Annotated in this window: 50 protein-coding genes (2 of these 50 cut by a window edge); 27 read left to right on the forward strand and 23 right to left on the reverse strand. The window is 55.1% G+C overall.

Annotated elements, in window-relative coordinates:
* A protein-coding gene (locus HNV11_RS07095; RefSeq protein WP_240163815.1) for a DUF11 domain-containing protein crosses the window boundary here: on the reverse strand, positions 1 to 242 show its beginning. It extends 2,347 nt beyond the left edge of the window; 242 of the gene's 2,589 nt are visible here — the first part of the coding sequence; the start codon lies at positions 240 to 242; its stop codon lies off the left edge, out of view.
* Between the two features lie 440 nt (positions 243 to 682).
* Between HNV11_RS07095 and HNV11_RS07100 the strand changes: the two genes are divergently transcribed.
* Both HNV11_RS07100 and HNV11_RS07105 read left to right on the forward strand, forming a co-directional pair.
* Entirely contained in the window at positions 683 to 1,177 is a 495-nt protein-coding gene (locus HNV11_RS07100; RefSeq protein ID WP_171739013.1) for a hypothetical protein, read from the forward strand.
* 124 nt (positions 1,178 to 1,301) lie between these two features.
* On the forward strand, positions 1,302 to 3,863 hold the full coding sequence (locus HNV11_RS07105; protein WP_240163816.1) for a T9SS type A sorting domain-containing protein: 2,562 nt from the start codon (positions 1,302 to 1,304) through the stop codon (positions 3,861 to 3,863).
* 106 nt (positions 3,864 to 3,969) lie between these two features.
* On the opposite strand, the gene HNV11_RS07110 is transcribed toward HNV11_RS07105, so the two are convergent.
* The 3 genes from HNV11_RS07110 to HNV11_RS07120 all read right to left on the reverse strand — a co-directional run bounded on the left by HNV11_RS07110 (position 3,970) and on the right by HNV11_RS07120 (position 8,355).
* Positions 3,970 to 6,429 carry a prolyl oligopeptidase family serine peptidase gene (locus tag HNV11_RS07110; protein ID WP_171739014.1) on the reverse strand — a complete coding sequence of 820 codons (2,460 nt, stop codon included), beginning with the start codon at positions 6,427 to 6,429 and terminating at the stop codon, positions 3,970 to 3,972.
* Between the two features lie 84 nt (positions 6,430 to 6,513).
* Complete coding sequence (locus HNV11_RS07115) at positions 6,514 to 7,641, reverse strand: type I restriction endonuclease (RefSeq protein ID WP_171739015.1); 1,128 nt, start codon at positions 7,639 to 7,641, stop codon at positions 6,514 to 6,516.
* A 219-nt stretch (positions 7,642 to 7,860) separates the two neighbouring features.
* Positions 7,861 to 8,355, reverse strand: a complete 495-nt coding sequence (locus HNV11_RS07120; RefSeq protein ID WP_171739016.1) for a cupin domain-containing protein — start codon at positions 8,353 to 8,355, stop codon at positions 7,861 to 7,863.
* Between the two features lie 377 nt (positions 8,356 to 8,732).
* On the opposite strand from HNV11_RS07120, the gene nadE reads away from it, so the two are divergent.
* Genes nadE through HNV11_RS07140 form a run of 4 tightly spaced genes read left to right on the forward strand, consistent with a single transcriptional unit; the run spans position 8,733 to position 12,372 of the window.
* Positions 8,733 to 10,817, forward strand: a complete 2,085-nt coding sequence (nadE, locus tag HNV11_RS07125; protein WP_171739017.1) for an NAD(+) synthase — start codon at positions 8,733 to 8,735, stop codon at positions 10,815 to 10,817.
* Between the two features lie 27 nt (positions 10,818 to 10,844).
* A complete protein-coding gene (locus HNV11_RS07130) occupies positions 10,845 to 11,075 on the forward strand; it encodes a hypothetical protein (RefSeq protein ID WP_171739018.1) in 231 nt (76 codons plus the stop codon).
* Positions 11,072 to 11,518: a PIN domain-containing protein gene (locus HNV11_RS07135; RefSeq protein WP_171739019.1), complete on the forward strand. Its 447-nt coding sequence runs from the start codon at positions 11,072 to 11,074 to the stop codon at positions 11,516 to 11,518. The genes HNV11_RS07130 and HNV11_RS07135 overlap by 4 nt, the downstream gene beginning before the upstream one ends.
* The gene (locus HNV11_RS07140) at positions 11,515 to 12,372 is read left to right on the forward strand and encodes a DMT family transporter (RefSeq protein ID WP_171739020.1); all 858 of its coding nucleotides are present in this window, start codon (positions 11,515 to 11,517) and stop codon (positions 12,370 to 12,372) included. The genes HNV11_RS07135 and HNV11_RS07140 overlap by 4 nt, the downstream gene beginning before the upstream one ends.
* Positions 12,373 to 12,393: 21 nt before the next feature.
* On the opposite strand, the gene HNV11_RS07145 is transcribed toward HNV11_RS07140, so the two are convergent.
* Entirely contained in the window at positions 12,394 to 13,278 is an 885-nt protein-coding gene (locus tag HNV11_RS07145; protein WP_171739021.1) for an OmpA family protein, read from the reverse strand.
* 204 nt (positions 13,279 to 13,482) lie between these two features.
* Between HNV11_RS07145 and HNV11_RS07150 the strand changes: the two genes are divergently transcribed.
* Positions 13,483 to 14,547, forward strand: coding sequence for a hypothetical protein (locus tag HNV11_RS07150; RefSeq protein ID WP_171739022.1), 1,065 nt, complete (start codon positions 13,483 to 13,485; stop codon positions 14,545 to 14,547).
* Between the two features lie 127 nt (positions 14,548 to 14,674).
* On the opposite strand, the gene HNV11_RS07155 is transcribed toward HNV11_RS07150, so the two are convergent.
* The gene (locus HNV11_RS07155) at positions 14,675 to 19,465 is read right to left on the reverse strand and encodes a hypothetical protein (RefSeq protein WP_171739023.1); all 4,791 of its coding nucleotides are present in this window, start codon (positions 19,463 to 19,465) and stop codon (positions 14,675 to 14,677) included.
* Between the two features lie 405 nt (positions 19,466 to 19,870).
* On the opposite strand from HNV11_RS07155, the gene rhaM reads away from it, so the two are divergent.
* Together rhaM and HNV11_RS07165 are read left to right on the forward strand one after the other, a co-directional pair.
* Positions 19,871 to 20,185, forward strand: a complete 315-nt coding sequence (gene rhaM / locus HNV11_RS07160; RefSeq protein WP_171739024.1) for an L-rhamnose mutarotase — start codon at positions 19,871 to 19,873, stop codon at positions 20,183 to 20,185.
* A 109-nt stretch (positions 20,186 to 20,294) separates the two neighbouring features.
* Positions 20,295 to 21,296 carry a c-type cytochrome gene (locus HNV11_RS07165; RefSeq protein WP_171739025.1) on the forward strand — a complete coding sequence of 334 codons (1,002 nt, stop codon included), beginning with the start codon at positions 20,295 to 20,297 and terminating at the stop codon, positions 21,294 to 21,296.
* 86 nt (positions 21,297 to 21,382) lie between these two features.
* On the opposite strand, the gene hemH is transcribed toward HNV11_RS07165, so the two are convergent.
* Together hemH and HNV11_RS07175 are read right to left on the reverse strand one after the other, a co-directional pair.
* Entirely contained in the window at positions 21,383 to 22,444 is a 1,062-nt protein-coding gene (gene hemH, locus HNV11_RS07170) for a ferrochelatase (RefSeq protein WP_171739026.1), read from the reverse strand.
* A 117-nt stretch (positions 22,445 to 22,561) separates the two neighbouring features.
* Positions 22,562 to 23,350, reverse strand: a complete 789-nt coding sequence (locus HNV11_RS07175; protein ID WP_171739027.1) for a hypothetical protein — start codon at positions 23,348 to 23,350, stop codon at positions 22,562 to 22,564.
* 119 nt (positions 23,351 to 23,469) lie between these two features.
* On the opposite strand from HNV11_RS07175, the gene HNV11_RS07180 reads away from it, so the two are divergent.
* Entirely contained in the window at positions 23,470 to 24,408 is a 939-nt protein-coding gene (locus HNV11_RS07180; protein WP_171739028.1) for a hydrogen peroxide-inducible genes activator, read from the forward strand.
* 35 nt (positions 24,409 to 24,443) lie between these two features.
* Here the strand turns inward: HNV11_RS07180 and HNV11_RS07185 are convergent, their stop codons facing one another.
* Positions 24,444 to 25,277, reverse strand: a complete 834-nt coding sequence (locus tag HNV11_RS07185; protein ID WP_171739029.1) for a hypothetical protein — start codon at positions 25,275 to 25,277, stop codon at positions 24,444 to 24,446.
* Positions 25,278 to 25,409: 132 nt separating this feature from the next.
* Between HNV11_RS07185 and HNV11_RS07190 the strand changes: the two genes are divergently transcribed.
* Positions 25,410 to 26,417, forward strand: coding sequence for an NAD(P)/FAD-dependent oxidoreductase (locus HNV11_RS07190; protein WP_171739030.1), 1,008 nt, complete (start codon positions 25,410 to 25,412; stop codon positions 26,415 to 26,417).
* Positions 26,418 to 26,443: 26 nt separating this feature from the next.
* Here HNV11_RS07190 and HNV11_RS07195 read toward each other — a convergent pair whose 3' ends face one another.
* Together HNV11_RS07195 and HNV11_RS07200 are read right to left on the reverse strand one after the other, a co-directional pair.
* Positions 26,444 to 27,934, reverse strand: a complete 1,491-nt coding sequence (locus HNV11_RS07195) for a flavin-containing monooxygenase (protein ID WP_171739031.1) — start codon at positions 27,932 to 27,934, stop codon at positions 26,444 to 26,446.
* 51 nt (positions 27,935 to 27,985) lie between these two features.
* Positions 27,986 to 29,269: an NAD(P)/FAD-dependent oxidoreductase gene (locus HNV11_RS07200; RefSeq protein WP_171739032.1), complete on the reverse strand. Its 1,284-nt coding sequence runs from the start codon at positions 29,267 to 29,269 to the stop codon at positions 27,986 to 27,988.
* A 214-nt stretch (positions 29,270 to 29,483) separates the two neighbouring features.
* Between HNV11_RS07200 and HNV11_RS07205 the strand changes: the two genes are divergently transcribed.
* The 6 genes from HNV11_RS07205 (at position 29,484) to porG (ending at position 34,442) form a co-directional block, all read left to right on the forward strand.
* Entirely contained in the window at positions 29,484 to 30,098 is a 615-nt protein-coding gene (locus HNV11_RS07205; RefSeq protein WP_171739033.1) for an anthranilate synthase component II, read from the forward strand.
* A gap of 14 nt (positions 30,099 to 30,112) precedes the next feature.
* Entirely contained in the window at positions 30,113 to 30,889 is a 777-nt protein-coding gene (locus HNV11_RS07210; protein ID WP_171739034.1) for an alpha/beta fold hydrolase, read from the forward strand.
* Between the two features lie 149 nt (positions 30,890 to 31,038).
* Positions 31,039 to 31,707 (forward strand): CBS domain-containing protein, encoded by a 669-nt coding sequence (locus tag HNV11_RS07215; RefSeq protein WP_171739035.1) that lies wholly within the window; start codon positions 31,039 to 31,041, stop codon positions 31,705 to 31,707.
* A gap of 93 nt (positions 31,708 to 31,800) precedes the next feature.
* Positions 31,801 to 32,676 (forward strand): NAD kinase, encoded by an 876-nt coding sequence (locus HNV11_RS07220; RefSeq protein ID WP_171739036.1) that lies wholly within the window; start codon positions 31,801 to 31,803, stop codon positions 32,674 to 32,676.
* A 107-nt stretch (positions 32,677 to 32,783) separates the two neighbouring features.
* Positions 32,784 to 33,767, forward strand: a complete 984-nt coding sequence (locus HNV11_RS07225; RefSeq protein ID WP_171739037.1) for a DUF6089 family protein — start codon at positions 32,784 to 32,786, stop codon at positions 33,765 to 33,767.
* A 3-nt stretch (positions 33,768 to 33,770) separates the two neighbouring features.
* Positions 33,771 to 34,442 (forward strand): type IX secretion system protein PorG, encoded by a 672-nt coding sequence (gene porG / locus HNV11_RS07230; RefSeq protein WP_240163818.1) that lies wholly within the window; start codon positions 33,771 to 33,773, stop codon positions 34,440 to 34,442.
* A gap of 12 nt (positions 34,443 to 34,454) precedes the next feature.
* Here porG and HNV11_RS07235 read toward each other — a convergent pair whose 3' ends face one another.
* On the reverse strand, positions 34,455 to 35,429 hold the full coding sequence (locus HNV11_RS07235; protein WP_171739038.1) for a phytanoyl-CoA dioxygenase family protein: 975 nt from the start codon (positions 35,427 to 35,429) through the stop codon (positions 34,455 to 34,457).
* A 142-nt stretch (positions 35,430 to 35,571) separates the two neighbouring features.
* Here HNV11_RS07235 and HNV11_RS07240 point away from each other — a divergent pair, with 142 nt between their 5' ends.
* Together HNV11_RS07240 and HNV11_RS07245 are read left to right on the forward strand one after the other, a co-directional pair.
* Positions 35,572 to 36,417 carry a helix-turn-helix domain-containing protein gene (locus HNV11_RS07240; RefSeq protein ID WP_171739039.1) on the forward strand — a complete coding sequence of 282 codons (846 nt, stop codon included), beginning with the start codon at positions 35,572 to 35,574 and terminating at the stop codon, positions 36,415 to 36,417.
* 121 nt (positions 36,418 to 36,538) lie between these two features.
* Positions 36,539 to 37,330, forward strand: coding sequence for a M23 family metallopeptidase (locus HNV11_RS07245; RefSeq protein WP_171742092.1), 792 nt, complete (start codon positions 36,539 to 36,541; stop codon positions 37,328 to 37,330).
* A gap of 44 nt (positions 37,331 to 37,374) precedes the next feature.
* Here the strand turns inward: HNV11_RS07245 and HNV11_RS07250 are convergent, their stop codons facing one another.
* The 3 genes from HNV11_RS07250 to HNV11_RS07260 all read right to left on the reverse strand — a co-directional run bounded on the left by HNV11_RS07250 (position 37,375) and on the right by HNV11_RS07260 (position 39,706).
* On the reverse strand, positions 37,375 to 37,581 hold the full coding sequence (locus HNV11_RS07250; protein WP_171739040.1) for a hypothetical protein: 207 nt from the start codon (positions 37,579 to 37,581) through the stop codon (positions 37,375 to 37,377).
* 4 nt (positions 37,582 to 37,585) lie between these two features.
* Positions 37,586 to 39,088, reverse strand: coding sequence for a CCA tRNA nucleotidyltransferase (locus HNV11_RS07255; RefSeq protein ID WP_171739041.1), 1,503 nt, complete (start codon positions 39,086 to 39,088; stop codon positions 37,586 to 37,588).
* 63 nt (positions 39,089 to 39,151) lie between these two features.
* The gene (locus HNV11_RS07260) at positions 39,152 to 39,706 is read right to left on the reverse strand and encodes an L-threonylcarbamoyladenylate synthase (RefSeq protein ID WP_171739042.1); all 555 of its coding nucleotides are present in this window, start codon (positions 39,704 to 39,706) and stop codon (positions 39,152 to 39,154) included.
* Between the two features lie 114 nt (positions 39,707 to 39,820).
* Here HNV11_RS07260 and HNV11_RS07265 point away from each other — a divergent pair, with 114 nt between their 5' ends.
* Positions 39,821 to 40,531 carry a membrane or secreted protein gene (locus HNV11_RS07265; protein ID WP_171739043.1) on the forward strand — a complete coding sequence of 237 codons (711 nt, stop codon included), beginning with the start codon at positions 39,821 to 39,823 and terminating at the stop codon, positions 40,529 to 40,531.
* A 2-nt stretch (positions 40,532 to 40,533) separates the two neighbouring features.
* On the opposite strand, the gene HNV11_RS07270 is transcribed toward HNV11_RS07265, so the two are convergent.
* The 3 genes from HNV11_RS07270 to HNV11_RS07280 form a co-directional block, all read right to left on the reverse strand.
* The gene (locus HNV11_RS07270) at positions 40,534 to 41,433 is read right to left on the reverse strand and encodes a PhzF family phenazine biosynthesis protein (RefSeq protein ID WP_171739044.1); all 900 of its coding nucleotides are present in this window, start codon (positions 41,431 to 41,433) and stop codon (positions 40,534 to 40,536) included.
* A gap of 17 nt (positions 41,434 to 41,450) precedes the next feature.
* On the reverse strand, positions 41,451 to 41,969 hold the full coding sequence (locus HNV11_RS07275) for a GNAT family N-acetyltransferase (RefSeq protein ID WP_171739045.1): 519 nt from the start codon (positions 41,967 to 41,969) through the stop codon (positions 41,451 to 41,453).
* A 162-nt stretch (positions 41,970 to 42,131) separates the two neighbouring features.
* Positions 42,132 to 44,807 (reverse strand): MGH1-like glycoside hydrolase domain-containing protein, encoded by a 2,676-nt coding sequence (locus HNV11_RS07280; protein ID WP_171739046.1) that lies wholly within the window; start codon positions 44,805 to 44,807, stop codon positions 42,132 to 42,134.
* Between the two features lie 258 nt (positions 44,808 to 45,065).
* Between HNV11_RS07280 and HNV11_RS07285 the strand changes: the two genes are divergently transcribed.
* On the forward strand, positions 45,066 to 45,857 hold the full coding sequence (locus HNV11_RS07285; RefSeq protein ID WP_171739047.1) for a hypothetical protein: 792 nt from the start codon (positions 45,066 to 45,068) through the stop codon (positions 45,855 to 45,857).
* A gap of 10 nt (positions 45,858 to 45,867) precedes the next feature.
* On the opposite strand, the gene HNV11_RS07290 is transcribed toward HNV11_RS07285, so the two are convergent.
* Positions 45,868 to 47,046, reverse strand: coding sequence for a serine hydrolase domain-containing protein (locus tag HNV11_RS07290; RefSeq protein ID WP_171739048.1), 1,179 nt, complete (start codon positions 47,044 to 47,046; stop codon positions 45,868 to 45,870).
* Between the two features lie 35 nt (positions 47,047 to 47,081).
* On the reverse strand, positions 47,082 to 48,590 hold the full coding sequence (locus HNV11_RS07295; protein WP_171739049.1) for a M28 family peptidase: 1,509 nt from the start codon (positions 48,588 to 48,590) through the stop codon (positions 47,082 to 47,084).
* Positions 48,591 to 48,778: 188 nt separating this feature from the next.
* Here HNV11_RS07295 and HNV11_RS07300 point away from each other — a divergent pair, with 188 nt between their 5' ends.
* From HNV11_RS07300 to mtgA, 6 genes are all read left to right on the forward strand, one after another.
* Entirely contained in the window at positions 48,779 to 49,066 is a 288-nt protein-coding gene (locus HNV11_RS07300) for a YciI family protein (protein ID WP_171739050.1), read from the forward strand.
* 82 nt (positions 49,067 to 49,148) lie between these two features.
* Positions 49,149 to 49,793 carry an HAD-IA family hydrolase gene (locus HNV11_RS07305; protein ID WP_240163820.1) on the forward strand — a complete coding sequence of 215 codons (645 nt, stop codon included), beginning with the start codon at positions 49,149 to 49,151 and terminating at the stop codon, positions 49,791 to 49,793.
* A gap of 21 nt (positions 49,794 to 49,814) precedes the next feature.
* On the forward strand, positions 49,815 to 50,618 hold the full coding sequence (locus HNV11_RS07310; RefSeq protein ID WP_171739052.1) for a PhzF family phenazine biosynthesis protein: 804 nt from the start codon (positions 49,815 to 49,817) through the stop codon (positions 50,616 to 50,618).
* A 404-nt stretch (positions 50,619 to 51,022) separates the two neighbouring features.
* Positions 51,023 to 51,475, forward strand: a complete 453-nt coding sequence (locus tag HNV11_RS07315; RefSeq protein WP_171739053.1) for a GNAT family N-acetyltransferase — start codon at positions 51,023 to 51,025, stop codon at positions 51,473 to 51,475.
* Between the two features lie 36 nt (positions 51,476 to 51,511).
* The gene (hemW, locus tag HNV11_RS07320) at positions 51,512 to 52,648 is read left to right on the forward strand and encodes a radical SAM family heme chaperone HemW (RefSeq protein ID WP_171739054.1); all 1,137 of its coding nucleotides are present in this window, start codon (positions 51,512 to 51,514) and stop codon (positions 52,646 to 52,648) included.
* Positions 52,649 to 52,757: 109 nt separating this feature from the next.
* Positions 52,758 to 53,588 carry a monofunctional biosynthetic peptidoglycan transglycosylase gene (mtgA, locus tag HNV11_RS07325; protein WP_171739055.1) on the forward strand — a complete coding sequence of 277 codons (831 nt, stop codon included), beginning with the start codon at positions 52,758 to 52,760 and terminating at the stop codon, positions 53,586 to 53,588.
* A 19-nt stretch (positions 53,589 to 53,607) separates the two neighbouring features.
* On the opposite strand, the gene HNV11_RS07330 is transcribed toward mtgA, so the two are convergent.
* From HNV11_RS07330 to HNV11_RS07340, 3 genes are all read right to left on the reverse strand, one after another.
* On the reverse strand, positions 53,608 to 53,940 hold the full coding sequence (locus HNV11_RS07330) for an MGMT family protein (RefSeq protein ID WP_171739056.1): 333 nt from the start codon (positions 53,938 to 53,940) through the stop codon (positions 53,608 to 53,610).
* A 44-nt stretch (positions 53,941 to 53,984) separates the two neighbouring features.
* Positions 53,985 to 54,560 carry a DUF3109 family protein gene (locus HNV11_RS07335; RefSeq protein WP_171739057.1) on the reverse strand — a complete coding sequence of 192 codons (576 nt, stop codon included), beginning with the start codon at positions 54,558 to 54,560 and terminating at the stop codon, positions 53,985 to 53,987.
* Between the two features lie 61 nt (positions 54,561 to 54,621).
* Positions 54,622 to 56,870, reverse strand: partial view of a gliding motility-associated C-terminal domain-containing protein gene (locus tag HNV11_RS07340; protein WP_171739058.1) — the 3' portion only. It continues 160 nt past the right edge of the window; the window shows 2,249 of its 2,409 coding nt (coding positions 161-2,409); its start codon lies off the right edge, out of view — the gene reads right to left on this strand; it ends in the stop codon at positions 54,622 to 54,624.

The raw sequence follows: 56,870 nt of genomic DNA on the forward strand, positions 1-56,870 counted from the left end.
ATCAAAGTCCAGTTGGTGCTGGTACCCTGACCCGCAGTTCGGGCTACTACGCGGGCCTCAACAACGTCGAGATCCTGGGCATAACTGCCCGCAATCTGTACGGTCGCCTGGTTGTTGTTATCACGCTGCACAATCATCCGCTCGACCGGATACGTAACGTCGAGTTGAGCAAGGGCCGCAACCGCAGAACATAACCAGAGAACCGCGCTGAAGACGGCCGTTTTCTGTACAGTGGAAGTCATAAGAAGGTTAAGTAGACTATATAGCTATCGGAAAGTACATTTAGTTTGCAAAGTAAAAATTTATTAATATTAGAAAAATTAATATTTCCTACCGTATAAGTAATTGATATGGGATAATAGTAAATAGAAGGCGAATGGAAACAAAAGTTGTGAGCTGATAGCTTGAATGCGTAACACTCCTGGTGCGAGTCGATATCGCTGACGACTTCCGGATAACTACAGCAGGCAGAGAATAAGTAAAAGCTGAATTCTCTGGCCTGGGGTTGAGATGCTCATTTCGGGACTGGACAGGATGGTACAAGAGACCGAAGAAAGCCGTCGGTTACGTTGACGATCAGTTTGATACGCGGCTAGTAGTTTTCGCGGATAAGGGTTTGTTTTTGCTAAACGATTGTGTTACTTTGTCAATACGAAGGATTGTACCCCTTCAGCGATTTGTGATGAACTTTGACGACGAGGACGACGACGATAGCTTCATGGACTGGGATGGCTTCGACGAGGATGATGATCCGGAGGAGACTCGTGCTGAAATGGAGGCTGAAAACCGACGTATCAAAAACCTGCCCATCCTGCGCAAAGCCAATGAAATCATGGAGCTGACGCAGGCCATCGTCGAAACCATCAATAAGGAAGATGACGTGTTGATGATGCACGAGCAGATGCTGGCGAATGCCATGATGCTGCCGCCCAAAATCGTTGGGGCAGAAGGGGGTGACCTCTACACGCTGCGCATGGAGAACGCCGTGATCATTAAAATGCACGCTCGCGAACTGCTGGCTCAGACCTCCTACTGCAAAGCCGAAAAGCTGGCTCAAACGGCCTATCTGAACGTTCTGCGCGATGAAATTGAGCAGTTCCGGCTGCTGTTTGTTGAATGGGTCAACAGCTTTGATAAAGACAACGATGCTCCGGACGACTGGGGCCTGTTTTATTGACCATTTATAGCAACCCGGCGCGTAAACGGCCGGGTTTGTTATTTGTTCGGGTAAATACTTGCCGAAGCCATGGGGTTGCGTAACTTAAACCGGTAAATCCGCCATACGCGTAAACCCAGTGATTATGAAGAGTTGTGTACCCTTTCTTTTTTCTCTTTTCCCCAGTTGCTTTCGCGTAATCGCCCTGCTGAGCGTATTGCTTCTGCTGGCGCACACTGGAGTCAGGGCTGATGATCGGGCGTTGAATTCTCTGACTACCGATTCTAAATCTGCACTCGCAGCACCTGCTTCAGTTACGCTGACACCAGCCGCTACCACCGTTTGTGCGGGCGTCAGCGTGCCGCTGACGCTGACCGGCTGCCCCGTTGCTGGAACCGTGCGCTGGTCGACGGGCCAAACGGGTACTACCATTTCGCCAGCACCTACGCAAACCACGAGCTATACTGCCACCTGCACCGTAACGGGGCCGCAGGGAAGCACCACGACCGCATCGGCCACCGTTACGGTTAATCAGTTACCAATGATCACTGCGGGGCCGACGCCCGTTACGGCCTGCGAAGGCGGAGAGGCTAAATTCATTGTCTCGGTGGTTAGCAGTACGGGACCGACCTATGCCTGGCGTCGGAACGGAATCCCCCTGACGGACCCGACGGCCGATAACCGGCAGTTGTCGCTGACGAACATCCGTTCGGCGGTGCACACGGGCGATTACACGATTGTGGTCACGAACCAGTGCGGGAGCGTAACGAGTCCGGCCGCCCGGCTGACTGTTGCGCAAAGCATGACGATTACGAATACCATTACGCCCGCGAGTTGTTCGGGAACCGGCAACGGGCAGATCGTGGTGGCGGTGGCAGGCGGCACCGGCAATAAACAATATCAGCTGAACGAGCAGGCTTTTCAGACCTCGAACGTATTCAGCAATTTACGGCCGGGCACATACACGGTGGGGGTGAAAGATGCCCTGGGCTGTGTAGCACAAAACTCTGCCGAGGTGAAACAGCCGAACAGCATTGCGCTGGCGTTTAAAGCCGTTAGTCCCAAATGCGTGGGCGGAGCCGATGGGGGTCTGATTGTTACGGCTACTGGCGGCAACGGCACTTACCAGTACCAGCTGAACGGAGGAACACCGCAGGTGAGCGACACCTTTTTCGATCTGAAATCCGGCTCCTATACCGTCACGGTTACTGACCGGCTGGGCTGTGCTGCGTCGCAGAGTGTCGCTATCGGTGCACCTAATGCGCTGGACATTCGCCCGGTGATAACGCCCACCCGCTGCGTCGGATCGGCCGATGGAAGCGTCAATGTAGTCGCTGCCGGAGGGGCCGGTTCGTATCAGTACCAACTGGGAGCGGGCGCATTCCAGACCGGTACGCTGTTTACGGGGCTGGCGGCAAGTACCTACGAGTTTACGGTTAAGGATGCCAACGGCTGTCTGGGCAAGCAGACCGCAACGGTTCCGCAGCCTGCTCCCCTGAACTTAACGGCTACCTCTACGCCCGTCAACTGCTTTGGGGCCAATAGCGGTTCAATCACCGTAACCCCGAGTGGCGGAACGGGGACTATGTCGTATCAACTGACCATATCGAAGACGAGCCAGACCAGTAATGTATTCAGGAATATTGCGATCGGTGATTATACCGTGGTGGCTACCGATGCCAATGGCTGTACGGCCCTCGCGCCGGTAACGGTTGGTAAATCCGAACCGCTAACTGTGCGGGCCGCGCCCATCCCGGCCACCTGCTGCGTCTGTCCAACGGGCGGGGCTATTTTGGCTACCGGCGGAGGAACGGGGACCGGGCGCCTGTTTCAGTTGAGCGGTCAGCCGTTTCAGGCCAGTAATCAGTTTGGCGGATTAAAGCCCGGTACATACCGGTTTCGCGTATCCGATGAAGCAGGTTGTCTGGACTCGGTCACTACGGTTATTACGGATGCTTCGGCCATGTCGCTGACGGCCGGACGGATTAAAGACATTGCCTGCGCGGGTGGGAGCGATGGCGAAGCCGCCGTTCAGCTCACGGGTGGCACCAAGCCATTCACGTTCTTCTGGCAGACTGAGCGGAAAGACACTCTCAGGGCCCGCACTCCAACCCAGACCGGCCTCTCGGAAGGCACGTATACGGTAAGTGTGGTTGACAGTAACCGCTGCACAGCCGCTACGGCCTTCGTTACGGTCAGGACGCTGAATCCGCTGCCGCCCAAGCCGGTCATTGCGCAGGTGAGTAATATGCTCTCCGTCACCGAAGTCACGGGAATCCAATGGTATGTTCGGGGCGATACGGGCGTGACCCGACCGATTCCTAACGCAACGTTCTCTACGCTGACGCCGGTTGCGAGTGGACGCTATTACGTCATTGTTACCCAGAATGGGTGTGCGTCGCCCCCCTCAGATCCGGTTTCGTTCGTGCTGACGGCCCTACCCGAACCTGGCACAACGCTCTCAGTGCGGGTCGTACCGAACCCCGTGACGGATCGCTTGCGACTCGAAATGGAGCAGGCCGGGCGGCAGGCAGTTCAGGTTCAACTGATCGATGCGTCGGGCCGGTCCGTATTCCGACAGCAAATACCGCCGTTTACGGGCCAGCTACAAACCGAATGGCCTTTAGCCGGTATACCGCCGGGCCTGTATCTGCTCAAAGCCGAAGCTGGCTCCCGGCAGGCAATACTCCGGGTGCTGGTGCAATAAGCGTGCTGAAACCGATTGAGTAAACAGGATCGGGTGAGCAGATTACGAAAAGGCCACGCCAGACGACGGGAGTTTGTCGTCTGGCGTGGCTTTCTGCTGTAATGACTTACAGCCGTTCTTCAAACAGCTTCAGAATTCGTTTGTATTCATCCATCCAGCTCGTTGGCTCCACGAACCCGTGATCTTCGACGGGGTAGGGGGCCAGCTCCCAGTTTTCTTTCCTGAGTTCAATCAGCCGCTGGGCCAGTCGGACGGCGTCCTGAAAATGCACGTTTACGTCCACCATGCCGTGGCAGATCAGCAGGTGCCCCTTCAGTCCTTCGGCAAAGTTGATCGGCGATGAGCGCCGGTAGGCCAGCGAATCGGTCTGGGGTTCGTTCAGGATGTTAGCCGTATAGGGATGGTTATACGCGGCCCAGTCGGTCACGGGGCGCAGGGCGGCCCCGGCCTTGAACACATCGGGCGTCGTGAACATGGCCATCAGGGTAATGAATCCGCCGTATGAGCCGCCGTAGATACCGATGCGGTTCGCGTCAACGCCCTGCGTCTGCGCGAGCCAGCGGGCCGCGTCAACGTGGTCGTCGAGGTCTTTGCCGCCCATGTGCCGGTAGATGCCCGTCCGCCAGTCGCGACCGTAACCCGCACTGGCCCGGTAGTCGATGTCCAGTACGGTATAGCCCCGGTCGACCAGCAGGTTATGGAACATATACTCCCGGTAATACTGGCTCCACCATTTGTGGGCATTCTGCAGATAGCCAGCCCCATGCACGAATACAATGGCTTTGCCGGTGCCGCGCTCGGGTTTATAAAGCCGGGCGTAAATGGTCTGCCCATCGCGGGCCGGAATGGTTACCAGCGAAGGCTCCCGCCAGGGATAGGCATTGAAGGCTTCGGTGGGGGAGCGGGTTACCTGAACCGGTGCCATGGGAGCCGACTGGGCAATTGATCCCCGGCTGGCCAGCAGCAACTGCGGATTAACTGAAGCGACGTACAGTTCCCACGGGCGGGTGCTGGACGAATACCGTATGGCTAGGCGGGTTTCGTCGGGCGATAGCGTTACGTCGCTGGCTCCGGTCATGGTCGTCAGCCGAACGCGCTCACCGCCCGAAACGGCCATGCGGTAGAAATGCTGTTCGCCGGGGTGCACCTCGTTGGTTTGCAGGAAGAAGTATCGTTTGTCTTTGGATAGCTGCACCTGCTGCACTTCAAACTTGCCCGAGGTTAGTTGGTTTTTCTGCCCCGTCCGGACATTCACCGTGTAGATATGCGAATACCCATCGGCTTCCGACTGATACCAGAGTGTCTGGTTGTCGGCCAGGAAATTCATATTCCCCGGCGAATTGGTCGAGCCGATGCCCGGTCCGCCAATCCAGGCGTCGTCGTGCTGGCGGTCCAGCAGGGTTAGTTTGGGCTCGGCGTCGAGGTCCAGACGCATGATCCAGCGGTCCTTATTGTCCAGTGACCGCACCACAACCACGCCTAGCTTCCCGTCGTCGGACCAGACGGGGCCGTTGATAACGACCGCCCGCGACGTTTTACTGGTGTCCGGCTTGCTCCCGGCTCCGGTACGCAGATAAGCCGGTTTGTCGTTGATGCCCGGAATGGTTTTCGTACTGACAGTGCGTACCGTATCGTTCACGACATCATAGACGTAAAACTCGGACGCAGCCATCGGAGCCCCCACTTTCGTACGGGCCGGAATCTCTTCGGTATAGCCCGATTCGGTGACGTAGTTCGGTACCTGCGCCCGCTTGGCGTTGGCTGCCCGACCCGATGCGTCGGTTTTGGCCAGCCGGTAAGTAATAAACCGGCCATCGGGACTACGTTGGGGGTTGGTCAGGTGCTTGTCGTCGAGATAGATTTCCTTCGGTCGCTTCGGCCGGTCTGCTTTGCTGATGCGGTCGGCTTCGTCTTTTTTCGCTTTTCGTTCGCTGAGTACACTCGACAGCCGAAGCTGGTCGGTTTTCAGAAATTTCTCTTCGTCGGTAAGTTTAGGGTCTGCTTTCTTCGCACCCGGTCGGAAGTCGGTAAGCTGGGTCAGCTCGCCGGTGCGAAGCTGGATCATGAACAGATTGGAGCCGCTGCGCCGGAACACTACGCTTTGTTCATCGCCCGAGAAAACCGGATCGGTTTCCGTCTCAACCGTGTTGGTCAGCTGGCGAATTTTACCCGATGCTACGTCGATCAGAAACAAATCGCCCTGCCGCTCGAACAGCCGCTGCGTATGAGCGCGGTTGTAGGCCGCAACGTGGGCGGTTGGCAAGGCTCGACGCTCGGCCGGATTGACCTTAACCGGTTGCGACAGCGTCCGGTTTTTCGCGTCGGTGAACGTAACCTTGTACAGCGAATCGCTCGTTGCCTTGTCGGGATTCCAGTTGAAATACAGCGTTTTGGAGTCGTCGGACCAGAACGGGTTCGATGGCGAGGTGCCGACCCAGTTTTTCGGGTCCTGCATAATCAGTTCAACGGTCAGTTGAGGCTTTGGCTGGGTGGCGTTCGGTTTTGGCGTAGGCTGGGCAAAGGCGTGCGTGGCGATCAGGCCAAAAACGAGAGCAGTTTGTTTCATGAAGAGCACCGAAGATGGAAAGACAACTGGCAATTTAAAACATGCCGCGGCATTCCCCAAGAAGTGCTAGCCAGGTTGCTGATTTTAAGTGGTTTTGGTAGATTCTGCTGCTGTATTGATTTTTATTGCCTCCTGTGGATATCCCATGGTTTTTAGTACCTGACTGATCAGTTTGACAATGCCTTGAGCACTGAAGTGCGTTTCGAAGAAGATTGACGAATTGGGGATATTGTTAGGTTTTCGTAGTAATTCGCTGTTTGTCGTAAAATAAGGGCGCTGCTTTCCTGTTAAAGCGGTTAGTTCATTCAGCCGGTTTGGATGCGTTTCTGCAATAACCTGAACGAACAATTTGAGTAAACTGATCCAGGAGCTTACGCCATAAGTCTGACCGTTAAACTCGAATGACAAAGGCTTGCTGTTCGTGACGAGCGTATTATCAAAACGATTTGTTTCGTTTGTCAAAAACTCGTCGACATGATTCTGACTATTGGCTGATCTTTCAACGGGTTTCGGCCGGGGTGGCTTGGGAATGGAGTGAAGTGAAGTCTCGCCTGAAATTACCTTCAGGAATTCAATGATTACATGAGCTTCCGGTTTATAACCACATATTTTTTCTACAGTTTCAGCCATTAACTCGGCCAACGATTCGTCGCTTTCAGAAAGTAATTTACGCCAAGTTTTAGGCAAATTCTGCTGGATAATTTCTCCCTTCTGACGACTGTTGTAAATATTTTCCGCGTTTACAATCGCACGTCCACTGCTTACGTCGGCTTTCGACAAAAAGGCTGCAAGTTTGTCTGCAATGTCGTCGGTGGCCTGACTCTGTAAGTCGATGGTGTAAAACCGGCGTTGCTCCCAACTTCCTTCGTGGAGTGGCAGGTAAAACCACCAGATGATACCGTTGGTGAGAATAGCCAGCTTGACCCCTTGACGAAAAGCGTAGCTAAGTAGCTGCTCCTGGTGCTTTTCTAAATCCTCGCCGACTTTTTTTACTTCGATAAATACTTTGTCAAAATTGTTGATGCGCAGGGAGTAATCAACACGTTTATTCTGAACGCTATATTCAGGAAATACCTCCTGAACATCGAATGGATTCCAGCCCAAATGATGCAGAATTGGCAGGATCAATCCTTGCTTGGTGGCTTCTTCTCCTTGTTTCGTTAAACTTCCGGTTTTCTTACTACTAATGAAGTTGTGTAAATCTGCCTGCATTATGAAAATGGTGTAGAGATTAAGTTTTAGGGTGGTCAAATATAACAACAGAACGACACCGCTATTCAGTAATACGTACCCAATAGAGAATAAACAAGGTTTTGAATTTCATCAAACCCATTTTCTTAATGCTGGCACAAACGTTAAAACCGAAAAGCGGAATGGCTATTCAGTCATTCCGCTTTTCAGTTAAGAATTACGTTAGCACGTTCACTGGCGCTACATGATTACGCCGAATTCCTGTTCCAGCAGCTTGACCATTGTCTGAATTGCCTCGGCCGGTGGTGGACCCTGCGGGGCGGGTGGCAGCGCAAGCGTGGGAGCTGGCTTAGACGTGAGCGGGTGGCGAAAATAATTTTCAAAACCGGCCGGAGAAACGGTGAGTATAATTCTGGCCGATTCGCTCAGGACCTGAAAACTGTGCGGAATCCCCTTGGGAAGCAGCACGTAATCGCCGGTTTTGGCGGTCAGTACGTGCTCGCCAACGGTGAAGCGGACGGTTCCGTCCAGCAGGTAAAAGGCTTCGTCTTCACGGGTGTGCGTATGAATTGGAGGCTCGCAGCCGGGGCGGGTCGTTATATCACACTGCGCGTAGCGACCGTTGGTCTGCTCACCATCGACCAGCACATTGACCAGAGTTCCTGCATACCAATGCGCATTTTTAAGGGTGTTTGCCCGCTGAACAACAGGGGCCGGAGCAAATTGAACATCCATGAGTTTTTGAAAAAAAGAGGTTTACGAGTTATCTGTAATTGTCAGGCCATTCCGTTGGCCGACTCGTCAAAGTTGGCAGGATGCGCTTCTTTCCTCAAAAGTCAGATGGCTGAAAAGGTATTTCCGTTCAATGAAATGGAATTATCAGGTTTTTATCTGTCTGTGCCGGCTGAAGGCTCACGTATATCTATCGAGGTTTAGATAAACCCGTAGGCCAGCAGCGGTAAGAAAACACGAAGGATTTGATAAACTCTACGCCCATCCCGAATTTCATCAAACCCATTTTTGGTTCATCTTTGTTATTCCGTCAGAGAAGATCGCTCCGCCACCACGTAGCATCGTGATAGCGTCTGGATATAACCCAACATACAATCTGAATGAAACTCCTCAAAGTAGCCGCTGGTGTCCTGAATCAAACCCCGCTCGCCTGGGAACACAATAAACAAAATATCATCCACGCCATTGAGGAAGCCCAGCGGCAGGGCGTCAGTCTGCTGTGTTTGCCCGAACTCTGCATTTCGGGCTATGGCTGCGAGGATGCGTTCTATGCGCAGAACACCATCGACCAATCTATTGCCTCACTGCTGGAAATTGCTCAGCATACCAACGATATTGCCGTGGCGCTGGGTCTGCCGCTGCGCCACAACAACCGGACGTATGACGTAGCCTGTCTGGTCGTCAATAAGCGGATTATGGGCTTTGCCGTGAAGCAGTATCTGGCCAACAACGGCGTTCACTACGAAACGCGCTGGTTCCAGCCGTGGCAGCCCGCCCTGCGTGACGAAATCAAAATCGGGGAGTTTTCGTACCCGTTCGGCGACATCGTCTTCGACCTGTCGGGCGTGCGGATCGGGTTCGAGATTTGTGAGGATGCCTGGATTGCCAACCGACCCGGCCGCTCGCTCTATGAGCGGGGCATCGACATCATCCTGAACCCCTCGGCCAGCCATTTTGCGTTCTTTAAATCACAAACGCGCGAACGCTTCGTGGTCGATGCATCGCGTTCGTTCGGAGTCAGCTACATTTATACCAACCTGCTGGGTAACGAAGCCGGTCGGATTATCTTCGATGGCGACGCGATGGTAGCGACTAACGGCGAACTGCTGGTATCGGGCGCGCGGCTCAGCTACGAGGATTTTGTCATTGTGCCGGCCGTCATCGACGTAGAAGCGACGCGGCTGAACCAGGTGCAGAACCGGGGGAACCTTGCCTTATCCTATCCCAATCTGCGCGTAACGGAGCGGTTCGACTGGCCCGAGATTGCACCGGTCATTCAGAAGGCCGAACTGGAAGCCTGGGAGCGGGGCGGCTACCTGAAAGAAGAAGAGTTTGCGCGGGCCGTTGCGCTGGGCCTGTTCGACTACCTGCGCAAGAGCCGTTCGCAGGGTTACGTCCTGTCGCTGTCGGGTGGGGCCGACTCCTCAGCCATTGCCGCGACGGTGTTCCTGATGATCCGGATGGCCGTCGAAAACATCGGTATCGATGGAGTGAAGAAAAAGCTGAGTTATATCCGGGCCCTTCAGGACTGCAAAACGCCGGAGGACATGGTGGGCAAGCTTCTGACCGTGATGTATCAGGGCACCGAAAACTCCTCGGATGATACGTTCAATTCGGCCAAAGAACTCGCCGACGACATTGGCGCTACATTCCTGAATATTAACATTAATGGTCTGGTGGAAACTTACCGGGGCCTGATCGAGCAGCAACTGGGTCGGGAACTTTCATGGGATACCGACGATCTGGCCCTGCAGAATATCCAGGCGCGGGTACGTGCTCCAAGTATCTGGATGCTCGCCAACATCAATAACGCGCTGCTGCTCACCACCTCAAACCGCTCCGAAGCGGCCGTGGGTTACGCTACCATGGACGGTGATACGGCGGGCAGCATCAGCCCTATTACGGGCATCGACAAGCATTTTCTGCGCGGCTGGCTGCGCTGGCTCGAAACCACTGGCCTGAACGTCAAGAATGCCCCCGAACCAACCGACCGCACCAGTCTGGCTACCGGGCCCGTCGCGCCCGACGAGCTGATCAAGGTCAAAGGACTGCACGCCGTCAACAACCTGCAGCCCACCGCCGAGCTGCGGCCGCTGGACAAGAAGCAGACCGACGAAGACGATCTGATGCCCTACGACGTGCTGAACAGCATTGAGGAAGCTGCCATCCGGGCTAAACAGCCACCCGTTGAGGTTCTGAAGATCGTGGAAGCACGTTACAAAGGCACGCACAACCGCGAGAAGCTCTTGATCTGGGTGGAGCGGTTCTTCAAACTCTGGAGCCGCAACCAGTGGAAGCGCGAACGCTACGCACCGAGTTTCCACCTGGACGACTATAACCTCGATCCTCGTTCGTGGATGCGTTTCCCGATTCTGTCGGGTGGCTTCGAGAAAGAGCTCGATGAAATGAAAGAGTGGGCCGCCGATCAACGGGACAACGGTCGCCGGGGCAAGATTGGGTTTTAACTAATCCTGGATTAACTTAACCTGATTATGACAACGATTCAATTACAGGTTCAGGACGACCTCATTCAGGAACTCGGTTTGGGGGCCGTTAAACGGTTGCTGGAAGAAGAGCTGGATTATCAGCGATTTAAATTGCTGGAGAGTCGAATCCAGACCGCCATGCACGAAGCCGAAGGCGTTGATTGGACAGAGGAGTTTGAGAACGCGCGTCAGCAGGCTTACAAAGAGTACCAGCAGAAACGGAGGTCGGCTCTATGACGCATTACGTGCTGGATGCCAATATTCTGTTCAGTGGAATCATCAGTCAGAAGGCAATTTATCGGGCTGTGTTCAGTGAACAGCATGTCTTTTATGCTCCGGACTTCCTATTAGCCGAATTAAATGCCTATCGAAGCGTTTTTCTGAAGAAATCGGCGGTTAAAGGTGTTGATTTAAAAGAGTTTACTTTGTTCCTGTTCTCAAAAATCATTGTTGTCCCTGATTATATCATCACGGCCGAATCATATGCTAAAGCTGAAGGGCTTGTTGCTGACGTCGATCCCAAAGACGTTGCTTACGTAGCGCTGAGCGAAGAATTAAGTGCAACCCTGCTTACACGTGATAAACCGCTGCACGATGGGCTGAAAGCAAAAGGATACGAACAGGTTCTCCTGTTTGATGAATTTATTTCCAGACGTATATCACAGGAAGAACAGGAATGAAATCACTTCTTCCCGGTCTTCTCTTCGCGGCTTTGTGGGCGTCGGCTTCCGCAGCAACCAAGTTTGGGGTTCTGTCGGTGCATCCGCTGATTCTGGCAAACGTTCGGTTCTTTATTGCCGGGGGTGGGATGCTGCTGTTTGCCTACGGTATTCAGCGGACAAAAAACGCCTGGCCCATCGGGGTCGAATGGCGGCATCTGACCATCTTCGCCCTGCTCAACACAACCATTTACCTCGGTGCGTTTGTGCTGGCGCTGAAGCAGGTTTCGGCAGGAATCGGCAGCTTGTCGACGGCTACCAATCCGCTATTCATTGCCCTGCTGTCGGCGCTGTGGCTGCGTCGGCTACCCCGCTGGAATGAGCTTGGTGGATTGGTGCTGGGGCTGGTTGGCGTTGCCATCGCGACCTATCCGCTATTGCAGGATGCCCACGCGACCGTCGAGGGACTGCTGATTCTGCTGCTTGGGATGGTTTCAGTATCGGCGGCAACAGTCTATTACGCCCGGATTAACTGGCGACTACCGGCGTTGGTTATCAACGGCTGGCAGGTTTTTCTGGGTGGCCTGCTTTTACTACCGTTTACGCTGCTGACCGCCGATTTCAGCGGCTCGCACTACGACGGGCGATTCTGGGCGTCCGTGTTCTGGCTCATTCTGCCGGTTTCCGTCGCGGCTTTGCAGCTTTGGTTTTTCCTGGTGCGGCAGGACCCTATCCGAGCGTCGCTTTGGCTGTTCCTGTGCCCAATTTTTGGGTTTCTATACGCTTATCTTCTGCTTGGCGAGTCGATCACGGCTTATACGGTCTTTGGTACCGGCCTGGTTATTGGCGGGCTCTGGCTGGGCCGAAAGACCTGATCTTCGCAAACCGCCTGGGACTTATTGCTTCACGATCGTCATCTCCACGCGCCGGTTCAGCTGCCGGGTAGCTTCGTTCTTGTTGCTGGCAATGGGCCGCGTGGGGCCATAACCGCGCGTTGTGATGCGGTTAGCCGCAATTCCGTTCTTCACCAGATAATCCTTCACCAGATCGACCCGCTGCTTCGACAGGCGCAGATTTTCGTCGAAATCACCCTGATTATCGGTATGGCCTGCGAGTTCAATCTCAGCGGTGGGGTGGCTGCTTAAAAAAGCGAGTAGCTGCTCCAGCGCCGGTTGCGCGTCGGGCAGGAGTTCGGCCTTGCTCTGCACAAACTGGATTGCCCGGAGCTGGGTCGTTTTTCCAACGGGCTCCACAATCAGCGGTGGGGTATAGGTGACTTTGGCGTCGAGCGTTTTAGGGGGCGTTACGCGCTCACTGGTCGGAGCAGGCGGTGGCGTTGTCGCTGAGGTCGCGGCTGTTGAATTACTGGCTCTGACGGTCGTAGTTGGCGCGGGTGTTTTGGCGCCCGTTCGGGCCAGGCTGATGGTTTTGCCGTAAAGCCGGTTGGTGTAGGAGGACGTAAAGGCCAGTCTTTCCTCAAAGGGATCATAGCCGTCGGCGCTGGCCGTAATGAGGTACGTCTGTTTCGGGTCGAGGTTAAACTGAAACGCGCCGTCGGGGCCGACGCGCTGCTGGGCACTGACTTTACCCGTCTGATTTTTGGCCAGAATTACGGCACCCGTAATGGGCTGGCGGGTCGTCGCATCAACAACGGTCCCTTCCAGCGAAGCCGCTTCTGCGACGGCCGATGACCTGGTTTTGGCCTGCCCCCAACTGATCGAAAACCAAGACGAACTAAGGAGCAGGTAACTGGCAATAATGACTACTGGAATTCGCTTCATTGTCTAAAACCAACGCAAAACGGCGCTCAAAAGTACGTTAACCTACCTAAAAAGCCATACGGATACCGGCCCGGTAAGAGTTTGTTTTCTGGTCAGAAAACGAGCCTCAAAATTGTCTTTAATTTCTCTGTAAATCAGACAGTTAATGCGTGAAAATAATTGCCAAAAATCGAACGTTGAGAACTGCTTTTTCGTTAATAAACTATGAGACAGACAACCAACGTGGCGATGAATATTGTGGACGTTCAGGCACCGCTTGCACCGGCTCCCACGAGCCCGCAAACGCTCGATGAGAACTGGCGGAAGTCCATTCCGGCCCAGGTGTTTCTGAACCATTTTTTTGCGATGGATTACCATATCCAGCATCAGAACGACCTGTTCGATCTCGCGAAATTCCCCATTTTTCAGCAGTTCTATGGGCGCGCGACCGATGAGGCTCGCAAGGCGCTGGAGAAGCTGTTACTGAATAGCTGGAGCGCCGAGTATGCCCTGCGTATTACGCCGGTCGTCAACGACGAGCAGTATCTGCAAAGCTCGTTGCACTGGACGTTCCCACAGGCTTATTATAGCGCGCTGTTTAGCGCCCGGGCCTTTCTGGCCGTTCAGGGCGTCAACGTAAGCAACGAAGAGCTAATCCGGAAGCGGATTGGCAACATGGTTGTGCGGGGGTATTACCCGGCTTCCATTGGCTACTATGCCCTTGGTCCGATCAATAGCTACCGGATTCAGCGGCTGCCGATGGCCAAGCGGTTCTCTGTAGTGGGTAAAGGCGATTTGTTGCTGCCGTCGCGGGCGGGTTCGGCTCAGGCAGAGCTGGCGCAGTTTCTGAAAACCACGCGCGACCAACGGGTGAAGACGCTGCGTAATGCCATTCAGAACAATCCCAAAACGGCCTTACGTAGTCCGAAGACGGGTGAGATCTTGCAGAAGTTCAGCGTTGAGCAGTACAAGCAACTGGCCAAGCAAATCGGGTATACGACCTATTTCGATATGCTGAGTCGTCTGCGTATCTCGTCTACGAATCGTGAGATCGAGCGGTTTGTCGATTCCGAGATCGACGTCAAGCTCTTTCATCAGAGTCTGGTCAATATTGTTGCGCATGTCAATTCTGTACACGAAGCTTATATCGCGAAGGCGCTCGGCATCGAGGCTTACCGGCAACTGGTTGCTAAGCTGCCGGCCTATCTGCAGGAGAGCTTCGTTCGCGAGCGCATGGAAACCGTCATTGCCCCGATGCTGAACGGGACTGACGACCAGTCGGCCGAGTAAATATAAATGCGTTTATACGTAAAACGACCCGCTCCGGAGCGGGTCGTTTTGTTTTTGACGGTTTCCCCAAAACAGGGGGCTGAACGGAATGACCGCTCAGCCCCTGAACCAAAAGGCGCATTAGGCATTATTGATCGCCGAGGTCTGTAGCCGATATCCACTTAACCCCCAGTTCCTGTCCGCCCATGGGCGTTTCGGTCGGGTTAGCGTAGCGGATACTGAACTCATTGATGATCCCGTTCCAGTTCTGGTTTTTACCCACCGGAATAGCAATGGTATGATACTGATTATCGCCTTTGATGGTGAACGTAACCGCCTGGTCGGCCTGAGCCGCTTCCAGTTCGCTCTGGCCGACTTTCCGCCAGTCCAGTACCAGTTGAGTTTCTGTTGTAATGGCCCGCATCCGAACGTAAATCACGTTAAACTCCGACGCTTTGTAGCCTTTGTGGGGCGACGACAGCCGGAAACGGCGGTCAACCGGGGTAATGATCAGCTCGTTGCCCACCGGGAAGCCCTGGTCATAGCCTTTACGGAGATAGAATCCGTGGCGAGTGGGGTGCCCGGCAAACCGGTAGTTCGGTTTGGTCTCTGAGCGGGGTAAGCGGTTGACGGTGTTCCGCATTTCATCCAGCGTACCGACCACCATATTTACATCAAACTCATAGACTCCGTTCCGATCCAGTATCAGACTCATGCCGTTGGCGATATAGCCCGCATTTGATGACTCTGCCGGCCCATAACCCAGTTCTCCGAACAAGGCAGCCTTGAACTCGTGGGAGAAGGGGGTGTGCAGCGCAAGGCCCCGGTTGGTATTCGGACGAACCGCCATGATCCAGGGTTCCGATGCATCGACATTATACGGTCCCATCTGCCCCATGTTCGGATAATCGCTGAAGCTGTATCCGGTACCCGCAATATTCGGGAGCGTATTGACATTGACCAGGGGGGCACCCGTGTAGGGTTCTCCCTGCACAACGTAATACTGGTAGTAGGCGCTGTTGGTATAGGTGCAGGGAAGTTCCTGCTGGCGCGTATCGGTATAGCGAGTCTCGTCGGGGCGGCTACCCGTAATGCGTATGTGGCGACGAACAATATTCCCTTCCAGCTTGATCCACTGCTCAACAATGTAGTCGCCGGGCTCGTTGCTCAGCCCCCAGTGTAAGCCACGTGTTTTGGCATACAGCATCTTGTCGGTGCGGCCGTAGGCCAGAACCGGCGAGAACTCACCGGCTATGCTGCCGCCCTGTACAGGGTTATAGCCAATATCGCTCAGGACGGGTTTGCCGTTCACAGTCCAGTTGTTGTTATCGCTCGGCATGGCGTACAGTGAAATCTGGTCGTCGCGGCCCGGATCACGCTTGCCATCCGATTTGATCATGCAGTTGATCATGTTCTCGCCCACCTGCAGGTCCGTAACTTCCCGAATCACCGCACCTACGCCCAGATCAATCGCTACCCGGACGCGTTCGTTCTGAAGTACGGGGCGCTTATCGTCAGGATATGGGCTGTTCAGAATCGGGTAGTCTTCATTGCCGCCATCGGGGGGTGTACAGCCGCTGACGGTGAGCCGGACAATCGTGGTTCGGTCTGTGCAACCGGGTCGGGAAGCGGTGACTGTATAGCTGTAGGTGCCGTTGGTCGAAGGAGCTTTGATGGTAATGAACTGGCCCTTCTGATCAACACCGTTACCTTTCCAGGCGTAGGTCAGCCCATCGCAGTTGCCCATACAGTCGGCCAGCAGCGTAGCTTCGCTGCCGCAGTTGGCACTGACCGGAGCTGCTTTGATGGAGAAGCCGCAGTTATCCTGGATGGGTGGGGTGCAGTCCTCGATAGTAACCACAGCAATTGCAGACTGGCTGGCGCAGCCCGTCCGGGTAGCCGTGACGGTATAGCTGTAGACGCCGTTCGCTGAGGGCACTGTGGTGGTTACGCTCTGACCTTTTTTGTCGAGGTCTTTTCCCTTCCAGGTATAGCTGATGCCGTCGCAGTTAGCCCCGTTGCAATCCGCCTTCAGCGTTACGCTGCTGCCGCAGGCTGCTGTCAGCGACTGCGTTTTGATTACAAATGCACAGGTGTCCGGCTTGGAAGGCACGCAGTCATTAACCGTAACTCGGGCGATGGCCGTGCGGTTAACGCAACCTGGCCGACTGACCGTTACGGTGTAACTGTACACGCCGTTGGTCGCTGGTGGAGAAACCGTCACAAACTGGCCTTTCTGGTCGAGGTCTTTGCCTTTCCAGGCGTAGGTCAGTCCGTCGCAGTTGCCCTCGCAGTCAGCCACTATCCGAACGCTGTTGCCACACAGAGCGGTGACGGGGTCTGCTTTGATCGTAAACCCGCAGGTGTCCGTAACGGGGGGCTTACAGCCGCTAACGAGTACCGTAGCGATGGCGGTCTGAGTGGCGCAACCCGTCCGGGAAGCGGTGACGGTATAGCTGAACGTGCCGTCTTCAGCAGGCACCGTGGTCGTTACGCTTTGTCCTCTTTTGTCCAGATCTCTACCTTTCCAGGTGTATGTAATACCATCGCAGTTTGCTCCATTGCAGTCGGCGTTTAGCGTAACGCTAGTGCCACAGGCTGCCGTCAGCGACTGCGTTCTGATCACGAATGCACAGGTATCGGGTTTTGGATCTGGTGATTTGCAACCGCTGACCGTAAGGGCAGTGACGACAGTCCGATCTGTACAGCCGGGCCGGGAAGCAGTAACGGTGTAGCTGTAGGTGCCGTTGGTGGATGGGGCGGTAATGTTCACAAACTGGCCTTTCTGGTCGAGGTCTTTGCCCTTCCAGGTATAAGTCAGTCCGTCGCAGTTGCCTTCGCAGTCGGCCAGCAGCGTTACGTTGCTACTGCAGGTCGCGCTGACGGGGGCCGACTTGATAGAGAAACCACATGTGTCTGAAACGGGCGGTGTGCAACCGCTGACCGTGACGGTAGCAACGGACGTCTGGCTGGCGCATCCGTTACGTTCAGCCGTGACGGTATAGCTGTAGACGCCATCCGTTGAAGGCGCTGTGGTGGTTACGCTCTGACCTTTTTTGTCGAGGTCTTTTCCCTTCCAGGTATAGCTGATGCCGTCGCAGTTAGCCCCGTTGCAATCCGCCTTCAGCGTTACGCTGCCGCCGCAGGCTGCTGTCAGCGACTGCGTTTTGATGACAAATGCACAGGTGTCGGGTTTGGGCTCTGGCTTGGGTTCGGGTTTCGGCTGGTTACAGCCACTGACGGTGACCGTGCCCGTAGCTGTCTTGTTCGCGCAGCCTGCCCGGCTTGCCGTTACCGTAAAGCTATAAACGCCATCGGTAGAAGGGACCGTAGCGGTAATAGTCTGCCCTTTTTTCTCCATTCCATAGCTGGTCCAGGTATAGGTAATGTCGTTGCAGTTGGCCCCACTGCATTCAGCGTTTAGCGTTACGCTGCTGCCGCAGGTAGCGGTAACAGACGGCGCCTGAATGGTAAAGGCGCAGTTGTCCGGCTTCGGCTCGGGTTGCGGAGGCAGGACCGGACCCGGACAGACAGCGGTCGTGCGGGGGCTTAGCGACAGATCGGTGGCGGTCCCTGCTGGTTTAACCGAAATTGTCAGGGGCGTATTCTGTTTATAGGAAGCCGGTATTTCCCAGGAATAGCCAAATCGGCTAAATCCATGAACACCGAACGCATCGGCCACATCCTGGCGCATCTGATCGGCCCGGATCGTCGTTACTTTACGGCCGTTGATGTAAATGTCAATCCGCTGCGATTGCCGGGTGTTGCTGCGGTCCAGAATCCAGCCACCAATGCCGTTACAATCGGCAAAGTCCAGAAAACCTACGTACTGTCCCGCTGGCGCAGCTGGCTCGGGTTTCTGAACGAGCGTATCGGGTTTAGCGGGTTCTTCAGGTTCCGGTTTAGGCGGGTCGCCCGCTCCGACGCAGACATCAGTAGATCGGGGACTCAGGGCCAGGTCCTGGCTGGTGCCGGTTATTTTGACCGATACGGTCAGGGGCGCATTATGCTTATAGCTTTCCGGAATCCGCCAGGAATAGCCATACTTGTTGAATCCGGTGACGCCATAGGCATCGGCAACATCCTGACGGGCCTGATCGGCAACCAGCGTCGTTGCTTTCTGACCATTGATATAAATATCGACGCTGACTGATTCCCGGACTGAGCCGGCATCTAATGCCCACCCACCCACTGCATCGCAACTGGCGAAATCAAGAAAACCCCGGTAACTGGCTTCGGCACCAACGCGGGCCGCCGACGGGACTATGTCGGTGTTGATATATAGAACGCTGCCGGCGTCTTTTGACTCCGAAGAGTTCTGCCGGCCCGTGCTGTTTTCCGTCGGCAGGGTTTTCAGCCGTAAGATGGTTTTCTCGACGAACAGGCTCTGGTCGTTGGCCTGACCCGTGCCCCGCAGCAAGCGAAAACTGGCCCCCGCAGCAGCCGTGTGAAAGCGGCCCACAACGCGGTACGTAGCAGACGGGCGGGCGGGATGCGACAGTTCATCGCCCAGGTAGTCGCTGAAGTCACCCCCGGTCTGCTCAAACCCGGCTGGCAGCAGTAGCTTCAGCCGGTAGGCATTCGAGCCCGGTTGGAAAAACATCAGATTCGGCGAAACATTCAGGAGTTCGGCCGTGATTGTCAGTTCAATCGTTTCGCCCAGCCGAATCATCTGCTTGTTAGCGCGGAGGCTGAACCGGATTGGATCATTGGCAGCCATCCGGTTCGGTCGGTGAACGGGCAAGGGACGTGGACTTTCCCGATTAGTTGCAATACCTACCGCTGAGGCAATGGACGATCCAGAGGGTCGCTTACGACCCGACGGCTCCTTACCGCTTAGCAAACTGTAGGAAGAAAGTGTCAGGCAGGCCAACAAGCACAGATAGGCGATTGCGGATGCAGACGTAAAGGTTCTGAATGAGTAAAAGTTAAAGTGCATGTACTATATCGGAATAGGTTATTGCACTGTGGGGTCTTACAAAAATTAGACCAAGACGAAGAATGAATAAAATTTTATTTACGAATTTGAAAATGTGTAAATAAGGCTTGCTGGCTTTAGTAGTAAACTATTGATTATTAATAGGTTATAGATATGTAATCCGCTGTCTCATATGAGTGAATAAGCTGCTACGTATTACTGAGACAAATTATACTATAAAATTGGCAAAAACCGGACCGTAGTCAATGGCGCTGAGATTCAGACAAGTAAACAGAGGCAATGGTCCACTTTATAGGGACTGATACGCAGCTTTGGTTAAGAAGGCTGCTTTTACCTGAAAATGTTTTGTCTGGATATGGGCCTGCTGGTCAAGCGTCTCGTTCGAACCAGACCATCCTAACAACTATGCCCACGTTTGCTTTCAGAATGAAGCTGAAGCCTGGTTTCAGCGACGAATACAAAAAACGCCACGCGGCCATCTGGCCCGAGTTAGTAGCCCTGCTCAAACAGACTGGTGTGGGCGAGTACCGCATTTTCCTGGATGAAGAAACGCACCTGCTGTTTGCCGTCCAGGAGGTTTCGGGCGAGCAGTCTTCGCAGGAGTTGGGAACAACCGAAATCGTGCAGCGATGGTGGGCATACATGGCCGATATAATGGAAACCAACCCGGACAATTCGCCGGTGACCATCCCTCTTAAAGAAGTATTTTATATGCCTTAGCGAGTTTATAATCAACCGCTTACGCAATTTTTTTACCGTTAGTTAAAGGCCGTGGCCGTTTGTTCGGTTTCCGTTTAAACTTGATGGGAGAACTTATTTCTAAACTCTCATGAAGAAGCGGATTATCAAAGTCGTTGCTATCGTCGTTGGGGCGGTGGTCCTGATTGCGGGGACCGGTCTGGCTTACGTTAAACTGATCCTGCCGGATGTTGGGCCTCCTCCCGACATAAGTATCCGAGCCAATGCTGCTCAGATTGAGCATGGCCGGTATCTGGCGAATCACGTCGCAATATGCGTAGATTGTCATTCCGCCCGCGATTGGACTAAACTGAGCGGTCCGATTATTACCGGTACGGTCGGTAAAGGAGGAGAAGGCTTTCGGCGCGAGCAGGGGTTTCCAGGCAATTACTACGCCCCGAATATTACGCCCGCTCACATTGGCAACTGGACCGACGGCGAAATCTACCGCACAATCACGACGGGCGTGAGCCGCGACGGGCGGGCCTTATTTCCTGTCATGCCGTATGCAAATTTCGGGAAGATGGACCCGGAGGATATTAAAGCGATCATTGCTTATCTGCGCACGATTCAGCCCATTGAAAATAAAGCGATTCCTGCGCCGGAGTCGGATTTTCCGATGAATTTTATTCTGAATACCATTCCCCAGAAGGCACAGGCGGGCAAGCGTCCCGACACAACCGATCACCTGGCGTATGGGCGTTATATGATTACGTTTGCCAGTTGTGGCGACTGCCACACGCCCATCGACAAACAGGGCCAGCCGTTGCCGGGCATGACTTTTGCCGGTGGGCGCGAGTTTCCACTGCCGACCGGCACAGTGCGCTCGGCCAACCTGACTCCGCACGAAACGGGCCTGAAGCAAATGACCCGTCAGGCGTTTGTGGCCCGGTTTAAGGCTTATTCGCACCAAGAATACGTAAGCCCCGAGGTTCGTGAGAACGAGTTTAATTCAATAATGCCCTGGACGATGTATTCCGGTATGACAGAACATGACCTGGGAGCGATTTACGATTATCTACGAACGGTTGCGCCGGTGGAGCATAGAGTAGAGCGGTTTACGCCGAAATCAAAATTAATGGCGAGCCGGTGAGTGAATAGCCTGATGACAAACGGCCCCGAAACGCTACGTATCGGGGCCGTTTGTTTGTATAGTTTCTAACCGAAATGATTGACTCGTTACGCTGTTTTGACCAGATCAACCAGCGTTTCAATCCAGATAGGGCTGTCGTTCAGGCTTTCAACCAGCTGCCAGTGCTGCCCGCCCGCTTTCTCAAACAGTTCTTTGTATTCTTCCCCAACTTCAATGGTCGTCTCCAGACAGTCGGCCACGAACGCGGGCGAGAACGCCAGCACACGTTTGGCTCCTTTGGCTACCAGTTCTGGAATGACCTCGTCGGTGTAGGGCTTAATCCAGGGATCGCTGCCCAGTCGGGACTGGAAACTGGTCGTGTACTTACCTTCGGGAATGCCTAAGGCCCGCACCAGCCGACGGGTGGTTTCAAAGCACTGTGCCCGGTAACAGTGCTGGTTCAGCGCATGCAGAGAGCCGCAGCATTCGCCAAACTGACACACGCTTTTGGTGATGTCGCCCTTCCGGATCTGGCTTTCGGGCAGGCCGTGGTAGCTGAACAGAAAATGGTCGTAATCATGCTGAGCCATGTATTTCCGGCCCAGCTGCGCAAACCCTTCGATAAACTTTGGGTGATCTGCGAAACGGTTAACAAAACGAATCTCCGGAATCACCTGCCAGGCTTTGACGATGTCCATCACTTTTTCATAAACCGAGCCGGTCGACGCCGATGCATACTGCGGAAAGAAGGGAACCACGACAAGTTCGGTTAGGCCCAGCCGCTGAAACGCATCCAGCCCGGCCTGAATACTCGGGCTCTGGTAGCGCATGGCCAGTTTAACCACGTAATCGTCGCCAAGGGATCGCTGTAATTCACGTTCAACCACTTCGCCGTAATACTTCAGCGGGGAGCCGGTTTCGGTCCAGAGCTGCTTGTATACTTTAGCCGATTTGGGGGCCCGGAACGGGGCAATGATCCCGTTGACGAGCAGAAAACGCGACACGAACGGAACGTCAATGACGCGTCCATCCATCAAAAACTCACGCAGGTATTTACGGACGTCCGGCACCGAGGGGCTGTCAGGCGTGCCTAGGTTTACAATTAGTACCCCCGTTTTACCAATCGACTTCGGTTTAGCAGCGGGCGGGTGTAAAACAGGTGCTTCCATGTAGAGGGAAACAGTGGATGAAACAAGTTAGTTTGGAAATGTGCGATTCGGTTCCGGGTTCTGGTTTGTTCAGAAAAAAGCACTTGTCCAAACCGCCCAGACCGTGGTCGCTTCCTATCACTTGGCCAGAGGATACCGGCTTAAATCGGTTCGGGTAAGGTCGCTGAATACCTCACCCGGTAAACCCGAAAAGACTTTAATATCCGTAATGTCGCGGTCACCCCGTTCGCCCGAGAGGAGTATGTCCCCATGCTTCTGGTAATCGGCCCAGGGCAAAGTAAAGCGGGGGGTCTCGTCCGTATACTTGGGAAAGTGAGCCCACTGCGTAACCAGATGCGACTGCTTATCGACCCAGATTTTATATTTATTATCGGGAGTATTGCCAACGTTTTTGAACGTCATTTGCAGCACATCGGCCGGTTTGCCGTCTTTGGTTGCCTCTTCGCCCAGGTATTTCAGCGTAACGCCGGAATCCTTCAGCTTAAACGGCATAACGAGCCAGTAGGAGTCGTTGATCCAGGCGGCTTTACCCTGTTTGACGTACTTGGCCACTGAATCGGGTTGGGTAAGTTCTGCACCGTTTTTGAAAACGCGGCCCTGATCGGTGTTAATGTTCAGAATGACCGTTTGGTCGTCTCGAAGATTATCCACCCGGACGTTTCCCGTCCATTTATCCCAGACCAGCTTCCGGAAACCAAAGAAATTCCAGGCAATGAAATGCGTATTATCCCAGGCTTTCCGGCCGCCCATAGCCCGCATGACATCGTCGGCAATCTGAACGGCTTTGGGGTCTGAGCCGGCCATATCAAAGCCTTCCGCAGGCGGATTTGCCGATTTACGGGACTGAGCAAAACAAAGTAAGGGACTCACCAGCAGAATAAGCAGTAAACGTTGACGGGTTTTCATAGACAAGACGTTTGGAGAAACAAAAGTAGAACAGGAAATGATTAGTTTGGTTTGATAGGATTTAGATTTGTATCAATTTTATCAATATTTCTGTCAGTCAGTAGCTGACGCCATTTCGGATGACGCTTACTCAACTCGATTATATCGTTGCGGTGGATACGCACCGGCATTTTGCTACGGCTGCCGAGAACTGCCACGTTACCCAGCCGACGCTGAGTATGCAGATTCAGAAGCTGGAAGATGAACTGGGCGTGCTGGTATTCGACCGCTCAAAACAGCCGGTTGTGCCGACCGAAACAGGGCAGGCAATTCTGGCGCAGGCGCGGGAGGTATTGCGGGCGGCCCGGCGTATTCCGGAAATCGTGAGCGAATCGAAGAACGATTTCCAGGGCGATCTCAGGATTGGTATTATTCCTACGCTGGCTCCGTATCTGCTGCCGTATTTTATTGGTGAGTTTATCGCAAAATACCCGTCCGTGTCGGTGCAGATTCAGGAACTGGTTACGGAGCAGATCGTGGAGCGGTTGCGTAACGGCCTGATCGACGTTGGGCTGGTCGTTACGCCGTTGTCAGAGAACGGAATAACTGAAATGCCGTTGTTTCGGGAACCGTTCGTGGTATATGCCGCCAATTCCCATCCGCTTGCCCAGGCCGATGTTATCCTGCCTGAGGACCTCCAGACCGAAGGACTGTGGCTGCTGACAGAAGGTCACTGTTTCCGGAATCAGGTGATGAACCTCTGCGGAGCCGACCGTCAGCTGAACGGAAACGCTACCCTGCGCTACGAAACCGGCTCGCTCGAAACGCTGATCAAACTTATTGACCGTCAGGATGGGTTTACGCTGCTGCCGTACCTCGCTACGTTCGATATGGACGAGGTTCGTCGGTCGCGCATCCGGCCGTTTGGCGCCCCCCAGCCAGTGCGGGAGGTAAGTCTGGTCATTCACCGCAGTTTTCTGAAACGCCAGCTCATTAATGCCCTTCAGCGCGAAATTCTGGCGCATCTGCCCACCGAACTGGTAGCCGGAAAGCAGCCGGTGAAGCTGGTCGGGCTGTAGAGTTCATCAGGTGCGCGGGTGTGACGGCTTACTGCTCATCGGGAAGTCGTTGGGGTGGTCCTACGTTTATCCCGCTCCAGCTGCCGGTAGGTTTGCCCAAAATCTGATCCGGCAGCAACTGCGTCGACCAGGCTTCGTACGCCCGCCTTACCTACCACCGACAGCCAGCGGGCAACCTCTTCAGCGGCCGTCTGGTAAGCCAGCAGAATGTGGCCGGCGTCACCCCCAAAAAAATCGCGGGTGGTTTCCAAATCCGACAGTTTTACCATGGGCCGGTTGGGAAATACCATCGGAGCGGGGCCACCAAAGTTTGTCGGGTTGTCGGCGTTCCGGTCGGGATGCTGCCACACGGCCGGGTTGCTGAACCGGTAGTCGACCATCAGGGCTAAGCCCTCGTTGAACCACTGCGGAATCTGGCGTTTAACCCGCCACCAGCCCAGGCGGGCAAACAGTTCATCGTGACAAAGTTCGTGCGCGATTACATCGGCATTATTCCCATCGGGACCCAGCACCAGATAGGAGGCTCCCCAGGGCGTGCCCAAACTGCAGCCCGCTCCTTCCCCTCCGACGCAGTACTGTTCGTAGTCGGCCTGCTGAGGACAGTAAATCAGTATGGCCCGCCCGCGTCGGGCGCCCATAAATTCCCGAATGCGTTTGTGCGCTGTCCAGACGTGCGCTGCCAGCCGGGCCTGTTGCCGCGCGGTGGCAGTCTGGCTAACGTAAACCGGGTTGCTGTCCATATCCGGCATGACGCGAAACTCGGCTGAATGCTCCACGCGCATACACCGCAGCACCTGCGGATAAAGCAGCATGAAACCAATCGGCAGGGCAACCAGCAGCGGAAATACGGAACGGAACAACCAACGCATAGAGGATGGCAGGATTATCGGACTGCGATTTACGAAGGATTGATTTTAAATCGTAAATCGCAGTCCGATATCAATAACTCTGCCTGCGTGTTTGCCGGTACTTCCGTAAACCCGCGGGGTGTTTGCATGTTTATGCCTTCAGCACTCATCATTGGCGCGGGTATGGCAGGCCTGACGGCGGCCCGCGAATTAACTCGTTACGGCTGGGATGTGGTCGTTCTGGACAAGGGACGGGGTGTGGGCGGTCGTATGGCTACCCGGCGTATCGAACCAGCGAGTTCCCAAACAATGCCGGCCGGTTTGATCCGCGCGGATCACGGCGCTTCGTATTTCCCGGTCCGGACGCCTGAGTTCCGGCAGGTGGTAGCGCAACTGATTGAAGCGCATGTGGTGAAAGAATGGCACCTGGAAACAGCTCAGGTTGCCGACGTATCTGTCGAAGGTCCGTATTATACAGGCGTTGAGGGCATGAGCGCCGTACCCAAATACCTGGCAAGGAACCTGACTATTCAAACGAATCAGAAGGTGATCCGAATAACGTCCGAAGCTGCCGGATGGCTCGTAGAAACCGAGTCGGGCGAGTCGTACCGGGCAGAGGCTCTGATTAGTACGTTACCCGCTCCACAGGCGTTGATGCTGCTGCAACAAAGCTCGTTTAACCTGTCGGCTGCCGACCAGACTGCTCTGTCGGGGATTAGGTACCAGCCCTGTCTGGCCGTAATCGCGGCCCTTTCTGAACCGAGCCGGATTCCCGCGCCGGGTGCTGTACGTCATCCGACGGATGACGTAGCGTGGGTGGCGGATAACCAGCAGAAAGGAATTTCGTCCAATCCATCGGTTACGGTGCACGCCAGTGCGGCATTCAGCCAGCGGCATCTGGAGGACGCCGACCTGAACGCAGTTGGCCGGCAGCTTCTGAATCAGCTCGACGAATGGATTCCCGCCAATGCCGTAGCTACGATTCAGGTACACCGCTGGCGGTACAGTCTGGCCGACGAACGTTACCCGGCTCCGTTTCTAAACGCACAGGCTCCGTTCCCGCTGGTGTTTGGGGGCGACGGTTTTGGGGCAGGAGGGGTCGAAGGAGCGTTTATGTCGGGGTTGCGGCTGGCCGAATTCCTGCAACAGAACCGGCGCTGAATAACGGGGAGGGCTCTGCCTAGCGTTTATGCGCGATTGGCGGCCAGCTGTCGGGCCTGCACGATGTTATAGTCGGCCGGATTCACCCGACGCGTAGCGTTGCGGTAAGCAACCGTCAGAGCGGGCCAGAGGGTCGTATTCCGGCCGCGTGCATCCAGATACCAGCTCTGGCAACCCGAGGCCCAGACGGTGCGCGCCAATTTCTGCTGGATGTCGGCGTTATAAGCGGCCTGAACTTCGGGCTTTACGTCCAGAAAGGCGTCATGGCCTGCCCGTTCCAGAAGATCAAGGTAACCCAGTACATAATTAACCTGCGACTCGATCATGTGAACGATAGAGTTGTGGCCAAGTCCCGTGTTAGGGCCAACCAGAAACAGCAGGTTCGGGTATCCCGAAGTTGTCAGGCCGTAATGAGCTTCGGGGCCGGTCGTTAACCATTCGTCGAAGAGGCTGCGCCCGTTTCGGCCGATGATGTTCAGATCGCAGATAATTTCTGATGCGACGAAGCCGGTACCAAAGATAAGTACGTCTATTGGGCGCTCGGTGCCGTCGCTGGTGACGACGGCGTTTGGTTTGACCTCGGCAATGCGTTCGGTTACCAGTTCGACATTGGGACGAGTGAGTGCCGGGTAATAATCATCCGACACCAGCACCCGTTTACAGCCCATCTTGTAATTGGGGGTGGCTTTCCGGCGAAGCTCAGGGTCGTCAATGGACGCTTCGAGGTGTTTACGTGCCTGCGCCGTACCGAACTTATGAAACGTTTCATTCCCCAGAAACGACAGCCCCCGAAGCTCGTTGAGCCAGTAGATAAACGTCCGGTAGGATTTCTGAAAGACGGGTAGCTGGCGGAAAAGCCGTTGTTCAACCGACGACACCGCCCGGTCGAGCCGGGGCATGACGTAGGGCGCGGTACGCTGAAACACCGTGAGCTGACCAACGATGGGCGCAATGGCCGGCACGATCTGGATCGCACTGGCACCCGTACCTACAACGGCGACCCGCTTACCGGTCAGGTCGTATGAAGTATCCCAGCGGGAGGAGTGAAACGTCCGGCCCGCAAACTGGTCCAGGCCGGGCAGTTTCGGAATGGTGGGCCGGTTGAGTGGCCCAATCGCGCCAATGACTACGCGGGCCGTCAGGGCATTGCCAGTCCGGTCGGTTACAGTCCAGCAGGCGTTTTCTTCCGAAAATTCGGTGCGGATAATTTCGGTATGATAGCGAATATGCGGCTGGAGGTTGTAAGTGTCCACAACGTTTTGAAGGTACGCCAGAATTTCAGGCTGAGGAGAATACATCCGCGACCAGTTGGGGTTCGGCGCAAAGGACAACGAGTAGAGGTGAGAGGGAACGTCGCAGGCGCAGCCAGGATAGATGTTATCCCGCCAAGTGCCGCCCACTCTATCGGCCCGCTCAAAGACCACGAAAGAGGTGTTGCTACGTTGTTTCAGCCGGACAGCCGCCCCCAGCCCCGCAAACCCGGCCCCGATAATTGCTACGTCAACGTCTGGTTTCATGCGCAGTGCTTTCTGATCAAATATAACCAAAAAGAGCGGGAAGGTGGAAGCTTATTGCCGACGGATTAGTTCGGCGACTTCCCGTCCGGTTTGCATGGCCGCGTTGAGCGATGGGTAGGTGGTCTGGTCGCCACACTGATAGAGGTGCTCGGCCAGTTTCAGCGGCTGATGCACCGTGTTGGCCCAGGCGTAATCCGGGTTATAGGCGGGCAGGGCATGAGGAATATGGTACGTCTGCAAATGCCGCCACTGCTGCACCTCATTGCCAAACCAATCGGTTAGTTCCCGCTGGATGCGTTCGGTAAGAGCCGCTTCGCTGACCAATTCAAGCCCCTGAGTGCTGACCGAGACAAGCGTTTGACCAGCCGGCGCATAATCCGGAGCCACGTCGCTCATCACGGCGAGATTATGCACCGCCGAGCTTCGGTTGGTATTCAGCATCAGCAGCCGCTGGTGGTTTGGGCTGCTGGCGGCCGCAAAATACGTGCAGGTGGTATGGTTGAACAGGCGTTCCGGGTCGTTGGCCGATGCGGAGCGACCGAGTAACAGATTGGCCTGGGCGGCATCAACGGCCAGCACTATCGTTGGAGCCGTCCTTGTCTCACCATTGGTTAGCCGGACGGTGTTGCCGTCAAGCGCCATAACGGGTGCGTTGAGTCGAATTTGTCCCGGCGACAACCGATCGGCCAGCTGATCGGCGATGGCGCCAATACCCCGCGCCGGTACGGCCGCATCGCCGGTGAAAAACATCCGGAAGCAAAATTCAAAGAAATTACTCGATGTCGTGAGCGCATCTTCCAGAAAAACACCCCCGAAAAACGGCCGGAAAAAACGCTCGATAATCTGGTCCGAAAAACCGAACTCCTCTAAAAATGCCAGCGTCGTTACCGGCGTCTGCCGGAATAATTCGTCAATGGGCAGACCCTGGGTTTGGCGAAGCAGCTCAACAATCCGCAGCTTGTCGTTGAAGCGACCCACTGGTGAAGCCAGCGTCTGGAAAACCTTGTGCGGCTCCTGAAACGGATTCAGTAGCGTCATCCAGCGGGCATCGGATCCGGTTTCGGCATGGTGAATCAGCGCTCCGGACCGGAACGGCTTCAAAGCGAGCGCCGTATAATTCAATAGCCGTTGAGCCTCCGGATACGCCGTTAGCAGAATCTGGAACCCCCGGTCGAGCCGAAACCCATCGACCCGATCCGTGCGAACCCGTCCGCCTACGCCGTCGGCCGCTTCGAGTACAAGCGCGTCAATACCGGCCTGTTTGAGATAAACAGCGCAGGTGAGTCCGGCAACTCCGGCGCCGACAATAATAACGGGCGATTCTGGCGTGTGCATAAACGACATTCATTTCAGATGGAGAGCAAAAATAGACGATCCGCGAAGCACATAAATGATGAGAGCCGATTTATGTGGTACTATTTTTAGATAAATTGAATATAACTAAGTTGATAAAATAATAATATACTGAAAATCAGTAGCTAATACTATTAGTTAGATACTTTTTTTTAGAATGTATTAATTTTGCCGGGCTGAGTGGTGTTATAGGGCCATGAAACTGCTGGTGGTTGATAATTTTGATTCGTTTACCTACATGCTTGTCGATTATCTGCGGCAGGCGGGGGCTACGTGTCACGTTGTGCGCAACAACGAATCGCTTGCCCGACTAACGAATTTGTCGGTCAATGGGGTTGTGTTATCGCCTGGTCCGGGAACGCCCCGGCAGGCCGGTCGGCTGATGGATGTCATTGCCCACTATGCCGGCCGGGTGCCCCTGCTGGGCGTGTGCCTAGGGCATCAGGCGATTGGCGAATTTTACGGAGCCACGCTGGCGCCGGCCGCTTTACCTATGCACGGCAAAGTATCGACCATCCGGGTGCAGACCGACGATGTTCTGTTTCAGGGACTGCCCGGGCAGTTTAGCGTAACCCGCTACCATTCGCTGGTGCTGCGCGATCTGCCCGATACGCTGATCAGTACCGCCCTAACTGATCAGAATGAGGTGATGGCCATTCGTCATGCTGCATTGCCGATATGGGGTGTACAGTTTCACCCCGAGGCTGCCCTGACGCAGTTTGGTCTGCCAATGGTATTGAATTGGATTAATTTCTTAAAATTTAGCACTATCGAACAGGAGGATTCCGCTTCGTTCGAGTTACTTTGTTAATTACCACCTTTCGTATGAACTACCAAATTCGGGAAGATGCGGGATTCCGCTACGTAGACGAGGGTCAGGGCGATGTGTTGCTGCTGCTGCACGGCCTGTTCGGCGCGCTTAGCAACTGGGATGGGGTCATTGATGGGTTCGCTGACCGGTACCGGGTGGTGATTCCACTCATGCCGATTTATGAAATGCCCATGCGTGAAGCCAGTCTGGAAGGGCTGGTCGCCTTCATCGAAAAATTCGTAGCCCACAAACAACTGATGGATCTGACGCTGCTGGGCAACTCGCTGGGTGGTCATATCGCGTTGCTTTATACCTTCAAGCACCCCCATCAGGTTCAGCGCCTGGTGCTGACGGGCAGCTCGGGGTTGTTCGAAAACGGCATGGGCGGCTCGTTCCCCAAGCGCGGTAGTTACGATTATATTGCCGAGCGCGTGGCCTATACGTTCTACGATCCGAACGTAGCATCGAAGGATCTGATCGACGAGGTGTTTGAAATCACGAGCAGCATTCCCAAGTGCATGAGTATCGTAGGTATAGCCAAATCGGCGCAGCGCAACAACGTCGCTAAAGACCTACACCAGATTCAGGTACCGACGCTGCTCGTCTGGGGGCTGAATGACACCATTACGCCCGCCGAAGTAGGCTATGAGTTCAACCGGCTGATCGTCAATTCCGAGCTCCATTTCATTGACAAGTGCTGCCACGCCCCCATGATGGAATGTCCGAAGCGGTTCAACCAACTGCTCGATAACTGGCTGATCCGGCATCCGCTGGGCGAGCTGGTTGGGTAGTCAGGCTCCTGAACAGGTCCTGAGCAGCCTTAAGGTGCCTGCTTTGAGCCGGTTTATCTGATTGCCCCGACTATTTTCCCTAAGTTTTGGAAACTATGGGAGTTTTTGCGTAGTTTTCTGCCACACAGTTTCCGTTAATTTCTAGAAATATGCTGGCTGCCGAACTTATAGACCCCATGCTCCCGGCCCTAAAATCGACAGATTCCGTTGGTCAGGCCTTAGATTGGATGCAGGAGCACCGCATTGGACAACTTGTGCTGACTGACCAGGGTGATTACCGGGGGGTGGTGAGCGAAGAATTGCTAATGGACGTCGGCGAAGACGGTCGGCTCCTGGGCGATGTCATGCGTCTGTTCGAGCAGACCTATGCGTATGAAGATCAGCATCTCTATGAAATTCTGGGCCTGGTTATCCAGAACCGGATGGAAGTAATTGCCGTGTTGAGCGAAGGACGTGAATTTTCTGGTACGATTTCTGCAAATGAGTTGCTGAAGCAGTTTGCGCAGGAGCTGGGTGTGCAGGAAGGCGGGGCTATTCTGATTCTGAACCTTCATGAACGGGATTACTCCATGACGGAAGTTAGTCGGCTGGTTGAATCCAACAACGTCAAAATCATCAGCAGTTATTTTTCGAGCGCTGCTTATGGGATGCCCGACCGGTCGCGGCTGACGCTTAAACTCAACCGCCGGGATATCACCCCCGTCATTTCAACACTCGAACGATTTGGTTATCATATCGAAGCGGCTTTCGCCAATGCACCTGTAGAAAGCATTGATCAGGAGCGGCTCGACTCGCTGCTTCGTTACCTGAACACGTAGTGATTCGGGGCGGAGGGTCTGTCAGAAACATTCCATCGGTTTGCTGAACGAATTGGACCGACTTCCCGCTACGAATGACTAATTTCGCACACAATGAAAATTGCCATTCACGGGCGTAACTTCCCCGAAGCGGCCCGACCGTATATCCAGTCGATGTTCGATGAACTGGGCAAGCGGCAGGTCGAGGTTGTCCTTTCTCATATTTACCGCGAGTTTTTAGACGGGGCGGGTGTCACGCACAACAGCGAGGCTACCTACCAGACCGATCAGGGCATCGCCGACGCCGATTTTATTTTTAGTCTCGGGGGCGACGGCACCCTGCTCGATGCCGTTACGCACGTTGGTCCACAGCAGACGCCGATTGTCGGCATTAACATTGGTCGGCTGGGATTTCTGGCTACGGTTGCCCCGTCGTCTATCCGGCTGATGATCGACGCCCTCTTCAACGGCCAGTTCAGCATTGACGAGCGCACTCTGGTCAGTGTTCGCTCCAATCAGGATATCTTCGGAAACCTGCCCTTTGGGCTCAACGACTTTACCATTACGCGCACCCAGACATCGTCCATGATTACGGTCCATGCCTACCTGGATGGTGAATTTCTGAACTCCTACTGGGCCGATGGGCTGATTATTTCGACGCCTTCCGGCTCAACAGGCTATTCGCTTAGCTGCGGTGGGCCGGTGCTGCTGCCCCAAACCAACAATTTTATTATCACGCCCATCAGTCCGCACAACCTCAACGTTCGGCCGATGATCGTCATGGACACCTGCCAGCTTGCCTTTGAGGTCGAGAGCCGCAGCGGGAATTTCCTGGCTGCCCTCGATTCGCGTTCGTTCACGGTAGACGTATCCACCCGAATCAGCGTTCAGAAAGAAGGGTTTAAAGCGCGGCTGGTCAAACTCAGCGACGACAATTTCCTGAACACCCTGCGGAGTAAACTCAATTGGGGCTGGGACATCCGAAATTAAGCCGCGCATAATTTTCCATTCACTTTTCCAATAAAACCAGCGGAATGGCCGTTTCGGAAGAGATTAGGCTTCCGGCCAAACGGGTTGATTCACGAACGTACGATTATATGAAGAAAAACCATTATCTGACAGCGGGCGTTTTGGCGGCATTTATGCTGCTCGGCAACGCAGCAGATAGCCTGGCTCAACGCCAACTTAATGCTCGGTTTGTGCCCTATTCGTCGGTTAGTTTCGGCGTTGGCTCATCGCACTACTACGGGGATGTAGCCGGTTATCGAAAGTTTCTGAAAGCAACTTATATCATGCCGCGCTGGAACGTTGGGTTGGGCTACACCCGCCAGTTTACGCCCAACTTTGCGGCCCGGGCCATGTTCACCTGGGCGCGCATCGCGGGCGACGACTATACGTTCAATAAAAATGATTACGTAGAGAGTGGTCAGCAATATGCCCGGAATCTGCATTTTCGAAACGATCTGAAGGAGTTCGCCCTGACGGGTATCTACAACTTCGTGGCCGACGGACGTAACTCCAACATGCGCGCGAAATTTACACCTTATGTTTTTGGAGGGGTAGCTTTACTGGCTCATAGCCCGGAGGCCCGCACGCCGGCCCCACCGAACAACGAGCCCTACGAAGCGCAGAAATGGGTAAAACTGCAGCCTCTGCACACCGAAGGACAGGGGCAACCCGGCCGGGATAAGCCTTATTCGCTCGTCACGGCGTCGGTTCCGGTAGGGTTTGGTCTGCGGTATGCGCTTAATGAGAGCTTTAACGTAGCCTTCGAAATTGGTTACCGGTATAGCTTCACCGACTATCTGGATGACGTAGGTGATGGAGGGTACCCGGACCCGGCTACTCTGGAGGGGTTGTCCAAAATTATGTCGGATCGCCGGTTCGAACGAAATGCGGCCCGGATTAAGCCAGCTCCTGATCGGTACACAAAAGCGCAGGAGCTGTTCAATATCAATCCTACGCTGTTTAGTAGCGAAGAACGGGGCGCAAGGGGTTACATTACGGATGGCTACCTGCTGACGAGTTTCCAGATTCACTACATTATTCCGGGCAAAATTAAATGTCCGCCCATCAAGTAGGCAGTGAGCAAACGATACCAACACATAGCCCGGCTGATCATAGCCGGGCTTTTTATCAGTCTTGCTGCGCAGGCGCAGAAACTTGAGGTTGGGGGCGGAGTTGGCGGTATGCTGTATAAAGGCGACGTGTCCACCCATCTGAATCCGCGCTTCTACAAGCCGGCGGCCAATATGTTCCTGCGTTACAACGCCACCCGCTCGTTCTCGCTCCGGGGCGGCCTGGCCATTGGTGGCATCCGGGGCGAAGACCGTTTCAGCCGGGACCCGTTTCAGCAGGCCCGCGACTTTTCATTCAACAGCCGCATCAGCGAAGCCACTATAGACCTGGAATATAATTTTCTCAATTATATTCCGCAGCCTAAAGTCAAAAACTGGACGCCTTACGTATTTGGGGGCATCGGGCTGTACAGTGTTCGGAATGCGGTCATACGCGCGCGGGGTTTCGTGAATTTCCCCCTCGGCATCGGCGTCAAATACGAAATCAATCGGCCGTGGAGCGTAGGGCTGGAGTTGGGCACGCGCTTTACCAATTCGGACTATCTGGACGCGCTGGGCGAACGCACGTTCGGTGTAACGTCGGCCAAACGGGCGCAGGGAAATCCGGCCCTGAAAGACAGCTATACCTATACGGCCATTACGTTTAGCTATACGTTCTATCGGCTCGTTTGCCCGTAAATCACTCCGCTTCTACCACGTCCGAAGACCCAGGAGTTTTTCGCCCAGTTCGGTCAGGTCGGCCGTCTGATAGCGGGTTTTTTCCCACTGGCGCGGGTCGCCGGGAAACGCGTAGCCCTCGGGGGCCTGCCGTTCACGCCAGGACGTAATGCGCCATTGCCGCAGTTCTTCATTGTCTTCCTGAGCCGGCATCATCGAGATGTACTGCGCAATCCGGACTTTATCTTTGGATAGGTTCGGCCGAATCCCGTGTGGCTGGGTGCTGTTAAAAATCAGCAGGTCGCCAGCTTCAAGCTTCACTTTCACCAGATCGAATCCAGCGGTATCCGGCTTGAACCGGTCGCGATCGGCGGGCTGAGTCACTTTCCACGTATCGTAGGTCCGGTAGAGTTCGGGAATACACTGAAAGCCGCCCATGTTTTCGTCGGTCTGGTCGGCCAGGGCCAGCACACCCTGAACGTTCTGGGGCCGCGTTTCGGGGTCGTAATCCCAGTGAATGAACCCTTTGAACTCGTGGCCCGGCCGGACCGGAAAGTTCAGGTTGGCGCGGTCGATCGTTACCCAAAGTTTTTCGGTGCCCCAGATGTCGACGAAGGCGTCGTAAACGCGCGGATACTGGCGGTTGTCCCATTCGAACTGATGGTTATAGAGTTCGACCATGCCGCTGTTGGTCAACTCCTTCATCTTCATCTCGGCCCGGGCGGGGGCATACCAGGTGTCGGGGTCGGTGGGGTCTTTCTCTTCAAATTCCCACAGCAACCGGGCGAGCCGTTCGGCGTTTTCGCGCGGCACGGCCTGTTTAACGATGACGTACCCGTTGGTGATCCAGAACTGCCAGTCTTCTTCAGACAGCACACGCAGGGGTTTTCCATTCGAACGGTCGTTTAGGTTGATCTTACTACTGGTTGCGGTAGAGGGATTGCCCGGAATGTCCTTATGCGCATTCGCCGGAGGGCCAGCCGGAGCCATTGTGGGTTGGGTTTCCATGTGTCTGGTATTTTCAGGGGTTATAGTTGAAACAAATTTAGGGTATCTAGGCGGGTAGGTGTTATGACAGAACTGGCCGGTTTTTGCACTATATTGCTCCTAGAGCGTCGGTTTTCGGCGAAACACAACATTTCTGCGCAACATGAAGCTGGCTTTAGAGCATATCAACCCCGATACGGACAGTTCGTTTCATATTTTGCTGACTCCGCATCTGACCGACGTATTCATGTGGCACTACCACCCGGAATACGAGATCGTTTTTATTGACGGAGCCAGCGGAACCCGACACGTCGGCGAGCATATCTCACGGTACGAAGGCAGCGACCTGGTTTTTATCGGCCCGAACATTCCTCACCTGAATTTCGATTATGGCGTAAAGACCGACTATCGGAAAGTAGTCGTGCAGCTAAGCGAAAACTTCCTGGGCGAGCAGTTCTGGCGGGCGCCGGAGTTCGCCGACATTGCCCGTCTGTTTGAAGCTGCCCGGGGTGGGGTCTCGTTTTACGGTGAAACCAAACGGCTGGTTGGCGAGCGGCTGGAAACCTTAACCCGATTAGCGCACTTCGACCGGATGATGGCCCTGCTGGGCATTTTTCAGCAACTGGCTACGAGCGACGAACGAACGCAGTTGCACGGCAAGCCAGTCAATAATCAGTACAACCTGCAGGAGCAGCAGCGACTCCGGCGTGTTTATCAGCATATCGAGGAAAACTACCCGCGTAAAATGGACATCGCCGAAATGGCGGATCTAATTAATCTGACGGATGCGGCTTTCTGCCGGTATTTTAAGCGAATGACGCGCCTGACCTTTACGCAGTTTCTGAATCAATACCGGATCAATCAGGCGCAGAAACTGCTGCTGACCGACCATAACGTAACGGAGGCCTGCTTCGCGACGGGGTTTGAAAGCGTTTCCTATTTCAACCGCATTTTCAGGAAGGTAACGGGCGAGAATCCGCTGCAATTTAAAAAACGGCACCTGGCCTAAAACCATTCGTCCTCTTAAACCGACCATCTCTGCATGAAGAGGTAAAGTCAAACCAGACTTTGCGTATTTTTGAGGACGTAACCCAATAGGTCAGTTAGTGAGTACTTACGTAACTTCGTTCATGCGGATCGTGGGGGTGGTGGTGGCAGTACTGGTCGGCGGCATCAATGTAGCATCCTCGCAGGTAGTCATCCGGAATTCGGAAGAGCCAACCCTCTACGCGTACTGCCAGCAGTTCCAGACGCTTTACACCAGAATCCGGGAGCAGACCATAACCCCTGACTCGGCCCGTCGGCAATTCAGCACCATTATGCTCGGGCTGCAGGCGCGTTTCCAGAGTCAGGCCAGTCCCCCAAACGACAGCCTGCAGCGTGACAGTCTCCGGCGGACGGGCCAGTATTTTGTTTTTCCAATTCGGGGTTATACGCCCCGGTCAATCGGCGGATCGCATGGGGAAGGGTACCGGGGGCGGGGTTTCGATTTGTTCGATCATACCGTACAGGGAAGTCACCCCGCGCAGGATATCTTTATCAGTGACCGCAACCAGGATTATATTGACGACCGTAGTGGACAGCCGGTCGATATACTGGCCATGAGTAGTGGGCTGGTGTTAGGTATCGAAACGGGCTGGCTGCCCGGCTCCGAGTACCGGGGCGGTAACTGGATCTGGGTGTATGACCCCAGGCTCAACGGGCTGTTTTATTACGCCCACAATAGTTCGGTGAGTGTATCACCCGGGCAGTGGGTGCAGGCCGGCGAAAAACTCGCTGAAATGGGGCGAACCGGGTATAATGCCTATAAAACCCGTTCTCCAACGCATCTCCATCTGATGTATCTTCAGATCAAGCCAAACGGCCTGCCGGAACCTGTGAACACCTATCCGTGGCTGCTTTCGGCCCGGCTCAGTAAGTAGACCGCTGTTGCAGAGCGATTCGCCGGAACCCGGCAACGGGTCGGTCAGGATTCGCGCACCAGATTGATTCCGCTGATGAGGAAGATCATCCCGACGATGAAGGGAGCGGTAGACTCGGCTTTGTTTACGCTAAGGCCAAGAACTGGCTTGCCGTCGGACAGAAAAGCGACCAGGGCAAACAGCACAACCACCACGCCCAGGATAGTGAGCGACGCGCCGAAGAAACGGCGGAAGTTTGTATTATTATCCATTCAGTTAAACAGGTTTCTCATCTTCTGCCGGAACTGCCCCCGATTTCAGTTCCGATAATTCTTTCGCTACGGTCAGGCCGCGTTTGCGGCCTTCTTCGAGCAGCAGGGGGTAAGCCGCATCGAGGGTATTGGCAACCAGACCATCCAGGATGGCTTCGCGCATGACAGCCTTAAGCTCGCCGACTTCTTTTGAGGGCGGCAAGTTAAAGGTTTCCATGATCAGTTCACCCGTAATGACCGGCTGGAAGTTACGCAGCTTGTCGCGCTCCTCCAGATCATGCAGCTTGCGTTCGACGCGGTCGAAGTTTCGCAGGTGTTTCTGCACTTTCTCGTAGTTCTTCGACGTAATGTCGGCGCGGCAAAGGGCCATCAATCCATCCAGGTCATCGCCCGCGTCGACCAGCAGCCGGCGCAGGGCCGAGTCCGTGATCTGCTCTTTGGTCAGGGCAATGGGCCGCAGGTGCAGCCGGACGAGTTTTTGCACGAAGCGCATGTGTTCATGCAGCGGCAGCTTCATCGTCCGAAAAATGCCCGGAACCCACCGCGCTCCTAAATCCTCGTGGCCGTGAAACGTCCAGCCCACTTTCTGATCAAAGCGTTTGGTGGCGGGTTTGGCAATGTCGTGCAGCAAGGCCGCCCAGCGTAGCCAGAGCTCGTTTTCGAGCAGGGCAGGCGACGTATCGGTCCGGTTGGCGATATTGTCCAGCACCTGCAGGGTATGGTAAAAATTATCCTTGTGGCCTTTGCCCTCAATCGTCTCAACCCCTTTCAAGGCGATTAACTCGGGGAAAATCCGTTCGAGTAGACCGGCGTGGTACAGCAGCTTAAAGCCATAGGACGGAGTAGGTGACAGAATAATCTTATTGAGCTCGTCGGTCACGCGTTCCCGCGAAACGATGCTGATGCGCTCGTTCATGCGCATGATAGCGTCGAAGGTATCCGGCTCGATGTCGAAATTGAGCTGGGAAGCAAACCGCACGGCGCGCATCATCCGCAGGGGGTCGTCGGAGAACGTTACGTCGGGGTTGAGCGGAGTGCGGATAATCTTACGTTTGAGATCCAGAATGCCATCGAAGGGATCAACCAGTTCACCAAAATCGGTCTGATTCAGGCTGATGCCCATGGCATTGATGGTGAAATCCCGTCGGTTCTGATCGTCTTCAAGGGTGCCGTCTTCCACGATGGGTTTGCGCGAGTCGCTCCGGTACGATTCCTTGCGGGCACCGACAAACTCAATTTCCCAATCCTGCGACTCATGCAGAGCCCGCAGCATGGCCGTGCCGAAGTTTGGAAAGACCGAAACTTTCGTGCGCAGCGCCTTTCCAACAGCTTCGGCCAGGGCAATACCACTGCCGAGGCAGACCACATCGATATCTTTGGAGGGACGGCCGAGCACCAGATCGCGCACAAACCCGCCAATAACGTATGCCCGGACGCCGAGCGCGTCGGCTTCGCGGGCGATAAGCGCAAAAAGAGGGTTTTTCTGAAGCGTGTCGCTGAAATTCATGCGTAATACCTGTCCTGTATGCGTCGGCTATCCGTTGGTGACGACCGCCGACGAATTCATGACTTATTTTCTGATAAAACTAACTTCGCCATTCGCGCCCAGGCGCATGATGCGCGGCCGTCTGGGCATACCCGGCAACTGGCCAAACCGCCCCTTTACTACGGCTTCGGCGGCTGGCGGCAGCGTCAGCGATTCGAACGGAATGGTCAGAAGACCCCGGCCGAAGCCACCAATCAGGCGCTGTATTTCCGCGTTGAGCGATCGCCGGACGGCAACCGCACCCGTTACGTCGGTACTGGCCGGGTCGTTTGCCGACCATAAATCGCCGGCGATGTTTTTGCCCTGGTCGTAAACGACCGTGAGCGGGTTTTCGGCGAACTCAACCAGGTCATAGGCCACATCCGGTAGCCTGGCTACATATAGTACCAGTTGTTCGGTGTTCTGAATCAGGACAGTTGGGAACAGACCAGCCGACATACTCGCTCGCAACGTCAGCAGGGTTTCAACGGCTGCGTCGTTAATCGGGTCGGCCGCTACCGACCAGCCGGTTTCGTCGGCCAAGGCGATGAGCTGGCCCTGCCGAAGTTGATAAGCGATGTCGCGGATGCTTGGGTTCATGGTGTAATAAACCACAAAGATACGGCGCGGTTTGGTTTTGTGGCCTACAATCGGTCGGTTGAGTAGTCAGGTCAGGCACGAAGGCTTTTAAGGCTGAACTAAATTCAACAGACAATGAAAGCAGGATGGATCGTTTTGCTGTTTGCCGCGAGCGTAGGACTCGCGTTACGACCGGTGAAAACCGATCTGGACGGAGCCTGGAGGGCAACCGGCGCATCGGGCAGTGCGGTTGTGCTGACTATCATGGACAATTACCTGATGCAGACAACCTATGAGCCGAACCGCTTTATCGGTACGCGGGGTGGTGTCTGCCAGCGCACCGGCGATAAATTAAACCTGACGGTTGAGTTTGACTCGCAGGACAGCAGCCGCGTCGGGCAAACGGAATCATACCAGGTTACCCGGCAAAACGGCCAGTTGATTCTGCAAGGCCCGGCCGGCAATCGAACCTTCAGCCGACTCGACGAGCCTACGTCCCAGATGCCCCTGGCGGGTCTATGGCGAATAACCGGCCGCGCCAACGATGCCGGACAGCTATCGCCAATGCAGCGTGGGCCACGCAAAACGCTCAAACTACTAACCGGCGGCCGGTTTCAGTGGGTCGCGATCAATCCGCAGGCGAAACAGTTTTCCGGAACGGGCGGGGGAACGTACGTGCTGAAAGATGGTCAGTACGCCGAAACGATTGATTTCTTTTCCCGCGACAATAGCCGCGTTGGGCGTTCGCTGACGTTCAACGCCGAGGTTAACGGCAGCGAGTGGCATCATACCGGACAAAGTTCAACGGGCAGTCCGGTGAATGAAATCTGGAGCCGTGAGCAATAGTTTCAGGCTGTCCATAACCCCGTTGCCACTGGCTGCACCCGGCCGCCAATCCGAAGCTGGTAACGCCCATCGGGACCAAGCCGCCCATCGTGATAAAGCAGGGATGGACGCGGAATGGCATACCCCTGTTCGACGCGTAACTGCAGTTCGGTCGAGTCCAGTACGCGGTGTTTCAGCAGGTAAGCTAACAGACAACCGTTCGCGCTGCCCGTGGCCGAATCCTCCAGAACAGTAGCGTTCATGGGGTAGAACATCCGGCAGTTCAGGTCGTGCTGCGGCTCGTAGGTTTCCGTCGTGAAGACCAGACAGCCTAGCCGGTTCGTGCCAACATGGCGGTCGTGGTGCTTCAGAAAATCCAGGAATTTTCCCGCGTCTGGCTGGAGCGTATTCAGAATCGCACGACTCTGTACCGGCACGATCTGAAACATGATTCCTGTCGATACTTCCTCAACCGGGAGGTTCATCATCAGGTTGCCAGGCTGAATGCCCAGAAAGTCGGCGACATCGGCATGGGCATATGTCTGCCCGAAGGTGGGCTGCTTCTGTTCCATCCACAGGACGCCATCTTCGCCAAAATCAACCGGAATGTTGCCAACACCAAGTTTCAGCACAATCTGCCTGGGGGACGTTTTCAGCAGAGCCTCCCGAATCACGTAGGCGGTGCCGAGCGTGGGATGACCAGCAAACGGCAGTTCCTGATCGGGCGTGAAGATGCGCACTGCCACGGCGGTGTCCTGTAGAGTCCGGCGGTCAACGAACGTTGTTTCGGCGAAGTTTATTTCGCGGGCAATGGCCAGCATCTGTTCGCTGGTCAGCTCGCCGTCGTGTTCAACTACGGCGAGTTGGTTGCCCTGATATTTTGCTTCGGCGAAGACGTCAACAAGGTGAAAGGGAAATTGCATAGAATGAGAACGTTTGTTTACGGTCGGCGAATCTGCCACTGCCAGATCGGGCCGTCATCGGGCGAATCAAAGGCGTCGGTGAAGCTCATGCCACATCGTTTCAGCACGCGTACCGACGGATTCTCCTCCGCCAGCGTATGCGCCTGGACAATCCTGACTGCCGGGTGTTCAAAGGCCCGCTTTATCAGGGCGTCGGCGGCTTCGGTTGCCAGGCCCTGCAGGCGGTAATTGGGATAGATTTCGTAGCCGATTTCGACCATGCCCTGCTCGTCGGGTTTGCCTTTATACCCCCCCACGCCGGCGAGGGCGCGGTCCTGCCGGTGAATGAACAGATACAGCCACCAAGGAGCTTCGCTGGCGTCTTCCTGAAATCGATCGAAAGCGTATCGAAATGTTTCAATGTCAAATTCGCTCAACACTTCCGGAACGCTGATGTTCAGGTGGTGACCAAGCTGCGCCGACCCGGCAAAAAGAGCCTCATATATGGGCTGATCGGGTGGCAGAAGTAGTAAGCGGGGTGTGGTAATTGGCAACATACGGGCAATAATTGGCCCGAAGATGCGAAGAAATAGGAATCACCTGTCAGGTCGCAATCCGTAAAATGAAAAACTTGTCCCGTTAAATGCCAGCGAGACAGGCAAAATACCGATAAGAGAAATGAGAAACAGAAAGCCGGGTTCAACCCGGCTTTCTGTTTCTCATTTACCGGCACTTACGCCAATGGTTTCGGTCTGGTACTTATAGAGGTACTCGATCAGATCGGCCACCAGGCCAGTCCAGCCCGTCTGGTGACTCGCCCCCAGGCCAGTCCCCACGTCGCCGTGGAAATACTCGTAGAACAGATACAGGTCTTTGAAGTGCGGGTCATTCTGCATTTTCTCGTCGTTGCCGTAAGCTGCTATCCGGCCGCTGAAGTCGCGCCGGAAAATATTGATAAGCCGTTCGGTCACCTGCATGGTGGCTTCCTTTACGCTCATAACCTGCCCTGAATGCGTGGGGTACTCAACTTCAAAGTCGTCGCCGTAGTATTTATAGAACTTCAACAGGGAGTCAATCAGCAGAAAGTTTACCGGGAACCAGATTGGCCCGCGCCAGTTGGAGTTGCCGCCAAACATGCTCATTTCCGATTCGGCCGCTACGTAACGCACCTGAAAAATTTCACTGTTCAGCTCAAACTGATAAGGCGTCTTTTCGTGGTATTTCGACAGCGCCCGAATGCCGTAGTCGGACAGAAACTCGGTTTCGTCGAACATCCGTTTCAGGATCATCTTCATCCGGTGGCCGCGCAGCAGACTCAGCAGGTGAGTTTCGCCCTTGCCCGGCTCGTGCCAGCGCGAAATGAGCGAAGCGAGATCGGGCCGGTTGGTCAGCACCCATTCCACGCGCCGTTTGAAGTCGGGCAGTTTGGAGAGCAGTTCTTCGTCCAGAATTTCAACGGCGAACAGCGGAATGAGCCCAACCATCGACCGGATCTTAAGCAGCCGGGCGTTGTTATCGGGCGTGTGCAGTACGTCGTAATAGAACTGGTCAACCTCATCCCAGAGGCTGATGTTCTGCTTGCCGAGGTTGTTCATGGCCGATGCAATATGCAGGAAGTGCTCGAAGAACTTGCTGGCCATGTCCTGGTAGCTCGGTCGCGTCAGCGAAATCTCGCAGGCGATGCGCAGCATGTTCAGGGTATACATGGCCATCCAGCCCGTCCCGTCGGCCTGCTCAATACGTCCGCCCATGGGCAGTGGCTGGCTCCGGTCGAAGACCCCGATGTTATCCAGCCCCAGGAAGCCCCCGCCGAAAATATTATTGCCTTCAACGTCTTTCCGGTTGACCCACCACGTAAAATTCAGCAGGAGTTTATGGAATACCCGCTCCAGAAACGCTACGTCGCCGACGCCGTTCAGCTCTTTATCAATCTCGTATACCTTCCACGTTGCCCAGGCGTGGACGGGCGGGTTTACGTCGCTAAAATTCCATTCGTAAGCCGGAATCTGGCCGTTGGGGTGCATGTAATACTCGCGCAGAATAACCGCCAGCTGCCGTTTGGCGAAATTTGGGTCGAGTCGAGCGAGCGTCAGCGTATGGAAGGCCAGGTCCCAGGCCGCAAACCAGGGATACTCCCACTTGTCGGGCATGGACAGGATATTCGCCGTGTACATATGTCGCCAGGACTCGTTGCGGGCGTAAACGCGCCCCTGAAACGGCACTGGCATCTTGGGGTCGCCCTTGAGCCATTCGTTGACGTTGTAGTAATAAAACTGCTTGCTCCAGAGCATACCGGCGTAAGCCTGTCGCTGAATCGCCAGCAGCTCGGGGTCGGTTACGTTTTTCTGCAGATTGGCGTAAAAGGCGTTGGCTTCGTCCAGCCGCTGCTTGTAAATCGCATCAAAGTCATCGAAGGGTTGTGCCAGCGTGGTCTGGTCGCTGAACCGCAGCCGGATCGTGACGCTGCCGCCCGCCGGAACCACGCGCGTGTACTGCGCAGCCGCCCTAGTGCCGATTTGATTGGGGTTTATAAATCCTTTCTTGCCCCCCGACGTGATGAAGTTATTAATGCCATCTTTTGGATAGGCCGTTGAGTTGGGGCGGCCGTAGAGCCGTTCGGTGTTGGTGTCGTTATCGCAGAACAGCAGCGCGTCGGCGTCTTCGCAGTAGAGCTTGTATTTGCCCAGCAGTTTATGATTGACTTCGATCTGGTTGTTGGCAATGCCGTTGAGCATCGGCCGCGCGTTGTACTGCTCATAGCCCCATGACCACGTATTGCGGAACCAGATGGTCGGCAGCAGGGTCAGAGGGGCGTCAACAGCCGCCCGGTTATGGGCCGTTACGCTCACCAGCCAGTCGTTCTGATCGGCTTTGGCGTACTCGATGAAGATGTCGAAATACTCGTCCTGATCAAAAATGCCCGTATCCATGAGTTCGAACTCCGGCTGCTGGCGGTTTCTGCGTCCGCTCTCGATAACCAGCCGGTTGTAGGGGTACTCCTGCTGCGGATACTTATAGAGCATTTTCATGTACGAATGGGTGGGGGTGCTGTCCAGGTAATAATACAGCTCCTTAACGTCCTCGCCATGATTGCCTTCCGGACCCGAAAGGCCGAATAAGCGCTCCTTGATGATATTATCCTTATGATTCCAGAACCCCAGGGCGAAGCAAATATGCCCTTTGTTGTCGGAAATACCGCCAATGCCTTCTTCGCCCCAGCGATAGGCGCGCGAGCGGGCCATGTCATGGGTGACGTAGTTCCAGGCATCGCCGTAAGGACTATAGTCCTCACGAACAGTACCCCAGGCCCGATCCGACAGATAGGGACCCCATTTTTTCCAACCTTTATTATCGGCTCGTTCGTAGATGCGTTCTCGTTCGGCTATAACTGTCATTCTGGTAGTAATCTAGTCGGTGGGTGCTGATTTACAGATAAAACCAGCACCAAAGATAGTATGCATGCAGAGTAATTGCATGGAGAGTCCGGTCTGATTTTGGCGCACTTGTAAGGTATGTTGCAGTAAACCAATAGGATATAGTACTTGTTCGGGCCAGGCTGCCAGATTCGACTAAGTGGTAGTAAAATATGGTGAGCGGTTGAGAAAACCGCCTGACTCTTTAAATTTGATAGCTTTTATAAAATCATGGCCGTTATGCAATTGTTTAGTCGGTTTATACTATACGTAGCGTTGTTAGTTGTAGTTATGGCCTGCGGAGCGCTTCCAGCCGAAACCCCGTCACCAGCCGACACATTAGTAACGCGCAATCCCAGCATGGACCCCAAAGGGGATATAACCGGGTTTGTTACGCTGCATGACGAATTTGGCGTCCCGAAACCCGATAACGCGGGTATGATCGTATCGCTGGAAGGTGAACGCACTGCTTTTCCTGCCTCTACCCGACCCGAAGGACGGTTTGTAATTGGGAATGTTTTTGCTGGTAAATATAACCTAAGTTATAATAAAAATAATTATGGTAACTATAAGTTAATAAATATTTCTCACTCCGGTGGTTTAATGTCGACTATTGCTGAGCCTGTAAGCATCTGGGAGACGCCTAAAACGAAAATAGCTGACCTGGGTGTTAGCGTCAAGGGTTTGTCGTTAACATTCACTGGTATGGCAACACCTATCCAGCCGACTGGCACAAGCATAGATCATCAGCGCCGGGTGCGGCTTTTTTTCGGTCGCGATGAGAAAATAACCTTCCAGCGGTACGTAAGCTCCTTCAATCAGAGCCCTGTACCGCCGGGTGGTTCAGGAAACTTTACGGTTCAGCTATCGGCTGATGATCTGCTGGAGTTCAAACCGGGCGAGCGTGTTTATGTGGTCGCCTACGGCATCACGGCCATTGAAAACGCCTATGTCGATCCTGATTCGAAGTTGAAAATCTATTCGGGCGTAAACCCCGAGCCGTCTAATGTGGTGAGTTTTTTGCTGCCGTAAGTCGGGCTGTTTAGTTGTTGACAGCCGCCAGCACACGCTTGATCAAGTCGTTAGGATTGCCATTATGCCACCGCCACACGATGACGATGTCGTGTTCCGGATCAATCCAGATAGTGTTCTGACCCGCGCCGAGGGCCGCAAAACTCGAAGCGGGTGCGTCGGGCCAGGGTTTTCTGCCCGTTGAAGGATCAGGTGTGTTCAGCCACCACAGATACCCGTACGACGGACCAACGGGGCCGCGCGTGGTGGCCTGCTTCACCCAGTCGGCCGAGATGATCTGCCGGTCTTTCCAGCGCCCCTGCCGCAGAAACAGATACCCAAAGCGGGCTTCATCGCGGCTGTTGACCCACAGGCCACCGCCCCAGCGCGTTCCCCCGCTGACGGAAAGCATCCGTTTGCCGTCGACATCGGCAACAGCGTTCGGATACGCGATGTATCGCCAGGTATCCGATGCGCCGATTGGGTTCATGATTTCATCGCGGACAACCTCGGGCAGGGGTTTCTTCCAGAGCCGAAGCAGCGACAGCGCGAGCCGGTTGATGCGTACGTCGTTGTATTCGTAGTACGTACCCGGCTGTTGCAGGGTGCGGGGTTTCCGTTCGCCTTTGCCGAATGCTTCCTTACCCACAAAATCGCTGTTTTTTCCCCATAGTTCACCATTCCATTCGCTGGTCTGGCGGGCGTGGTGCTCCCACGTAATCGAGCGGTTCTGGGCCGACTCGTAGCCACCATCGTGAATAAGTTTGGCAACCGGGTCGTGGATATCCGGAATCAGTCCGCGCTCGATGGAGATACCCAGCACGGTTGACAGGACGCTCTTGGCCACGCTGTAGGTCGGGTCGGCCCGTTGCGTGTCGCCCCATTCGGCCACGATATAGCCGTGGCGCAGAACAATACCGTTGGTTTTGGCCCGGCTGGTGGGCATGGGACCGAGCAATTTGCCGAATATTTCTTCCTGGGTCGAAAAATTAGGCGTCATCTGGGTTGTTTCCTGGGTTCTGGCGAAGGCTACGGCCGAGTCGAGCAGAGCCGCATTCATACCTACTTTGGCCGGCGGCCGATGCGCCCACTCATCGCCCTTTGGCGGAAAGTAGGGCGCATCGGTCTGGGCTGGCCGGTGGCAGGATGCCAGGCAGACCAGGACAGGAAATAGGTAAATAAGCCGTAATTTCCGTTGAAGACGGGGCATCGCCTGTTGGTTAAAAGTCATTGAGAGCTTACGGCTTATCGTTCCAGCTTAAAGCCTTCATCGACCCGCACGCGCTGCGGGCGGTTGGCCACGTCCCAGCCCGTCAGGTACATCCAGCGGGTCATATTCGTTAGTTTCGGCACGTTAATGCGCTCGGGTTCGTCTTTCGGAGTGTGGTAATCCGGATGCAGCAGGGTTGTGAAGCAGATGGCCGGAATGTTCAGCCGGGCGTAGGGGAGGTGGTCGCTGCGGAAGTACCAGCCTTCGGGGTGATCGGCTCTATCCCAGAGCGTATCGAGTTTAAACTTCGTCAGCGCCTGGTTGGCGGTCATGGCACTGCTGACCAGGTCAAGCGAGTTGCGGTGCGGGAGCTGCGAACCCAGCAGGGCCGCGCTGTCGGGCGCGTTACGGCCCATCATCTCGCCGTTCAGCACCGCTACGATCGATTCAAGCGGAACGGTTGGGTGCGCCGAATAATACCGCGACCCCAGCAGGCCGCGCTCCTCAGCACCATGGAAAACAATCAGGGCCGACCGTTTGGCGGGTTTCTGGGCGAACGCCCGCCCGATGGCCAGGGCAGCCGCGCAGCCCGTGGCGTTGTCGTCGGCACCGTTCCAGATCGAATCGCCGGCGACGGCCCGCCGAACCCCGTCGTGATCCTGGTGGGTGCTGAACAGAACGTATTCGTTTTTCAGCTTAGGATCGGTTCCGGGCACCTTCGCTACAATATTGACCGACGGATAGTTGAAGCTTTCAACATTAACGACGTTGGTTAGCTGCTGCCCCGGCTGTTTAATCCACTCCAGAGCGCTCGACGGCAGCCAGATGGTGGGAGCCTGCGAAAAAACGCGCGTGTTCGGTCCGCCCGGCAGGTCGTAACGACCGCGTTCCAGACCCGTTGTCCAGCGTTCGAAATAAAATTGCGCCGGTTGGTTCGACACCCAGACAACCGCCTGCGCACCGGCTTTGATCAGTTCGGCGGCCCGCCGGGCCATCGTGCCGAACAGAAAACGCCGGTAACTTAGCTCGGCCGGGGGTGTTCCCGAAAACTCGATGGCAACGGCCTTTCCTTTGATATCTGCCTTCGCCAGATCGTCGGGTGTGCCTTTGCCCACAAACACCAGGGGCGCATCGACCGACGCAATAGCCGGCGCCAGAATAAACGCATCCTGACCGTGGGTCAGCGGGTGGTTACCGATACTGAGCCGGCTGGTTTCAGTAATCCGCGTCCGCTGAATATGAAAAAACTGAAAATACGTTCCGTCGTCGCCGGCCGGTTCCAGACCCATCGCCCGCAATTGTTCGGCAATCCAGACGGAGGCTTTCAGCTCATCCAGCGTACCGGCTTCCCGGCCCCGGAAGTGATCGCCCCCCAGGGCAAACAAATCGCGTTTGACGTCGCTTTCGGTGATGGACGAAAGGGCGTTGCCCGATTGAGTTTTATTGACTTTCGACTGGGCATGGCTCGCGACGACTCCCAGACTGAGCGTCAGGAGAAGCAGGCTGGTGAGCTGACGTATGGATTGAAACGTAGGAAAGCGCATTCGTTCGGTTGATTGAAATGACATTGGTAAAGACAAAGCTACTCCCTGCCGGGCAATGAGTGAAGCATTTTTGCGCCGGAATTGGCAATTCAGAAAGATTAGACCGCAAAAACTAGCTAATCCCGCTCTGGTTTAAGGCACTTTTGGCGAAAGATGGTATCTTGCCCAACGAAACCTGCACTGATTCGATGCACTACGTGATTCATGCCTACGACCATACCGGCCCCGATGCGCTCGACCGGCGTATGGCCGTCCGGCCTAACCATCTCGACTACGTCCGCGACCTAAAAGCGAAAGGTCAGTTTCTACTTGGCGGAGCGTTGCTTGATTCCGAAGGGCGCATGATTGGCTCCATGCTTATTCTGGATTTGGACACCGAAGATCAGTTAACCGAATACTTACAGACCGACCCGTATATTGTGCAGGGCGTCTGGGATCGGATTGACGCCAAACCGTTTCGGAAAGCCGACGTATAACTTCGCTCAACATCCCTGTTATCCGGGGCGGCATCAGCCTCGAACGAATTTACTGACTTTGATACACGCAGCTATATTTGATATGGACGGCCTACTGGTGGACTCTGAGCCCCACTGGCGGGCCGCCGAACGGAATGTGTTCGGTCAGGTTGGCCTGAACCTGACCGATGAGGAGTGCAAACGCACAACGGGCCTGCCCATTCCGGCCGTGGTTGATTACTGGTATGTCCGCCATCCGTGGCCCGAGCGACCAGGGCAGACTAAAGGTGAAATTGCCGACGCCATCACTGCCGGAGCCCATGATCTGATCGGCCGGTTTGCCGAACCAATGCCGGGGGCTATTGCAGTACTGGAGTTTTTCGGCCAGCAGGGTATCCCGGCGGCTATTGCATCGGCTTCCCCCATGAGCCTCATTGAGCTGGTGGTTCGGCGGCTTAACATCGGCGCTTATCTGACGCTGTGGCATTCCGCTACGCTGGAAGCCCGCAACAAACCCGCGCCGGACGTGTACATCGGAACGGCGCGTAAACTGGGCGTAGCCACCGCCGATTGTCTGGCGTTTGAAGATTCGGGAACGGGCCTGTTATCGGCGCATTCGGCGGGCATGCACACGGTAGCCGTTCCGGCCGATTTTGAGTACGACGACCCAAAATTTGACCTGGCTACGTTTAAGATTCCTTCATTAACCGCATTTGACCAGACATTTTTCGATTCGCTGACCCATTAACTTTCCTTTTCCTAAAGCCCGATGCGTATTTATCAACTCGATGCATTTACCAGCCGGCTGTTTGCCGGCAATCCGGCCGCTGTTGTACCCCTGACGAATCAGGGCGGCTGGCCATCTGACGAGCAGATGCAGCAGATTGCGGCCGAGAATAACCTCGCCGAAACCGCTTTTTACACAAAAACCGAGAGCGATGCTCATTACCACATCCGCTGGTTCACGCCTACCGTTGAAGTTGACCTCTGCGGTCATGCCACACTGGCAACGGCATATGTCGTGTTTTTTCTGGAAGAGAAACCCGATACCGACCAAATCTTTTTTGACTCGCGAAGCGGGGCGCTGAAAGTATGCCGGGGCGAAGACGGCTGGCTCACGCTCGACTTTCCGGCGGATACTGCCCACAAAGCCAATGTACAGCCGCCTGCGCTGCTGGCCAGCCTGACCGAGAAACCGCTGGCGATCTATAAAGGAAAAACCGACTACATGCTGGTTTATGAACGGCAGGAGCAGATTGAAGCCCTTGATCCCGACTTCCGCGAAATGAGTACCGTTCCCGCGCGCGGGGTTATCGTAACGGCACCGGGTACCGATGACGTCGATTTTGTTTCCCGATTCTTTGCCCCGCAGTCGGGTATCGACGAAGACCCCGTAACCGGCTCGGCCCATACGACGCTGGTGCCTTACTGGGCCGAACGACTGGGCAAAACCGAACTGACGGCCCGGCAGCTCTCGGCCCGGGGCGGCCTGCTGAAATGCAAGCTCAACGGCGACCGGGTGGATATTGCCGGGCAGGTGCAGCTTTACCTCACCGGCGAGATCGTGAATTAACACAGGCGTAAGCTAGACCAGGGATAGACATAATCTAACTTAGTCATCTGCAATATTTAGGGGGAAATAATGCGCGTGCGCTGGAAAATTTTAGCGTTTAAGAAATTCTGTTGGCTATTTGTTTGTAATTGGTCTAAATAACTCTATTTTTGTAGAGTAAATAGGCAATAGTGAATGAACGCTGACGTAAACAATGCTGATTACCAGTTGGTAACCGATTTTTCGAAGCAGGTAATGCAGTTCAATTCCTTCGTAGGACAGGAGTGTGTGCTGAAGAAGTGCTGCAAGAAGTATAAAAAAAGTAAGCGCTGTAAGAAGTGCCCGGATTGATAATGTAGGGTGAGTACATCGATCAGAGCGAAGTCAGATGGGCCTAAGTAGCCGTTTTTTGTCATCTTCGCCGGATGGAATTACGTTACGAACGCTACGACGGTCTGCCGCCCGAACCCCTGCTTTGTTCGCTGCTCGATCTGCTGGCTGGCGTTTTCGGCAACCAGACCCAGGCCGAGCTCTTCTCTGAACTCACTTATCAGTTTTCCCGAACTCCTGGCCTGACGTTCCTGGCGATCGACGATGGGCAGGTCGTTGGCTGTAAACTGGGCTACGAACGTAAACCAGGGCATTTTTATAGTTGGCTCGGCGGTGTCCATACCGCTTACCGGGGCCGGGGCATCGCCAGAGAGCTGATGCATCGGCAGCACGACTGGTGCCGCCAGCAAAACTACCATACCGTTCGGACCCAGACCTATAACCAGTGGCGCGCCATGCTCATTCTCAACCTGCGCGCTGGCTTTGATATCATCGGCACCCAACAGGGCAAACAAGGTCTGACGATCATCCTCGAAAAGCGATTGTGAGGAACCCCCCGGCTGGCTTAATTGTCCTATGGAGAGATGCATCTTTATCTTCACATACCGTTCTGCAAGCAGGCCTGCCACTACTGCGACTTTCATTTCAGCACGAACCTGAGTCAGAAGTCGGCTCTGGTCGATGCGCTCTGTGCCGAGATTATTCAGCAAAAAGATTATCTGCCTGGGAAGGAGCTAACAACCGTTTATTTTGGGGGCGGTACGCCCTCGCTGCTGACGGAGTCGGAGATCGCGCAGATTTTTGAGACTATCCACGCGCAGTTTACACTGGCACCCGACGCCGAAATTACGCTGGAAGCCAACCCCGACGACCTGAACGAAGTTGCTGAACGCTCCGGCAAACTCAGGTTGCTGCGCCGGTACGTCAACCGCCTGAGCGTGGGGATTCAGACGTTTGACGAAGCGACACTCCGCTGGATGAACCGCGCCCACTCGGCTGCCGAAGCCCTGAGCTGTATCGGGCGCGTCCGGGAGGCCGGTTTTGAGAACCTGAGTGTAGATCTGATTTACGGCATTCCCAACCGGGACGCGTCGCTCTGGCAGTTTGATTTGCAGACGATGCTCGCGCTCGACGTACCGCACCTGTCGGCCTATGCGCTGACCATCGAACCCGATACGGCCTTCGGACGATGGCAGCAGAAAGGCAAGCTGCCCGCTATTGATGAGAACCTGGCCGCCGAACAGTTTACCGACCTGACGCGGGCATTGACCGGAGCCGGTTACGAACATTACGAAATCTCGAACTTTGCCAAACCCGGTCGGTACGCCCGGCACAACACCGCCTACTGGCAACGTCGGCCGTATCTGGGCGTCGGGCCGAGCGCGCACTCCTACAATGGCCATAGTCGACAATACAACGTAGCCAATAATGCGCGGTATCTGGCCGCGATCCGGCAGGGTAGCCTGCCCGCTACCGTTGAGGAACTGACGCCAGCCGATCAGGTTAACGAATACCTGCTGACGGGCCTGCGCACGCAGTGGGGCTGTTCCCTTACCGAACTGGATACTTTGTTGGGAAGCGATTTTGCCAACCGGCAGGCCCGCGATCTGGCAACGCTCTATGCCTCAGGCTGGCTCAGCCGCAACGGCGACCGCCTGCGGCTGACGGATGCGGGCAAGCTGTTTGCCGACCGGGTAGCCGCCACGCTGTTCGTGGACTAACCCCTGGATTAACCGGTACATGACGAGTTAGTCAAAATTTTAGAGGAAAGCAGAAATTTCGGGTTTCATTAGGCAAAAATGTTCATTTTCGCGCAACAGTCCTGATTGTATGCCTCCGCAACGTCCTACGAACACGTTCCGAAATACGCCCCCGCAGCCCCGCCCCAAAGCCGGCCATTCGTCGACTCCGCGTTTGCAGAAGGCTGGCCGCTGGCAGCAGGCCCGCCGGTTCATCCGGGAGCGGCCAATGCTCGAACGGGTCTACTGGATTGCGGTGAAAGTGTTTCTGTGGCTGTTTTTCAGCTCCATTGGCTACGTCATTGTTCTGAAATACATTCCGGTCTGGATAACGCCCCTGATGGTATCGCGCTGGATGGACACCATCGGGACGGACGAAAGCAGCAAGCTATACAAAACGTGGCGTTCCTACGACGAAATCAGCAAGGAAGCTGCATTAGCGGTCGTGGCCTCTGAAGATCAGGCGTTCCCGACTCACTGGGGCTTCGATTTTGATGAAATTCAGGACGCCATCAAAGAAAACCAGCGTCGGAAACGGCCCCGTGGAGCCAGTACGATCTCCCAGCAGGTCGCCAAGAACGTTTTTCTGTGGAATGGCCGCAGTTATATCCGCAAGGGGCTCGAAGTGTACTTTACGGCGCTGATTGAGCTGATCTGGGGTAAGAAACGTATACTGGAAGTGTACCTGAACGTAGCCGAAACCGGACCGATGACCTTTGGCGTGGAGGCTGCATCGCAGCGATTCTACGGGCATTCGGCGGAGTCGCTCTCGCGCAGCGAAGCCGCCCGGATTGCGGCCGTTCTGCCCAACCCGCGTTTGTTCTCTATCCGAAATCCGTCGAATTATATCCTGCGCCGAACCCGGCAGATTACCCGGCAGATGCGCTACCTGGGCGGTCAGAAATATATCCGGAATCTGTAAGACAAACGGGCGGAACGTGTTATACCCCTAGTTCCACGCTGGGGTCCCACAGCCGCGTTTTAAAATCCACCACCCGGTCGTCCTTGACCCGAACGCCCTCGTCTTCCAGGAGTTGCTGCATGACGGTTGGCCCGCCAAAGAAATGCTTCCCCGACAGCACGCCGACGCTATTGACCACCCGATGCGCCGGTATGCCGTGGCCGTGCGAGGCCGTCATGGCCCAGCCGACCATGCGCGCCCCCGCCCGCAGACTCAGGTACCGGGCGATGGCACCGTACGTCGTGACGCGCCCTGGCGGAACCTCCCGCACAACCCGGTACACTTCCTTGAAATAGTCTTTCTCCTCCAGCATAACAGGCGGGTGCCGGTTCTTAACGACCGGCACCGCTGAGGTTGTTATTCGATCATTTCCTTGTTCTCAATCTGGTCCACCAACTGGTTGTACCATTCTTCGCCGTAGGCCCGGATGAGCGCTTCGCGGACGAATTTGTAGATGGGTACGTTCAGCTGTTCGCCAAAGCCACAGGCAGGGCTGCAGATAGGCCAGCGATCGTAATTCAGGGCGTGGAACGATTCGTATTTGGTTACGCGAATAGGGTAGAGGTGGCACGACAGCGGTTTTTTCCAGTCCACTTTGCCATCGTTGTAGGCTTCTTCGATGCCGCATTTCAGAATTCCGCGCTCGTTCCAGGTGGCGTACACGCACTCCCGACCGCCAACGGTGGTGGTCACGAAGCCACCCTCTCCATCAGATTCGTAGCCGCCCCGCTCTTCAATAACCCGAATTCCTTCGGGCGACAGGTAAGGCTTTACGTCCTTATAAATACGGTCCAGAATAGCCGGTTCATCGCCTTCCAGCGGAGCGCCCATATCTCCTTCCACACAGCACGCGCCTTTGCATTTGTCCAGGTTGCAGACAAAGAATTTTTCGGCTACGTCGTCACTGATGCAGGTGTTGTCAATCAGTATCATTCAGGTTAAAGCGGGTAATCGTCCGCAAATTGTCGTTTACAGCCGCGGGCGTTTGCCCGCGTCACCGCGCCAGCATGAGCGACCCGCGCAGGGGCTCAGTATCGGGCGACAGTTTCAATACGTAAAGATACATCCCGGCGGGCAAAGGTACGCCATTGTACTGTCCATCGAAGGGAATCAGGTACCCACTGCGGGAATAATAAACGACCTCGCCCCATCGGCTGAAGATGGTTATCTGCGCCTGCGGAAACGACTCAATCCCGGGTAGTTTCCAGGTGTCGTTCATCTGGTCGTTGTTGGGCGTAAAGGCGTCTGGAATACTCAGGCGTGACTGAAGCAAAATGCGTACGGAGGCCTCGCCCGTGCAGCCCGACGCGTCTTTTACCCGGATGGTGTAGGTAGTGTCGTTCTGCGGGAAGGTGACCGTTACGGTAGCCTGCAGGGGATTACTAAGCCAGACGGTCGGTGTCCAGCTATAGGTGAAGGGTGCTGTGCCGTTCACGACAGGTTCCAGCGTAACAATCCCCTGTTTGCTGGTAACAATCCGGCCTGGCAACTGTACGGTGGGCGGCTGATTGACCCGAACAATTCGCTGGGTGGCATCGCCGGGGCAGCCGTTGGTAGCCGGGGCTGCGTAGGTGATGCGGTGCACACCCAGACCTGCCGTTTTCGGGTCGAACGACGAGCCGCTAACGCCCGGCCCGCTGAAGACCCCGCCCGCCGGGGAGCCGCGCAGACTGACAACTGAACTAGCCGAACCGCAGAGCGGAGGAATGGAGTCCAGCGTTGGTTTCTGGCGCGTCTGTACCGTAATGGTCAGCGGACTTGAACTGCCCCGGCAGCCGTTGGCATCGGTGACCGTAACCGAATAGATACCCGCCAGTTTGGCCGAGTAGGTCGGGCTAACTGCACCGGGAAGCTGCGCACCGTTGTAAAACCATTGATAGGTTGCACCGCCCGCGGCCGTCAGCCGGAGCGAGTCTCGTTCGCAGAGAACGTTGCTGGGGTTGGCCGAACTGACGGTAGCAGTCGGGCTGCTGGCCTGCGTCAACGTAATGGCGTCGGTCTGGGTAACGCAGCCGGTGGTGTTATCCTTTACACTGGCGTAGTATTCTCCCGGTTTCGAAACGGTCTGCGTATTGCTGTTCAGGCCGGAGATTACCGTCTCGTTCCAATACCAGGTATAGGTAGCGGGCAACTCAGGCGCTTTCAGGACGAGGGCGTCGGAGCCGGGGCAGAGTGCTGTTTTGGCTGGTCGCTCGAGCCTAATGGGCTGATTGAACGACCGAACTGTCAGCGACCGCGATGTATTCGGCTGGCCGCAGTTGCTGGTAAACGAGTTGACAACCGTGTAAACGCCCACGGCCGTTACGCTCAGCGTTGGCGACGTAGCGCCGGGAATGGCCACGCCGTCTTTCTGCCACTGGTACTTCCAACTGGCGTTCTGTTCGGCCTGGAGGGTCAGGCTATTGTTATTGCATAGAATCCCTTCAACGGCCGTAGTCGGATAATTGGCGATGGTAGCATTGGGAACCGGAGGTTTTTCGGGCGGGCAGTCGATCGCAACCAACTGATAATCCTGGCGAACTTCCCCAATTTTCTGGCCGCTACGGTACTCCTCTACTTTCACGGAAAAAGTAAAGCGTCCTACGCTGGTAGGCGTTAGGGTTAACAGACCAGTTGTCCGGTCTAATTGTACCGCCGGACTACCCGGAATAGGATTCGTTGCGGAAAAGCCAGTTGCAAATTGCGTTTCGGGAAACGGCCCCGGAATCAGGCCATTTGAAATCAGATTGCTACCTGCTGTTACGTTGCCTTTAAGGGGCGAAGTGAGCGAATACCGGAGTTCATTTCCATCAGGGTCAGTGGCCGCACAGGAGAACGTAAATGGCCGGTTAATGCACATAAAATCTGCTTTGATTGGCAGAAAGGCGGGCGACGAATTGGTACTGGTTGCACCACTCATGGGCGGAAATTCGAGGTAGTACGTAAAGCCTGCGCGGTCGGGCAGGGCAGGGTAGCGCAAATTCGTAATGCCGTTGCTGCGGCAGCAGTCCTGATTGGAAACGTAATAGCCCTCAGAATCATTGTATTTACCAGGGTCGAGCCGCACTTCACGCTCATATTCCACAATACCCCAGTTGGTTGATTGAGTACTGCCCGTACAGGCGGTGTTATTAACCGGAACACGGGGGAGACTAGTCCTATTGGTGCTTGACGCGTTGGCGAACAGGGAGTCAATCCGCTGGTTGTCACGCTTTTGAAAAATGACGAACAGAAGCTGGGGTGTAATGCTTTGCGTACCGCGAT

The organism is Spirosoma taeanense, assembly GCF_013127955.1.
GTDB lineage: Bacteria > Bacteroidota > Bacteroidia > Cytophagales > Spirosomataceae > Spirosoma > Spirosoma taeanense.

What these genes read in the sequence shown, in the direction of transcription:
- HNV11_RS07100 (WP_171739013.1), top strand. Translation starts at nt 683, where the DNA reads ATGAACTTTGACGACGAGGACGACGACGATAGCTTCATGGACTGGGAT.
- HNV11_RS07105 (WP_240163816.1), top strand. Translation starts at nt 1,302, where the DNA reads ATGAAGAGTTGTGTACCCTTTCTTTTTTCTCTTTTCCCCAGTTGCTTT.
- HNV11_RS07110 (WP_171739014.1), bottom strand. Translation starts at nt 6,429, where the DNA reads ATGAAACAAACTGCTCTCGTTTTTGGCCTGATCGCCACGCACGCCTTT.
- HNV11_RS07115 (WP_171739015.1), bottom strand. Translation starts at nt 7,641, where the DNA reads ATGCAGGCAGATTTACACAACTTCATTAGTAGTAAGAAAACCGGAAGT.
- HNV11_RS07120 (WP_171739016.1), bottom strand. Translation starts at nt 8,355, where the DNA reads ATGGATGTTCAATTTGCTCCGGCCCCTGTTGTTCAGCGGGCAAACACC.
- nadE (WP_171739017.1), top strand. Translation starts at nt 8,733, where the DNA reads ATGAAACTCCTCAAAGTAGCCGCTGGTGTCCTGAATCAAACCCCGCTC.
- HNV11_RS07130 (WP_171739018.1), top strand. Translation starts at nt 10,845, where the DNA reads ATGACAACGATTCAATTACAGGTTCAGGACGACCTCATTCAGGAACTC.
- HNV11_RS07135 (WP_171739019.1), top strand. Translation starts at nt 11,072, where the DNA reads ATGACGCATTACGTGCTGGATGCCAATATTCTGTTCAGTGGAATCATC.
- HNV11_RS07140 (WP_171739020.1), top strand. Translation starts at nt 11,515, where the DNA reads ATGAAATCACTTCTTCCCGGTCTTCTCTTCGCGGCTTTGTGGGCGTCG.
- HNV11_RS07145 (WP_171739021.1), bottom strand. Translation starts at nt 13,278, where the DNA reads ATGAAGCGAATTCCAGTAGTCATTATTGCCAGTTACCTGCTCCTTAGT.
- HNV11_RS07150 (WP_171739022.1), top strand. Translation starts at nt 13,483, where the DNA reads ATGAGACAGACAACCAACGTGGCGATGAATATTGTGGACGTTCAGGCA.
- HNV11_RS07155 (WP_171739023.1), bottom strand. Translation starts at nt 19,465, where the DNA reads ATGCACTTTAACTTTTACTCATTCAGAACCTTTACGTCTGCATCCGCA.
- rhaM (WP_171739024.1), top strand. Translation starts at nt 19,871, where the DNA reads ATGCCCACGTTTGCTTTCAGAATGAAGCTGAAGCCTGGTTTCAGCGAC.
- HNV11_RS07165 (WP_171739025.1), top strand. Translation starts at nt 20,295, where the DNA reads ATGAAGAAGCGGATTATCAAAGTCGTTGCTATCGTCGTTGGGGCGGTG.
- hemH (WP_171739026.1), bottom strand. Translation starts at nt 22,444, where the DNA reads ATGGAAGCACCTGTTTTACACCCGCCCGCTGCTAAACCGAAGTCGATT.
- HNV11_RS07175 (WP_171739027.1), bottom strand. Translation starts at nt 23,350, where the DNA reads ATGAAAACCCGTCAACGTTTACTGCTTATTCTGCTGGTGAGTCCCTTA.
- HNV11_RS07180 (WP_171739028.1), top strand. Translation starts at nt 23,470, where the DNA reads ATGACGCTTACTCAACTCGATTATATCGTTGCGGTGGATACGCACCGG.
- HNV11_RS07185 (WP_171739029.1), bottom strand. Translation starts at nt 25,277, where the DNA reads ATGCGTTGGTTGTTCCGTTCCGTATTTCCGCTGCTGGTTGCCCTGCCG.
- HNV11_RS07190 (WP_171739030.1), top strand. Translation starts at nt 25,410, where the DNA reads ATGCCTTCAGCACTCATCATTGGCGCGGGTATGGCAGGCCTGACGGCG.
- HNV11_RS07195 (WP_171739031.1), bottom strand. Translation starts at nt 27,934, where the DNA reads ATGAAACCAGACGTTGACGTAGCAATTATCGGGGCCGGGTTTGCGGGG.
- HNV11_RS07200 (WP_171739032.1), bottom strand. Translation starts at nt 29,269, where the DNA reads ATGCACACGCCAGAATCGCCCGTTATTATTGTCGGCGCCGGAGTTGCC.
- HNV11_RS07205 (WP_171739033.1), top strand. Translation starts at nt 29,484, where the DNA reads ATGAAACTGCTGGTGGTTGATAATTTTGATTCGTTTACCTACATGCTT.
- HNV11_RS07210 (WP_171739034.1), top strand. Translation starts at nt 30,113, where the DNA reads ATGAACTACCAAATTCGGGAAGATGCGGGATTCCGCTACGTAGACGAG.
- HNV11_RS07215 (WP_171739035.1), top strand. Translation starts at nt 31,039, where the DNA reads ATGCTGGCTGCCGAACTTATAGACCCCATGCTCCCGGCCCTAAAATCG.
- HNV11_RS07220 (WP_171739036.1), top strand. Translation starts at nt 31,801, where the DNA reads ATGAAAATTGCCATTCACGGGCGTAACTTCCCCGAAGCGGCCCGACCG.
- HNV11_RS07225 (WP_171739037.1), top strand. Translation starts at nt 32,784, where the DNA reads ATGAAGAAAAACCATTATCTGACAGCGGGCGTTTTGGCGGCATTTATG.
- HNV11_RS07235 (WP_171739038.1), bottom strand. Translation starts at nt 35,429, where the DNA reads ATGGAAACCCAACCCACAATGGCTCCGGCTGGCCCTCCGGCGAATGCG.
- HNV11_RS07240 (WP_171739039.1), top strand. Translation starts at nt 35,572, where the DNA reads ATGAAGCTGGCTTTAGAGCATATCAACCCCGATACGGACAGTTCGTTT.
- HNV11_RS07245 (WP_171742092.1), top strand. Translation starts at nt 36,539, where the DNA reads ATGCGGATCGTGGGGGTGGTGGTGGCAGTACTGGTCGGCGGCATCAAT.
- HNV11_RS07250 (WP_171739040.1), bottom strand. Translation starts at nt 37,581, where the DNA reads ATGGATAATAATACAAACTTCCGCCGTTTCTTCGGCGCGTCGCTCACT.
- HNV11_RS07255 (WP_171739041.1), bottom strand. Translation starts at nt 39,088, where the DNA reads ATGAATTTCAGCGACACGCTTCAGAAAAACCCTCTTTTTGCGCTTATC.
- HNV11_RS07260 (WP_171739042.1), bottom strand. Translation starts at nt 39,706, where the DNA reads ATGAACCCAAGCATCCGCGACATCGCTTATCAACTTCGGCAGGGCCAG.
- HNV11_RS07265 (WP_171739043.1), top strand. Translation starts at nt 39,821, where the DNA reads ATGAAAGCAGGATGGATCGTTTTGCTGTTTGCCGCGAGCGTAGGACTC.
- HNV11_RS07270 (WP_171739044.1), bottom strand. Translation starts at nt 41,433, where the DNA reads ATGCAATTTCCCTTTCACCTTGTTGACGTCTTCGCCGAAGCAAAATAT.
- HNV11_RS07275 (WP_171739045.1), bottom strand. Translation starts at nt 41,969, where the DNA reads ATGTTGCCAATTACCACACCCCGCTTACTACTTCTGCCACCCGATCAG.
- HNV11_RS07280 (WP_171739046.1), bottom strand. Translation starts at nt 44,807, where the DNA reads ATGACAGTTATAGCCGAACGAGAACGCATCTACGAACGAGCCGATAAT.
- HNV11_RS07285 (WP_171739047.1), top strand. Translation starts at nt 45,066, where the DNA reads ATGCAATTGTTTAGTCGGTTTATACTATACGTAGCGTTGTTAGTTGTA.
- HNV11_RS07290 (WP_171739048.1), bottom strand. Translation starts at nt 47,046, where the DNA reads ATGCCCCGTCTTCAACGGAAATTACGGCTTATTTACCTATTTCCTGTC.
- HNV11_RS07295 (WP_171739049.1), bottom strand. Translation starts at nt 48,590, where the DNA reads ATGCGCTTTCCTACGTTTCAATCCATACGTCAGCTCACCAGCCTGCTT.
- HNV11_RS07300 (WP_171739050.1), top strand. Translation starts at nt 48,779, where the DNA reads ATGCACTACGTGATTCATGCCTACGACCATACCGGCCCCGATGCGCTC.
- HNV11_RS07305 (WP_240163820.1), top strand. Translation starts at nt 49,149, where the DNA reads ATGGACGGCCTACTGGTGGACTCTGAGCCCCACTGGCGGGCCGCCGAA.
- HNV11_RS07310 (WP_171739052.1), top strand. Translation starts at nt 49,815, where the DNA reads ATGCGTATTTATCAACTCGATGCATTTACCAGCCGGCTGTTTGCCGGC.
- HNV11_RS07315 (WP_171739053.1), top strand. Translation starts at nt 51,023, where the DNA reads ATGGAATTACGTTACGAACGCTACGACGGTCTGCCGCCCGAACCCCTG.
- hemW (WP_171739054.1), top strand. Translation starts at nt 51,512, where the DNA reads ATGCATCTTTATCTTCACATACCGTTCTGCAAGCAGGCCTGCCACTAC.
- mtgA (WP_171739055.1), top strand. Translation starts at nt 52,758, where the DNA reads ATGCCTCCGCAACGTCCTACGAACACGTTCCGAAATACGCCCCCGCAG.
- HNV11_RS07330 (WP_171739056.1), bottom strand. Translation starts at nt 53,940, where the DNA reads ATGCTGGAGGAGAAAGACTATTTCAAGGAAGTGTACCGGGTTGTGCGG.
- HNV11_RS07335 (WP_171739057.1), bottom strand. Translation starts at nt 54,560, where the DNA reads ATGATACTGATTGACAACACCTGCATCAGTGACGACGTAGCCGAAAAA.